This is a genomic window from Kocuria sp. CPCC 205235 (assembly GCF_040980905.1).
GTDB classification, from domain to species: Bacteria; Actinomycetota; Actinomycetes; order Actinomycetales; family Micrococcaceae; genus Kocuria; species Kocuria carniphila.
In genome coordinates, this window is the sequence record NZ_JAVKPR010000002.1 from 230,687 (window position 1) to 288,357 (window position 57,671).

Genomic DNA, 57,671 nt, shown 5'->3' on the forward strand with positions numbered 1-57,671 from the left:
CGCGTACGCACCGTAGGAGATCACGGGGCAGCTCTTGTGCAGGGCCACCCGGCCGTCCTCGATCGGGCGCACGGCGCACGTGGAATTGCGGGTGTCCCCGCCGATCTGGGCCTCGGTCGTGGCGGAGGCCAACAACAGCCCCTCGGCGGCCACACGGCGGGTGTAGTCCCGCAGGAAGTCGGTGTCCGCGTGGCGGGTGAGGCACAGCACCTGGGAGTGGTGCATGGCCAGGATCATGGCCGTGGAGGTGCACTCCCGACCCACGCGCTCGAGCATCCGGCACAGCTCGGTGATGCTGTAGCCCAGCCCGCCGTCCGCCTCCGGGATCGGCGCGGCCAACAGGCCCTGGGCGCGGGCCTCCTCGATGGCCTCCCGCGGGAACCGGGACTCCGAGTCCACCGCGTCCGCGAACTCGCGCGCCACGGCGGCCACGGCCTCCGCGCGCGCGGCGACCCGCTCGGCCCGGTCGGTGTCCTCGGCACCTCGCTGCGGGGTGTCGGTCAATACTGCATGATCAGTCATTGTTGATCGCCTCCACGGCCTCGGTGATGGAGTTGATGGACGTGAACGTGGCCTTGGTCAGGCGCTCCTCGGGAAACTCGATGTCGAACTCGTCCTCCAGGCCCAGCATCACGTTCACGGACGCGTGGGAGGTCATGCCTGCGCGGTACAGGTCCGCATCCGCGGCGATCGTCCCGGCGTCCTCGGACAGCTTCCCGTGCTGGCCCAGCACGGAGCGGACGGTGGTCTCGATGGCGGTGGAATCCATGGGGTGAACCTCTTTCGGTTGATGTGGTGGTTTTCGATGTCCGCGCCCCGGGTACCGGTCGGCGCGGTGGTCTGGCCTCCGGTCAGGGCTGGGGTGAGCGGATGGCCAGGGCCACGGCCATCGCGAAGCCTCCGTCGTGGGACGTGCTCACGCTCCACGCCCCGAGTCCGGCGCCGCGGGCCAGGCGGGCGGCCGTGCCCCGCAGTTCCACGCGAGGGGCACCGTGGGCGTCCGAGCGGATCATGATCTGGGGCCAGGCCACGGCGTCGTCGGCGCTCGGGCGCAAGACCTTCAGCACGGCCTCCTTGGCCGCGAAGCGCCCCGCCACGGACTCCGCCGCGAGCGGGCGTCCGTCCGGACGCGTGAGGTCGGCGATCTCCTCGGGCGCGAACAGTGCCCGCAGGTACCGCTGCCCGCGCTGCGCGAGCGCTTCGGCCACGGGCGCGACCTCCTGCAGGTCGCAGCCCACGCGGGGTACGCCCACGACACCGTCCCCGGCCTCGGTCCCGCGTGTCACGGCCACGGGCGCGCTCGTCATGACGAACTCCGTGAGGTCACGTCCTCGAATGCCGAGGGCACCGACGGCTGGGGCGAGGTGCGCTTCACGCCCACCCGATCGGCCCAGCGCCCGAGGGCGACCGTGGCCGCGGGGGTCCAGCACGGGAACTCGTGGCCGCCGTTGCACTGGCCCGCCTGGCCGTACTCGGTGTACTGGTAATCCACTCCCTGTGACTCGAGCTCGCGCGCCATGGTCACCGTGGTGTCCTTCAGAGCGGGTTCGATGTCCCCCTCCTGGCCGTTGCCCCGACCGGCGAAGAGTTGCACGTGGACATTCTTGAGCTCCCCGCTCCGGACCGCGGGATCGTTCGCACGCCACTGTTCCTCGGTCGTGACCGAGCCGTTGCCGAACACCGAATCGGTGCGGCCCGTGGCCTCCTGGGATCCCGTGGCGATCGTCTGCTTGGCCTCATCCGAGGACAGGTCCAGCAACCCGGACAGGCTCACGGCCTCCCCGAAGAGATCGGGACGTTGCTCGGCGTAGCGCATGGCGCCGTACCCGCCCATCGAGTTGCCGATGATCACGCGGTGCTCGCGGTCCGCCCTGGTGGACAGGTGCTGATCCACCCACGGGACCACCTGGTCCAGGTGGAATGTCTCCCAGTTCTGCGTGAGTTCCTCCTGGGACGCCCAGTCCGAGTACCAGCCCACCTTGCCCCCGCTCACGATGACAGTGATCACGGGCAGACCCTGGGTGAGCTGCTCGGCCTGACCCGCCTCGTACCACTGCAGGGCAGGGGCCTCCGTGGCACCGCTGCCCGGGAGGAGATACACCACCGGGTACTTCTTCGCGGGGTCGTAGTCCTGCGGGGTGATCACCACCACCGAGTTGCGCCCGCCCGGGGCCTCGGCAGAGACCTGGTCCGTGCTCACCGCGAGTTCCGCGGCCCGCTCCGAGAGCCCCCGCGCACCCGTCACGGTGATCCCGTGGGACGGTTGCGTGAGTTGCTGCGGGTCCGCGAAACCCACCTGGGACAGCGCGGCGTCGTCGAAACCCAGGCTCTCACCGGAGGAGGACGGCGCGTGGTCGCCGGACCCGCCGGCCGCGCAGCCGCTCAGCAGCACGGCCGTGAGGGCGCACCCGGCGAGCGCGCGGGCGCTGCGTGTTCTCAGACGGCGCACGGGACGACCTCCTCGGCGGGTGAGGGGCTCAGGCCCAGGGCGGCGTCCACGATCTCGAGGGCCGTGAGGCGTGAGGCGTGGGCCTGGAGGGAGTGGTCCAGGGCGGGCACGTGGGCCACCCTGATCCGGCGGCCCTGGCGCTGCAACCGGGCCAGGCCCTCCTCCCCGCGTTCCTGCTGGAAGAGCAGACCGTCCTCCGGCCCGAAGTAGAACGTGACCTCGGCGCCCCGGGACGCGTACTCCATGACCACCTCGGGAACGTTGGGGATGTTGCGCCGGCCCAGCACGAGCCACGCGATGTACGGCATGCGGCGGCGCACCCGGTCCTTGGCGCGCGTGCGCCAGCTCGTGGTGACCTCCACGTCGCTCATGGTGCGCAGCTGTTCCAGCACGGCGTCCACGTCCCAGTTGCGATAGAGCTTGTCGTAGTAGCTCTCCGCCGCGCGCCACGCCACGTTGTTGAGCACCACGCGGGTGGTCATGGCGCTCGTGGGCGGGGCCATGGCGACCAGCCAGCCGCCCACGCACAGCCCCACCCCGGTGACTTTCTCCCCGGTGCGCTCGGCCAGCCACGCGGCACCCAGGTCCAGGTCCGCCACGCCCTGCCCCGTGTAGGGGTTGATGTCCTTGACCTCGTCCAGGCCAGCGGCGTCACCGCAGTGGTGACGCTCGATGCGCAGCGCGGGGACACCGCGCGCGGCGAGTCGGCGTGCCTGCACGGTCCACAGTCCCGTGGGCCCGTCCTTGGGGTCCGCGGACGGCGGTGCGAGCACCACCGCGCCGGCCCCGGTGCCGTCGCGGCCCACGGGGTGGGTGTAGGAGGCCGGCAAGTGGTCCGGGCCCAGCTCCAGCAGGTCCTCCTGGACCTCCGCGCCGAACTCCGCCACATGGAAGCACGCGGTCGTCGTCGGACGCCAGCCGCTCACGTCCACCCAGTCCTCCCTGTGGGACGTGGTGGGGACGGAATCGTCCAGTCGACCCACGAGGGCGGCGATCGCCTCCGGACTCGCCTTCGCGTAGATCGCGGCCACGCCGTATAACTTCTTGGCGATGCGCCGGTCCTCCTCGCGCACCGTGATCAGACCCGGGGTCTTGATCTTGCGGGGATCCGGTAGGGCGCGGATGGCCGCGGCTTCGGCGTCGGTGAAGTGTGCGCCGCCGATCTCCACGCCATCGGGGACCTCGGGCGGCAGGATCAACCCGCTCGTGCGCCGCAGGCCCGTGTACTGGCGCATGTAGACGGCGCCCGAGACCGGTTCCCACAGCACGCGCCGATCGAACGGCAGGGGTGAGGTCGCGAGCACACCCGCACCGATGCGCAGCCCGATCCCGTGCACGGGCAGAGCAGGTCCTACGAGCTCCCGCGCGGCACGGTGGGCCACCGCAAGGTCCTCGTGCCACACCTCGAGCGGGTTGCTCAGGGCCGGACGCGCACCGGATTCGGAGGTCCCGCTCCACGCCAGGCGGATCACGAGCCACCCGGATTCCGCGGCGCGCGCGGCCACGAGGCGCATGCTGCGGTGACTCACGACCTCCTCGCGCGCCAAGGCCGGCGCCACGATCACGGCGCCGCGCACACGATCGTCCGCGGGGCCGTGGACCCACGCGTGGATGGTGTGGTCGTGGTCCGTCAAGAAAGTTGCCTGCCCGGCAATACGCATGAAATCTCCCCCAGTTCTGCTCCGGTGCGCCTCAGCCGCGCCCCTTCGCACGTCCCCCGTGGCGATGGGGTGCCCTCTCGAAGACCGGGCCCCACCCCGAAGTGCGGATCGATGCCCCGAACTCCGCGTCGCTTCGGCGTTCCCCCGCGGGAGTCGTGCATGTTTGCACTCATAAAGCATAGCCAGGGAGACGCCGGTCGTGACCGAGATTACCGTCCCCTAATGTGTGGTTTTACATCAAGATCACTGTTTTTCGCGCTCCCACCTGAGGCGATACCGACGTGTACCTATATGAGCCCACACAGAATTGTCACCACTGTGGTGTTAGGTGCTTGTGCACACGATTATGATGGCAAACGTCGGGACACGCGGGATTCGTGTTTCGGCGACATTCACCGCTCCCGGTGGGACAGCCATGAGGCATCGCTGCACCACGTGGCGCGGAGGCGGACTGGGGAAGTCCGCCCATTCGGGAAAAGCGGCAGCGGCTGAGCTGCTCCGCTTTTCATGGGGGAGGAGATAGCGTGGCAGCACGCGTCCTGATCATCGGACTCAACTATTCACCGGAACACACGGGCATCGCCCCGTACACAGCCGGCATGGCTCGCGCGCTGCGCGAGGAGGGATGGGACGCCCGGGTCATCACGGGTCTCCCGCACTACCCGCAGTGGCGCGTCCACGAAGGTTATTCGCACCGCCGCGCCGCGCACGAGGAGATCGACGGCGTGCCCGTCCTGCGCGTGCCGCACCCCGTTCCCCACGACGCCGGACAGCTGCGCCGGCTGGGAATGGAGATCGTCTTCGGTCTGCGTGCCGCGACCGCCGCGTGGGGCGATCCCGACGCCGTCGTGGTCGTGAGCCCCGCCCTGTTCTCGTCCGCGATCGTGCGGGTGCGCGCCGCGCTGAGCCGCACGCCGGTGATCGCGTGGGTGCAGGACATCTACACCGCCGGGCTCACCGAGACTGGCGCGGCGAGCGGACCCGTGGCGCGCGTCATGCGCGGTATCGAGAGCACCTTCCTGCGCTCGTGCCAGGGGGTGGTCGTGATCCACGACCGCTTCTCGGACTACCTGCGCCGCGAGATGGCCGTGCCCGCGCGCCGGATCAGCACCGTGCGCAACTGGACCCACATCTCCCAGACCCCCTCGGTGGACACCGACGAGCTGCGGCGTCGTTTCGGGTGGGGCGCGGGCGACGTCGTCGTCCTGCACACGGGCAACATGGGGGCCAAACAGGACCTCGCGAACGTCGCCGCGGCCGCGGATGTGGCCGAGCGCACGGGAGCGCCGCTGCGGTTCGTGCTCGTGGGCGGCGGGCACCAGCGCCCGCAGCTCGAGGAGCTGGCCCGGCGCACGCCGCGCTTCGAGGTCCTGCCCGGGGTCGACGACGAGACCTACGCCGGACTGCTGCGCGCCGCGGACGTCCTGCTGGTCAACGAACGACCGGGGCTCAAGGAGATGTGCGTCCCGAGCAAGCTCACGAGCTACTTCACGGCTGGCCGTCCCGTGCTCGCGGCCGTCGAGGCCGAGAGCCCGTCCGCCGCCGAGCTCGACGCCGCGGACGCGGGCATCCGTGTGGCGCCCGGGGATCCCGAGGCACTCGTGGCGGGCGCCCTGCAACTGCACGAGGAGTGGATCGCGACCGGCGGCGCCACGCACCGCGGCGGACGCCGCTACGTGCGCGACGTGCTCAGCGCCGGCGCCGCGGTCCGTGCCTTCAGCACCGCGCTGCGCGCACTGCTACCCACCGAGACCACCGCACCTGCGGCGGCACTGCATTCCTGATCGGCCGGGACACCCGTCCCGACGTACCACGTCACACAGGGGAGACCACTCATGACCAAGAAAGCACTCATCACCGGCATCACCGGGCAGGACGGTTCCTACCTCGCGGAGCTGTTGCTCGCCAAGGGCTACGAGGTCCACGGCCTGATCCGCCGCGCGTCCACGTTCAACACGTCCCGCATCGACCACCTGTACCAGGACCCGCACGACCCGCAGGCGCGGTTGTTCCTGCACTACGGCGATCTTTCCGACGCCGCCCGTCTGGTCACGCTGCTGGGCGAGATAGACCCGGACGAGGTCTACAACCTCGCGGCCCAGTCGCACGTGCGCGTGTCCTTCGACGAGCCCGAGCACACGGGTGACACCACGGGCCTCGGCACGGTCCGTCTGCTCGAGGCCGTGCGCCGCGCCGGGGTGAAGTGCCGCTTCTACCAGGCCTCCACGTCCGAGCTGTTCGGGGCCACTCCCCCGCCGCAGAACGAGGACACCCCGTTCTACCCGCGCTCCCCGTACGGCGCTGCCAAGATCTACTCCTACTGGATCACCAAGAACTACCGCGAGGCGTACGACATGTTCGCCGTGAACGGGATCCTCTTCAACCACGAGTCCCCGCGCCGCGGCGAGACGTTCGTGACGCGCAAGATCACGCGTGCCGTGGCCGCGATCGCGGCGGGCAAGCAGGACCTGCTCTACATGGGCAACCTGGACGCCGTGCGCGACTGGGGCTATGCGGCGGAGTACGTGGAGGGCATGTGGCGCATGCTCCAGGTGGACGAACCGGAGGACTTCGTGCTGGCCACGGGCCGCCCGTCCACGGTGCGCGAGTTCCTGGAGACCGCGTTCGAGCACGCTGGGCTGGACTGGGAGAAGCACGTCCGCTTCGACGACCGTTACCTGCGCCCCACCGAGGTGGACGCGCTCATCGGTGACCCGTCCAAGGCCGAGCAGAAGCTCGGGTGGAAGGCCACGGTGCACGCCCCGGAGCTCGCGCGGATCATGGTGGACGCGGACCGCGCTGCCCTGGAGTGCGCCGGTTCCCCGTGGATCGACACCGTGTCCGAGCGCATCTGGACGCCGGAGCACGCGGCGTGAGCGCGGACGTGGCGAACCGCCGGGACACCGCTGCCGGCCAGGAGCACTGGCCGCACACGGTGAGCGACCCGGCCGATGCCCGCACGACCGACGACGTCGCCTACACCCCCGGCGCGCTGGACCGCTCCGCGCCGTTCTACGTGGCCGGTCACCGCGGTCTCGTGGGTTCCGCCATCTGGCGTCACCTCCAGGACGAGGGTTTCGAGAACCTGATCGGTGCGAGCTCCCGTGAGCTGGACCTGCGGGACCGCGCGGCCGTGGAGGCGTTCATGGCCGAACACAGGCCGCGCTACCTCGTGCTCGCGGCGGCCAAGGTGGGCGGGATCGGCGCGAACAATTCCCAGCCCGTGGACTTCCTGTCCGACAACCTGCGGATCCAGCTCAACATCCTGGACGCCGCGCGCACCGCCGGCGTGGAACGCGTGCTGTTCCTGGGCTCCTCCTGCATCTACCCCAAACTCGCGGAACAACCGCTGCGCGAGGACTCGCTGCTCACGGGGTACCTGGAGCCCACCAACGACGCCTACGCGATCGCCAAGATCGCCGGCATCCTGCACGTGCAGTCGATGCGACGCCAGTACGGGCTGCCGTGGATCTCCGCGATGCCCACCAACCTCTACGGCCCCGGGGACAACTTCTCCCCGTCCGGCTCCCACGTGCTGCCCGCCATGATCCGCCGCTACGACGAGGCCGTGCGTGCCGGTGACACCGAGATCACCAACTGGGGTTCGGGTTCACCGCGGCGCGAGTTCCTGCACGTGTCGGACCTGGCCACGGCGTGCCTGTACCTCATGGAGCATTACGACGGGCCCCAGCAGGTCAACGTGGGCACCGGCGAGGACGTGACCATCAAGGAACTCGCCGGCCTCGTGGCCTCGGCCACCGGGTACGAGGGCACCACCTCGTGGGACACCTCCAAGCCGGACGGGACGCCCCGCAAGCTTATGGACGTCTCCCTGTTGCGCTCGCTGGGCTGGTCCGCCTCGATCGACCTGCCCACCGGGCTCGACGACGCCGTGGCCTGGTACCGCGCGAATCGCGAGCAGGCGCGGGGCGCCTGAGCGACCGGATGCCCCGCGTAATGCGGGGACACTCCGTGTCATGGGCGAACTCTCCGCATGATGCCGTGACGACCCGCGCGATGCGGGTCATCTCCGCTGCCCCGCGGGGATGGCCGCGGCGTGCCGACCGCAAATAGCATGGGAGCCCGGCGTTAAGAGCCGAGCGCCCTGCTCGAGAAGACGTCCATGAACATCCACGCCTACGTGGTCGATCACGTCGATGCGCCGTTCCGGTGGGAAGAACTCACCGTGGACGAGTCCGTTCCCCTGGAACTCGCGGGCCCCCTCGCGTGCGGTATCACCACCGGGGCGGGAGCCGTGCTCAACACCGCGAACCCCGGCCCGGGTGAATCCGTGGTGGTCTACGGTGTGGGTGCCGTGGGACTCGGGGCCATCATGGCAGCCCACAATTCGGCCGCGGCCACGATCATCGCGGTGGACCTGCATGACTCCCGCCTGGAGCTCGCCCAGCGCTACGGGGCCACGCACGTGATCAATTCCGGGTAGGAGGACTCGCTGGAACGGATCCGGGAGATTACCGGAGGGGCAGCGGACTACGCCATCGAATGCACCGGTGTGATCGCCGTGCTCGAGGAGGCCATCGAGGCGATCGGCATGCTCGGCACGTGCCTCCTGATCGGCGGCGCACCCACGGACGCCCGGTTCTCCGCGGACCACATGCGCACGCTGTTCGGCAAGCGGATCGTGGGCGCCCTGGGCGGTTCACGGACCTCCCAGGAGATGATCTCCGCGCTGCTCGCCCTGTGGAAGGTCGGGCGGTTCCCCTTCGACGAGCTCGTGCGGACCTACCCCATGGCCGAGATCGAACAGGCCATCCGGGACACCCGCTCCGGTGAGGTCATCAAGGCGGTGCTCACGCTCGAGTGAGCTCCGCCCGCCGCGCCGTGGGGCGCCACGCGTCCACGCCCACGACCAGGCCGAGGATCGCGATCACCAGCAGCAGCGAGGCCGTCACGTCCGTGAGCCAGTGGTACCCCAGGTAGAGCCGACTGAACGCGACCACCCCGATCAGCACCACCCCCGCCGCGGCCACCCACCATCGGGTGATCGGGGAGCGGGAGGGGCGCAGCGTCGTCGTACCCGTTGCGGCCTCAAAGGACGACGCCGCCGCGGGACCCGCCGCCGGTGACCGCGGGCTCGTCGAGGCGCCCGCGCAGGAAGGTGGACCGTCCGGTCGCCGGGGTCGAGGTGGTCGTGGCGTCATGCTGCGCCCGCAAATCGGGAACGAGCTGTGCGTTGGCCCTACGCCACCAGGAGCCAGCAGCCCGCCAGCCCGATGGTCGAGAGAACCGCAGCCACCAGGAACGACCGCCACGGCGCACTGCGTCCCACCAGGACGTATGCGACGAGGACCACGGCGAACTCACGGATGACCAGCAGCGTGGCCGCGAGGTGCAGGTCGAACGACGCGACCCATGCGATCAGCGCACCGAAGACCACGCCGATCACCGGACCCACGAACGTCTTCCAGGCCGCACCGGTGCGCACGAGCAGCACGGAGGCCGCCCAGGACAGCACTACGGGGAAGGACACCATGGCGATGAACGGCACCATGGACATCGCGGGTTTCCAGTCGCCACCCAGCAGGGGCGTGAGGACCACGCTCGCCGTAAGGGCGATCAGCACGCACGCGAACGCGAGCATGAGCGCGCGCAGCAACAAATGGTCACTCGCGCTCCGGATCTCCTCCGGGGTCTCCTTGTCCGCGATCCCCACGCGCACCACGTTCGCGGTGGACGCGGCCAGGGCGTCCCCCGGGGCGCGGCCCACGGCGCTGCCCGCGGTGTAGGTACCGAGGACGGCGGTGCCGGCGAACACGGCCATGAACAGTCGCTCGGCCTGGCCCTGGAACCAGGACACCAGCGCGTAGCCGGACATCGTGCCCATGTCGGAGAGGATCGAACGCTCGCCCGGAGTGGAGTGCGGCAGGGGCTGGGTGTTACGGCGCGCACGGCGCCAGCACAGCAGGGCGAACATGCCCTCCGTGACGGCCAGCTGCAGGGCCGGGCCCAGCAGCGAGTGGGTTAGCACCAGGATGGTCCCGCCCACGAGCAGACCCGCGAGGGAGGCCCGCAACTGCATCCGGGCCAGGGTCCCCCACTGGCTGGTGGCCTGCAGCGTGCCCACGTACAGCAGACCCAGGGCCCCGAAACCGGGCGCGAGCGCCACGGGCAGCACCTGGAAGAACTCGCCCCAGTTCTCGAGCGTCCCGTTGTGCAGAAGGAACAGCATGAGCCCGGTAAGGATCACGAAGGCCAGGACGGGCATGATCACCCGGTAGCGGTTCATGATCTTCATGCCCCCGGGTTCGGTCAGCACGCGGATCACCGCGAACCGGGCCCCGGAGTCGATCGTGACCTGGATGGCCGTGTAGAGCAGGGTCACCACGTTGTAGATACCCACGTAGTGCGGGGACGTGAACGCGGCGAGCGTGAGGATCACGATCGCGGAGGACATCCGCGGGATCGCGCGCTCGATGAGCGACTTGATCTGGTTCAGCATACCGGCGCCGGGATGAGGGTGGCGGCTCTCGCCAACTGACGCCGCGCGTAGTGCCGCGTTCCGGGGCGCACCCCGGCCACGATGGCCTCGAGCTGTCCCCGCGTGCCCCGGATGGATCCGGGGACCCCGCCGTTGGCCTCGAGCCACGGCCGCCCGGACGCGTGGGCCCACGCGGTCCACGCGCGCCGGATCTCGGGGTCGGAGACGATGCGCTCCAGGTAGGTGTCCGAACTCGACAGCTGGCTCTCACTCAACCGGTAGGCCACCACGGGGGTGGCCAGTTTCACGATCCGGGCCCCGGCGCGCAGGGCGTCGAGCCACAGGACGTAGTCCTCCGCGGTGTTGGGCCGCGCGTAGGCGTCCGCGGCCACGAGCGCCTCCCGGGTGGCGAGCATGCTCGAGTGGAACAGGGGGTTGACGAACGGCAGCAGCAGTCCGATCTCGCGGGTCGTGAGACTGCCCGGGTACCCGGGGCGCGGGAGCATCCCCCGCCCGAAGCGGATCCCCGTGCCGCACACGATGTCCGCGTGGCGCACGGCCCGGAAGCCCACCCGGAAACGCCACGGCAGGGAGATGTCGTCCGAGTCCATGCGGGCCACGAGCTCGCTGTCCGTGGACTCCAGGGCCCGACGCATGCACGCCACGGTCCCCCGGTTGACGGCATCGGTCCGGACGACGACGCGGCGGTCCGTCACCCGGCGGGCCGCACGTTCGGTCTCGGCGTCCGGGCCGTCCACGGACACCACCAACTCCGCGTCCCGCGGCATGGCCCGCAGCGTGGAACGCATGGCGCTCTCCACGGTGGCGCCCGACCGATAGGCGGGCATGATGACAGTAAGCCTGGGCATGGTGGTCCTCTTCCCCCGTCACCACATCCCACTCCACCCGTCGAGGCTCCCCGGAGTGTGAAATTGCTGACAAATTCTTTGTCATATAAACAATAGATCAACATGGAGGTTATCATGGTTACAGGCATCCGCGGCCCAGGGAGACGGCACACCGGTTTCACCCCCGGTATCATGCGGATGTAGCGGGCTGTAGGGGTTGTTTCCAGGGGGTTCTGCGAACCGTCCACGGTAATTTACAGCCCGCGGACCGAAGTAGATCGTGTCCCCTAAACAGGGGTAATTAGATAAAGATTAGTCCACATTCAGGACGACAAATTTAATCAAAGGGGTGTGCTCTCGTCGGGCTGACGGGAGCACAGAGGAAATTGGGGGATCACGTGTCTTCACGTGCACGCAACACAGTTGCCAAATTCTTGGCCGTCGTCCTGAGCACCATCGTGCTCGGCGCGCTCGTCGGAGGGCTCGCGGCGGCGCTGCGACCACAGACCTACACATCGACCACCACCGTGATGGTGACCCCGGCGCAGAACCTGCCGAGCGGTCAGACCGAAACTGTGTCGCAGTACATCCTGAGCAACATGCCCACGTACAACAACCTGGCCATGACCTCGAGCGTGCTCAACGAGGCCGCGGATCACGACCGGAGCACGGACGACATCGCCAAGGACCTCTCCGTGGAGGTCCCCACCGGCTCGAGCCTCGTGAAGCTCGCGTACACGGACACCAACGGTCAGCGCAGCGCGGCCATCGCCGATGACCTCGCGACCGGCCTGCGGGACTCCATCCGGCAGTTCTCGCCCCAGAGCCAGGGCATGTCCCAGGTGGACGTGGCCATCGTCCAGCAGGCGGAGGCCGCCACGTCCGACAACAAGCCCAGCGTGAAGCGTTGGGCCCTGATCGGCTCCGGGATCGGGGCCGTGGCCGGCATCGCCCTGGCGCAGGCACTCGGACGGCGACCCGGCTCCCACCGGCACCCGTCCGGAGCCACCGCGGTGAACCGCTCGAGCTACTCGGCGTCGTGAACTGGCAGCGTGCCGTCACGTTGGACCGGGTCCCGGTCCTGACACTGATCCTCTTCCTGCTGGTCAGTTGGGCATCCACGGTGTACTTTCTGGACCACTCCGTCGTGACGATCCCCAGCCCCTTCACACCCGTGTGGGGTGCCTACGACCACGAGGACGCTGCGCGCCTGGTGTCCTGGGCGATCGCGGGGCTGATCCTGGCCCTGCTGGTCCCGCTCCCGGGGGCCACGGTCTCCTGGCGCTCGCTCATCCACACGGTGGGCGCCCAAGTGCGGTCACTGTCCTGGCTGTGGTTGCTGGTCACGTTCGGGACCCTGGCATTGATGATCCTCACCAAGGGTCACTACTTGCTGGAGGCGCCCCGGTACCTGGAGTTCGTGGCACCCGCACCGCTGGTCTCGGCCGTGAGCGTGGTACAACCGGCGGCCGTGCTGGCGGCGGGGTTCCTGTCCGTGAAGCATCCCACGTTGGCACGGGTGGCCATGGTGTTGTGGCTCGTGGTCCTGTTCGCGTGCGCCACGCGGGTGTTCGCCGGCGTCATCCTGCTCTACATGGTGGGCAAGTTCCTGGCGGGCGGCAGGATGTCCTGGCTGGGCTGGCTCGGCACGGCGATCATCACCGTGATCCTGCTGCCCATCCCGCTCTACTGCCGTGAACTGAAAATGCACGGGTTGATCCCCTACGCCCACGCGATGGAGAAGATCATCCAGGACCCCGCGTTCTTTGGGAAGTCCCTGGTGACCACTACGAGCAGTTTCGGGTTCAGTGTCCCGCTGTTGATCTTCGTGAGCCGGCAGCAGGGGATCACGGCGTCGGACATGCTCATTTCGCTCAACCCCGGCCCGGGATCCATGGTGGGCTGGTACGACATCCTCTTCCACATGCGCGTCCACGAGTTCATCCCGTATTCCGCACTGGGTGAATGGGCCAGCTTCGGCGGGTTCGTGCTCCTGCTCTTCACGCTCGTGTGGGCCCTGGCGGTGCGTATCTGCCTCAAGAGCGTGGCGTCCAACCCCCACCCCACCATGGTGCTCTTCCTCTCCGCGGTGCTGGGCATGTCTTTGCTCATGGTCGTGATGATCACGCAGTACAACACGCGCGCCGTCAGTCGGATCGTGTCCATGATGATCCTGGTGACCGTCCTGGACCGGCTCGTCCGGCCCTGGACCGCGCGCTATCTGCAGCGCCGGTCCGCGCGGCTCGCGCGATGGCACCGCGCGGGCGGGGTGCGTGAGGATGCAGTCATCGATGCGGGATGAGCGGGCCCCGTCACGGGGAGTCTCCGTCACGCGCCGCGGTTTGTTCGTCCTGACCGGATCCGCGGCGGTCCTGCTGGCCGCGTCCTGCGGGGAGGATCCGGACCGGACCACGTGGACGCGGGGCGCGGATTCCCTGCCCGACCGGCAGGTCTGGGCGCACATGGTGCCCCAGGGGCTGCCGCTGAGCGAGGATCCGCAGACCCACTACGGCAGCGAGCGCCCACTCTTCCTCGCCCCGGCGGGCACGCCCTACCCGCAGCTCGTGCAGTCGCAGCTCGACCAGGCCCGGGCCGCGGGTCTCACGGGGATGCAGATCCTGCTGCTGGAGGACGTCAATTCCGGTGACGACTTCGTCACCGACTGGATGGCGGCGGCGGACCCAACCTGGCAGGACGGGGCCCGCGGTTTCGCGGTCGCCGCGTGCATCCAGGTCACGTCCCGCTCCGGGGCCGAGTCCCTGATCAGGGAGTACGTGGCCGCGGCGAAGGACCGCCCGTCCGCCGCGCGGATCGACGACGCGCTGGTCGTGTGGGTCTACGACGCCCGTGCGCTGTCCCCCGACGACTGGCTCGCGTGCCGCCGCGGTCTCGAACGGGACGGGATCGCCGTCTACGTCGTGGCCGAGCTGCGCACCGCCGCGAGCCAGAACGACAATGCCTTCGACGCGGCCACTGTGGACCCGTACGCCGGACTCTTCGAGGCGGTGTGGCTCTTCGACGACCACGACTTCATGATCCTTCCCGACGTCGCCCGCTGGGCCCGCGAGCATGACACCGCGTTCGCGGGCGGGATCCTGCCCGGGTACAACCGGGAGACCACCAACGGCGGGTACGTGGATGCTCGGGCCACTGAACTGTGGCGCTCCCAGTGGCAGCTGCAACGCGACGCCGGCGCCGGGTGGGCCACCGCGGTGACCTGGAACGACGTCGTGGAACGCACGGCCGTGCAACCGGCCACCGACTGGGGCACCACGCGCGCGGACCTCACGGCCCACTTCGCGGCGCAGTTCCGCGGCGAGACCCCGCCCACCCGGGACCCCGTGGGCTACGTGACGTCCCCCCAGTTCCTGATCGAGGGTCGTAACGTCCTGGCGGAGGGCCTGGTGATCAACCACGGCGCGGAGCCCGTCCGGGTGCGGGTGCGCGTCATCGCGCGGGACGAGCGCGACCTCGCGAGCTCCGACCCCGTCACGGTCGCCGCAGGCGAAGCCGGGGCGGCGGTGCTCGATCGCGGGATCGAGGCGGACGCCGGGAGCTGGGTGTACGCCGTCGTGGACGTCACGGACGGAACCGGGCGGAGACTCAGCAGCACCCGTGGGGCGCCGGTCGTCGTCTACGCGCCCGAGGACCCGGCCGTCCCGCAGCCCGCCCGCCGCACGTACTACTCGCTCGCCTCCGATCGCAGCGCGGCGTTCACCGACCTCGTGGCGCCACCGCCCCGCGACGCCGACGCCCGGTCCCTTCGGCTGACGGCGCGCGAGCCCGTGCGCTCGCTCGAGGTGCTGCACAACACGTGGCCCGCCGGCCTCGCCGTGGGGCAGCAGGACGTGGCGTACGAGGATCCGCCGCAGAGCATCGTGGGCGGGCAGAACGTCGCCACCCCGGCGCACGGCTTCACGGTCGCGCGCGCCGTCGGGCAGGACGGCAGCATCGCGTATTCCACCCCGGTGTACCGCCGGGACGACCCATGAGAAGACCGCCGAGGCACGCACCTCGGCACGCAGGCCACGACCATCGCACCGCCATCGCGGTCCCGGGCAAGGGAGAGACCATGACACACACGACGAGACGCCTGGCCACCTTCACCGGCCGCGGCTACGACAAGGGCCGGGGAAGGCTGCAGTGCGCCGCGTGGGCCCTCGTGGCGGAACCGCTGCAACGGTCCGTCCTGTGCCCGCCGAGCGTACGCACCCGGATCCTGCGGGCCTTCGGCGCGCAGATCGGGGAGGGCACACTGATCCGCCACGACGTGCGGATCCACTGGCCGTGGAAACTGACCGTGGGCGAGAACTCGTGGATCGGCGTGGGCGCATGGTTGCTCAACCTGGAGCCCATCACGATCGGCTCGGACGTGTGCGTGTCGCAGGGCGCCATGCTGTGCACGGGCAGCCACCGCGCGGACGACCCGGCCTTCGAGTTCGACAACGCCCCCATCACCGTGGCCGACGGCGCATGGATCGCCCTGCGAGCCACCGTCCTGCGCGGCGTCACGGTGGGCGAGGGCGCCGTCGTGGGAGCCACCGCGCTCGTCACGCGGGACGTCCCGGCCGGGGCGCGCGTGCTCGCCCCCGTGGCCACGAAGGCGTGAGCGGCATGCGGATCCTGCAGGTCGTCGCCCTGGTCTCGGGCACCAACGCGTACGGCGGGCCCACCACGGTGGCCCTCAACCAGTGCCGCGCGCTCGCCGACGCCGGACACGACGTGATCCTCGCCGCGACCGGCTCCGATCTGGGCGCGGCCCTGCCCACCGAACGCGACGGCGTGCGCACGCAGCTCTTCCGTCCCGTCCAGGCCCTGCCGGGTGCGGGTTTCGCAGGTCTCACATCGCCGGCCATGCTGTCGTGGCTGCGCCGGGTCGCGCCGACCGCGGACGTGGTGCACGTGCACACGGCGCGTGACCTGCTGACCCTGCCGGCCGCGTGGCTCGCGGAGCGCGCGGGCACCCGAACCGTCCTGCAGACCCACGGGATGATCGACCCGTCCGAGAATCCCCTCGCGGGGCCCCTGGACGCCCTGCTGACCCGGCGGGTGCTGCGGGACGCGCACCGGGTCTGCTATCTCACCCCTCAGGAGGAACAGGACCTCATCGAGGTCGCCCGCGGGCCCGTGAACCTCATGGAACTGCACAATGGGATGCCCGCATCCTCGCGCCCCCGCGTGCCGCGGGAAGACGACGAGTGTCGCGTGCTGTTCCTCGCGCGTCTGCAGGATCGCAAGCGTCCGCTCGCGTTCGTGGCCGCCGCGCGATCCCTGGCCGAGCGGTTCCCGCGCGCCACGTTCACGCTCGTGGGCCCGGATGAGGGCCAGGGGGACGCGGTGCGCGCGGCGATCGCGGCCGCGGGCCTCGGCGAGCGCCTCACGTGGGCCGGCCCGGTGGACTCCTCGGGCGCGGCGCGGTGGATGGCGGAATCGGACGTGTACGTCCTACCCTCCGTCCACGAGCCGTACCCCATGTCGGTTCTCGAGGCCATGTCCGCGGGACTGCCCGTGGTCGTGACGGACACGTGCGGGCTCGCGCCCACGGTCGCGCGAACGGGGTCCGGCGCGGTCGTGGACGACACCCAGCCATCCCTCGAAGATGCCCTCGCGCAGCTGATCGCTGATCCCAAGCGGCGACGGCGAGCGGGTCGGGCGGCCGCGGACACGATCGCGCGCGAGTACGGGATGCGCGCCGTCGTCGAGAAGCTGCTGGGCGCGTACCGGGACTGAGCGGACGGCGCGGTCCCGGAGGACGACGCCGCCGGGTCACCCCGCGCGCGAGCGCCGCGCTCGGGGGTGACCCGGAATGCTACGTCGTGAAACGGGGCGCCCGCGCCCCACCCCATAGGATGGACGGGTGAAGGCCTTACTGCTTGAGAACATCCATACCGACGCCGTTGACCTCCTGCGCAGCCGCGGAGTTGAGGTCGAGACCCGCAAGGGTGCGCTGGACCCCGCCGAGTTGAAGGACGCGCTGCACGGCGTGGACATGCTGGGGATCCGATCGAAGACCCAGGTCACGCGCGAGGTGCTGGAAGCGCACCCGCAGCTGCAGACCATTGGTGCGTTCTGCATCGGCACCAACCAGATCGACCTGACCGCCGCCACGGACACCGCCACCGTGGTGTTCAACGCGCCGTACTCCAACACCCGATCCGTGGTGGAACTGGCGATGGGCGAGATCATCGTGATGGCGCGTCACCTGACCGACAAGAACAAGGCCATGCACGAGGGCGTGTGGGACAAGTCCGCCAAGGGCTCCCACGAGGTGCGCGGCCGCACGCTGGGCATCGTGGGCTACGGCAATATCGGCAAGCAGCTGTCCGTGCTGGCCGAGGCATTCGGCATGAAGGTCTACTACTTCGACACCGTGGACCGCCTGGCCATGGGCAATGCCACCAAGTGTGATTCCCTGGACGAGCTGCTGCAGTCGGTCGAAACGGTGACTCTGCACGTGGACGGCCGCCCGAACAACGCCAACATGTTCGGCCGCGAGCAGTTCCGCAAGATGCGCCCGCGCTCACTGTTCCTGAACCTGTCCCGCGGTCACGTGGTTGACCACGAGGCGCTGCGCGAGGCCCTGGTCTCCGGCCACGTGGCGGGTGCCGCGGTGGACGTGTTCCCCACCGAGCCCAAGGTCGCCGGCGATCCGTTCACCTCGCCGCTGCAGGGGCTGCCCAACGTGATCCTCACCCCGCACGTGGGCGGCTCCACTGCGGAGGCACAGGAGAACATCGGACAGTTCGTGGCCGGCAAGCTGGTCGACTACAGCCGCTACGGTTCCACGAGCCTGTCCGTGAACTTCCCGGAGGTTCAGCTGGATCCGGAGATCGTCGGCACCCGTCTGCTGCACATCCACAGCAACCTGCCCGGCGTGCTGGCTCGCGTGAACTCGGTGCTGGGCGAGCACGGCATCAACGTGGACCGGCAGCAGCTGGTCACCAAGGGCCAGACCGGCTACCTGGTCACCGATTGCGGCAACGGCGTGACCCCGGAGGTCGTGGCAGCCATCGAGGCACTGCCCGAAACCATTCGGGTGGCCACCGTCAGCTAGCGCCACTCCCCCGCTGGCACGTCTTCAAACGCGACCGACCCGGCGAGAATCCGAACCAATGGCCCGCCCCCATTCACCGGGGCGGGCCATTGGCGCTCGTGACCCGCCGCGCGTCAAGGTTACGGGCGAAATACTCAGTAACTTCATAGAATAAATACCACGTAATCCCCATCACAATGACGTGGAGATCCCCATGAGCCACCCAGCGGTGCCCGGCGCGCACCTCAAGAACCTTGATCCAGATCCGCACCGCGGTGAAGAGGTCAACTTCCAATCCCCCGGCGAACGTGCAGAGGCCGAGGACCCCAAAACCCACCGCATCAAGTGGCTCGGCCTGATCGCAGGTCTTGCGCTGGCACTCCTCGTGTATTTCTTGATGCCCGGCGACGTAGCCCAGGGCGCCCGCCTCACCGCGGCCACGGCCGTTCTCATGGGTGCATGGTGGATGACCGAAGCCCTCCCGCTCCCGGCCACCGCCCTGGTTCCGCTGGTGGTCTTCCCGGTCCTCGGTGACGACGTCAAGTTCGACGACGTGGGAGCTTCCTACGGCAACAACGTGATCTTCCTGTTCATGGGCGGCTTCCTGTTGGCCCTGGCCATGCAGCGCTGGAACCTGCACCGCCGCATCGCCCTGCTGACCGTCAAGGTCATCGGCACCAAGCCCACCCAGATGGTTGCGGGCTTCATGGTCGCGACCGGCTTCCTCTCCATGTGGGTCTCCAACACCGCAACCGCCGTGATGATGCTCCCGATCGGCGTGTCCGTGCTGCTGTTGGTCACCAAGATCGGCGACGGAACCGACACCGGTGCCGACGCCACACCTGAGGGCGCCGCATCCGACGCTCGCCAGGCAACCGACGACGCCGCTCCGGCCACCTCCCAGGCCGGCCCCGACACCGAAGTTGACCCCGAGGACAGCTCGGTGAAGCAGGAGATCATCAAGTCCAACTTCGGTACGGCGTTGATGTTGGGTATCGCGTATGCCGCCTCGATCGGTTCGCTGGGCACCATCATCGGCACCCCGCCGAACACCCTGATGGCCGGTTACCTGTCCGACACCCATGACATCCAGATCGGCTTCGGCCAGTGGATGCTGGTGGGAGTCCCGCTGGCGGTCGTGATGCTGGCGATCTGCTGGTTCTTGCTCACCAAGGTGTTGTTCAAGCCCGAAATCACCGAAATCCCGGGCGGCAAGGAACTCATCCAGGACGAACTTCACAAACTCGGCCCCATGTCCTCCGGTGAGAAGCGTGTGCTGGCCATCTTCATCCTGGCTGCCGTCTCTTGGGTGTTCATTCCGATGATTTTCGACACCCCGCCGATCTCCGACGCGGGAATCGCCATGACCATTGGTTTGCTGCTGTTCTTCTGCCCCGCCGGTGCCGCACGCGGCGTGCGTCTGCTGGACTGGGATTCTGCCGTCAAGCTGCCCTGGGGTGTTCTGTTGCTGTTCGGCGGCGGTTTGGCGCTGTCCTCGCAGTTCTCGGGTTCCGGCCTGACCGAGTGGATCGGCGAGCAGGCCCAGGGTCTGGGTGGCGTTCCCATGATCCTGATGGTGTTGGTCTTCGCGGCCGGCATCCTGTTCCTGACCGAGTTGACCTCCAACACCGCAACCGCCGCCACGTTCTTGCCGGTTGCCGGTGGCGTGGCCATGGGCCTGGGAATCGACCCGATGCTGCTGGCCATCCCGGTGGCGCTTGCCGCTACCTGCGCGTTCATGCTCCCGGTGGCCACCCCGCCCAACGCCATTGCCTTCGGCTCCGGGTATGTGACCATCTCGCAAATGATTCGGGGCGGCGTTTTCCTGAATCTGATCGCCATGGTCCTCATCACCCTGGTGACCATGACGCTGGCCGTATGGGTCTTCGGACTCACCTTCTAGCGTTCACCCGCTGTCGGCCCGCCAGGGCACAGACGAACTGAGGGCCCGGAACCGTACGGTTCCGGGCCCTCAGCGTTAGACGGGAAGAACGTTACTTCTTCTTGTCAGACTTCTTGTCGCTCTTCTTGTCCGACTTGCTGGACTTGGCGGCCTTAGTGGACTTGGTCGACTTACCCGACTTGTCCGCTGCAACCGACTTGGCCGCGCCCTTCTCGGTGCTGGCGCTGGAGTTCTCCAGGGTTCCGGTCACGGACTCGATGTGCGAGCGCATGAACCACTGGAACAATTCGAGTTCCTTGACCTGGCCGATCAGCATGTCCTCGGTGATCGGGTCCACCTTGCCGGCCTTCTCAATGGCCTTGCGGTGGTCCTTGATCACGCCGGAGTAGACCAGATCCAGTGCGGCAAGGTGCTCCACACCGGTAGCGCGCATCACGTCGTAGTCGTCCCACTTGCGGGACGCGACGATGGCTCCGGGCAGACCGTTGGGCGACACGCCCATGGTGGCCATGCGCTCGGCAACCTCGTCCACGAAGCCGCGAACGGTTTCGATCTGCGGGTCCAGCATTTCGTGGACGGAGATGAAGTTGGGGCCCACCACGTTCCAGTGAGCGTGCTTGAGCGTGAGCTGCAGGTCGTTCAAAGCGTTCAGACGCTGCTGCAGCGTGTCAGCGAGAGCGTGGCCCTCGGTGGTGGTCAGACCCGGAACGGTGTAGCTGGCGTTCTTGTTGGACTTCTTAGCCATGTGAACCTCCTTGTGCACCCGGCGTACTGAAAACTCGCCGCTGTCATGGTGCGGTTTATTTTGATGTATTCATAATAACAAGTTCGCGAACACTCCACCAGGAACAAGGGTTCGCCCGCGGAGTAATTAGTGACGCCGGTCACTCATCGCATAGTCTTGGGGTAAGTACCTGAGACTTGGAGTATCGGATGACTGCGCCCTATCCCCACTTACTGTCCCCCCTCACCGTGGGTTCCACAACCCTCCCGCACCGCGTGATCATGGGATCGATGCACACCGGCCTGGAAGAAAAGGACGGCGGTGAACATGAACTTGCGGCTTTCTACGTGGAGCGCGTCCGCGGCGGCGCGGGTCTCATCGTCACCGGCGGTGTGTCCCCCAATGCCGAGGGAGCCACACGCAAGAACGGCGCCCACCTCAGTTCCGAGGATCAACTCCCTCGTCACCATGTGGTGACCCAGGCCGTCCACGAGGCGGGCGGCCTGATCGCCCTGCAGCTCATGCACTCCGGCCGCTACGGCATGCACGAGCACGCCGTTGCACCCTCGCCCATCCGCGCCCCCATCAATAAGGTGACGCCGCGAGAGCTGTCCGACAGTGAGGTGGAACGCACCATCGAGGACTTCGCGCACGCGGCACAGCTGGCCCAGCAGGCCGGCTACGACGGCGTGGAGATCATGGGTTCCGAGGGCTACCTGATCAATGAGTTCCTGGTCGAGCACACGAATCAGCGCACCGACCGCTGGGGTGGCTCGCCCCAGGCCCGACGCCGCTTCGCCACCGAGATCGTGCGACGCGTCCGCGAGCGCACCAGCCCGGATTTCCTGATCATGTACCGGCTGTCCGCCCTCGATCTGGTGCCCGATGCCCAAGAGTTCGAGGACGTACTGGCCCTGGGCCGTGAGGTGGAAGAAGCCGGTGCCTCCATCATCAACACGGGCATCGGCTGGCACGAAGCCCGCATTCCGACCATTGCCACGAGCGTGCCCGGAGCGGGGTTCACGTGGGTCAGCCACGCCCTGCGTGAGAACCTGAGCATCCCGATCTCCACCGTCAACCGCATCAACACCCCCGAGCTTGCCGAAGAGGTACTGTCCCGCGGGGATGCAGACCTCGTGTGCATGGCGCGTCCATTCCTGGCCGACGCCGCGTTCGTCGCTAAGGCGCGCGAGGCGCAGCCGGATCGGATCAACACGTGCATTGCCTGCAACCAGGCGTGCTTGGACCACACCTTCACGGGCCAGCGCATGTCCTGTTTGGTCAACCCGCAGGCCATGCGGGAAACGGACCTGATTCTCGGCCCCACCCGCACGGCCGAACAGATTGCCGTGGTGGGTGCGGGACCCGCTGGGCTGGCGTTCGCGGAAGCAGCGGCGGAACGCGGTCACCGCGTCACGTTGTTCGAGGAGCAGCCCGAACTCGGTGGCCAGTTCCAGCTGGCCCGTCGAATTCCCGGCAAGGAGGACTACGCGCACACGATCCGCTACTTCTCCACTCGGTTGAAGGAGCTGGGAGTCACGGTGCGCACCGGCCACCGTGCCGCCCAGGAGGATCTGGCCTTCGCGGACCGGGTGGTCATCGCGGCCGGTGTGGACCCCCGTCAACCCGGAATCCCCGGGGTCACCGGGCCCACGGTGCTCGGCTACAAAGAGGTCTTGGAGGGCGCCCCGGTCGGTCAGCGGGTCGCAGTGATCGGCGCGGGCGGCATCGGGTACGACGTCGCGCACTTCCTCACGCACAATCCCTCCGCGGACTTCTATGCCGAATGGGGCATTGACCGCTCGCTGGAAGCACGCGGCGGGCTACTCGCACCCGCACCCGAGCCCCCGTTGCGTCAGGTCACCGTCCTTCAGCGGAGCACCACCAAACCCGGCTCACGCCTGGGCCCCACCACGGGCTGGATCCACCGCTTGGAACTACGCATGGCCAACGTGGTGTTCATCACCGGAGTGGAATATCAGGACATCACGGACCGCGGCGTCCGCATCTCCGTGGCCGCGCCGGGACCGGCCGGAGGTGTCATCGAGGAGGGCGGCGGCGTCGCCCTCGAGAACCCGCGCACGGAAACCCTGGTCGAGGTGGACACCGTGGTGCTGTGCGCGGGCCAGGAATCCCGCAACGAGCTGGCTCGGGAACTGGCCGGGGACTCGCGGCCCGTCCACGTGATCGGCGGCGCGGATGTGGCCGCGGAACTGGATGCCAAACGGGCCATCAAACAGGCTGTGGAATTGGCAGCGGCCCTGCCCTGAGCACCCACCGAAAGGTAGTGCAGGGCAGAGCCGCTGTTCACGAACGCAAGACCCGAGCTGCGGGTCAGTTGTCGGCGCGTACCGAGCCCTCGGTCGCATCCACGTAGTACGTGGCATCGCGATCGTCGATGTCCAGCTCAACTTCCCAGTTGAGGGTGCCGTTGTCCTCGTCCAGGGAGGCGTCGTCGAACAGCACGGTGCCGTCCTGTGACGAGGCCTCTTCGAAGACGCGCTTGATGGCCTCGTCGATGGAGATGGAGGCCTGACCCAATTCGTCCAGGTCATCCTGGTCCGCGTTGCCGTCCTCCCGCTCGTTGGTGATGTTCTGGCCCGCACCATCCACGGTGACATCGTGCTTGGTGTCGTTCTGGATGACCTCGACCTCAAAGACGTTGTTCCGACGGTCGTAGTCGATGTCCGCCACGTCGCCGCCCTCGTACTTGGCAAGAACGGTCTCCACCGCTGCCAGCGACGCAGCCTCGCCGCCGTCCTCGTCACTCGCCGACGCGGAGCCCGAGGCGTCCTCGCTGGGGTCGGAGGCCTGGCCGTCGCTGGGATCATCGGTGATCTCGGCGGTGGACTCGTTTTCGGGCACGGCCGCGGTAGTCTCCGCGGGGGCTTCCGCGGCGGGTTCGTCGTTGTTGGCTCCGCAGCCGGAGAGCAGGAGCGCACCGATCACGGCGGAGGAACTCAGGGTCAGAATTTTCTCAGTGTGCTTCATACGTCAATTATCCCGCTTACCCGCGAGTTTTAGGGGATTACCTCGGACTCTTCGCTCGCAATGAAAACTGCCGACGGGCACCCCCCTGACTTTCACCGGCTACTCAGCCAGGGTGTCTACTATTCTGGGGACTACTCACCGTCACACGCCCACCTCCCCCGGTCGGCGCGCACACGAGACCGCCACGGGTTGGCGTGGAAGGAGGCGGCAGTGGGTTTTTGGACCGGTTTGGAAAGCGGTATCGAAAAGGCCGTACGCACCGCTTTCACCGCGGGTTCCCGCAAACGAGTTGAAGCCGTGGAGATCGCCAGCGCCCTGCGCCGTGAACTCGATCAGGAATCATTCACGATCTCCGCCGGGCGCACCATGGCACCCAACGTTTTCACCGTCCAGTTCTCGGACGACGATTTCCCCCGCGCCCAGGAATGGGGCACGCAACTGGCCGAAGAACTGTGCGACGTGATCATCCGGCACGCGCGGTCCCAGGCCTACACGCTGCAGGGTGCCGTTCGGGTCAGCTTCATCCGCAACCCGGATCTCGAGGCCGGGGAGTTCCAGATCGTCTCGTCCTCCGAACGCACCGACGTTGGCACCGTGTCCTCGGGGAGTTCCTCCGGAGCGGCGTCGGCCTCGGTACGCGCCCCGGAACCACCACCCGCCCCGCGTCAGGAATCACGCCCGGCCCCGTTCGACGCCGCTCCCGGCCCAGGCCACGAGCCGCACCAAGCCGTCGAGTACGTCCCGGTCATCGAAGTCAGCGGTGAACGTTTCTCCCTGAACGCCCCCGCCGTGAGCGTAGGCCGTTCCACCGAGGCGGACATCACCGTGGAGGACACCGGCGTTTCCCGAAAGCACCTGGAAATCCGGCGGCAGGGCCAGCACTACATTGCTGTGGATCTGGGCTCCACCAATGGTTCCTACGTTGACGGTGAACGCGTGCAGGGTCGTGCCGAGCTGGTCAACGGATCCGTGATTACCATGGGGCGAACCCGTTTGGTGTTCCGGTTGCTACTCCCCAAGGAAGGGCGCTGACGTGTCTGAGCTGACCATCACGCTGTTGCGCTTCGGTTTCTTGGCGTTGCTGTGGATCTTCATTTTCGCCGTCATTGCCTCGCAGGCGCGCGACCTCGCGGTGGGCAACAAGGCCCGGGCCGCTGTGCAGAACGCGCGGAACAAGCGCACATCCGCACGCAAGGAACGTCCCGCCAAGCAACCCGCCGCCAATGGATCCGGTCCCACCACCACGGGTGGCACACGGCACCGCCCCCGAAACCTCATGATCATCGAAGGGCCCCTGTCCGGCAGCAGTTTCCAGCTCGGTTCCGCGCCCGTCCTGCTCGGTCGCTCCAACGAAGCCACGGTTCCGCTCGAGGACGACTACGCCTCCGGCCGCCACGCCCGACTGTTCCCCCAAGGTTCACGCTGGTTCCTCGAGGACCTGGGCTCCACCAACGGCACATTCGTGCAGGGTCAGAAACTCTCCCGCGCGGCGGCTGTCGAACCCGGCATGCAGTTTCGGGTGGGGCGAACCGTCATGGAACTGAGGCCCTAACTCATGCCCATTGCTTTCCGCTTTGCCGCACGCTCGGACGTCGGCCGGGTCCGCTCCAAGAACGACGACTCCGCGTACGCGGGTCGCTACTTGGCCGTGGTCGCCGATGGCATGGGCGGCCACGTGGGTGGCGACGTCGCTTCGGCATCGGCCGTCATCGACCTCACCCACCTGGATCACCCGGGTCACGAAGGTGAAGCCGAAACGATCTTGGCGGACGAGATCCAGAACGCCAACCAGAACCTGGCCAAGCTGGTCCAGACCAACCCCCGTCTGGGTGGCATGGGCACCACGGTGACTTCGCTGCTCATCGACGGCGACTCGATTTCCGTGGCCCACATCGGTGATTCACGTGCGTACCGCTGGTCCGAGGATGAAGGCTTCAGCCAGGTCACCACGGACCACACGTTTGTGCAGCGACTCATCGACGAAGGCCGGTTGCGGCCCGAGGAGGCAGAAAGCCACCCGCACAAGAACGTGCTCATGCGCGTGCTCGGCGACGTGGACGCCTCCCCCGAACTCGAAGTACAAACCATTGCCCCCAAGGTGGGTGAACGCTGGCTGTTGTGCTCGGACGGCCTCAACGCGGTGGTCAACGCGCAGACCATCGAATCGATCATGCGCTCGACCGGAGACCTCAACCAGATCGTGAACTCCCTGGTGGAACTCACCCTGGACCGCGGAGCCCCGGACAACGTGACCGTGGTGGTCGCCGAGGTCCAGGAAATCCCCCAGGGCAGCGAACCCGCCCCCACCACGGGTGAAACCGTGGGTGCAATACCGGACGAGAGCCGCACCTCGGACGAACAGCTCGCGGACGAAGAGCTCTGGAACTCGAGCCTGGACTCCCCCGTGGCCGGTGCCGGCTACACGGACAATCACCGCACACCGGCGGAAGCCGAAGAATCCTCGGCCGCCGCGTTGCGTCGGGACCTCTCAGAACGCCCCCACCTGCTGGTGGGCGCCGCGGCAAACGCCACCCAGACGGGTCGCATCCCCACCGTGACCGATTCCGTGGCCCAACGCCGCGCCACCCTGCTGCGCACCTCCACCCTGGACATCCCGTCAGACCCGGACGAGGTCAGGAACGCCCTGTTCGGCGAGGGCCGGCAGCGAAAGGGCGGCAAGCGGCGTCGTGCGCTGGTCATCGGTCTGTTGGGCCTCGCGGCGCTCGCGCTACTGCTGGGCGGCTGGGCCGCCAAGTCCTGGACCTCTTCGCAGTACTACGTGGGCGAGAACGACGGGAAGGTGGCCATTTACAACGGTGTGTCCCAGAGCCTGGGCCCCATCAGCCTGAGCGAGTTGAACAGCACCACCACCATTGAGGTGGACAGTCTGCCCAATTACGTACAGGAACGCGTGCGCGGAACCATTCCCGCGGGAAGCCACCAAGAGGCCGAACGCATCGTGACCGAGCTGGCGAGCTCCGGGGACGGCGAACCCAGCCCGCAGCCCACGGGCCAGGTCAGGGTCATCACGCCCACGCCGGAGGATTCTCGCTCCCCCTCCGCCACTCCGGAGAACAGCAATGGGGGTGATGGCTCGTGAGCAATGCCGTGACAAGCGCTCCCCCGAACGCTCCTGACGAGCAGGTCACGCCCAAACCCCGGCGGATCACGGAGCTGTTCCTGCTGCTGATCGCCTTGGCCATTGGAATCGGCGCCAACATCCTGGTGGATCCTGATCAGCTGACCGAGGACCCGGGGCGCATCATCACGAGCGGTGCGGTACTGGCCGGCGGCGGCTTATTGATCCACGTGGTGTTGTGGATCCGCGCCCGCTACGCGGATCCCTACCTGCTGCCCATTGCAGTGACCCTCAACGGTCTCGGCCTGGCCATGATCCACCGCATCGATCTCTCCACGGGACAGACCGCCTCCGACACCCAAGTGGTCTGGACCGGGTTGGCCATGGTGGTCGCGTGCGTCGTGCTCTGGTTGCTCAAGGACCACCGCCTGCTCCGCAAGATCACCTACATTTCTCTTCTGTTGTCCGCGTTGCTCCTGCTCTTGCCGATGGTGCCCGGCCTGGGTGTGGAGATCAACGGCGCACGGCTGTGGATCTCCGTGGCCGGACGGACGTTCCAGCCCGGTGAGATCGCCAAGATCACCCTGGCCATTTTCTTCGCCGGATACCTGTCCACCAACCGCGACCTGATCATGCTGGCCGGCCGCAAGATCGGCCCGGTACGGCTGCCGCGTTTCAAGGACATTGCTCCGATGTTCGCCGCATGGCTGATCGCCATCGGTGTGCTCGTGCTGCAGCGTGACCTGGGCACCGCGATCCTCTTCTTCGGCCTGTTCCTGGTCATGATCTACCTGGCCACCGGCCGCATGGGATGGATCGTCCTGGGCGTGACGCTCATGCTGGTGGGCGGCTTCGTGGCGAGCCGCATCTTCTCCCACGTGAGCCTGCGTCTGGATTCCTGGCTCAACGCCTTTGAACCCGAGGTCTACAACCGCTCTCCAGGTGGCTCCGGTCAGATCGTCCAGGGACTGTTCGGGCTGGCCTCCGGTGGGTTGTTCGGTCAGGGGCTGGGCCAGGGCCGCCCGGATCTGGTCTCCTATGCCAATTCGGACATGATCATCACCGCGTTCGGTGAGGAGCTCGGCCTGATCGGTCTGGGCGCCATTCTGTGCATGTTCCTGCTGTTCGCAACCCGCGGCCTGCGCGCCGCCCTGGGTACCCGTGATCACTTCGGCAAGCTGCTGGCCGCGGGACTCTCCGCGCTCATGATCATCCAGTTGCTCGTGGTCATCGGCGGTGTGACCCGGTTGCTGCCGCTGACGGGTTTGACCACGCCATTCATGTCCGCCGGTGGTTCCTCCTTGCTGTCTAACTGGATCATCACCGCGGTCCTCCTGGCCATCTCGCACACGGCCCGTCGACCGGTCCTGACCGGCCCGGCCACCGACGAGGACTACGCGGAACTCCAAGCTCATGTGAAGGCCACGCGTGATGACCAGGAGCGGGAGGGTGAGCTCGATGACTCCGAGCCCACCACCGAGTTGTCCTCCTCGGTCGCCGGTACGGGTGGACCCCACGACGACGCAGGCACGGCCACCGAAGTCATCTCCCGGATCCGAGGGCGTTCCGGTTCGAAATCTTCAGATCAATCGGGCTCGACCCCGGAAGGAGGAACACAATGAACACGTCCATTCGTCGACTGTGGTTCGCGTCCGTGGCCATTGTGATGGTCCTTCTCCTGGCGCTGACCTACGTGCAGTTCTTCGCCGCCAAGTCACTCGAGGCCAATCCCTGGAACAACCGGGCCCTGTACGAGCAGTTCGGCTCGGATCGCGGGTCCATCCTGGTGGGTGGCGAGGAGATCGCGAAGTCCGTTCCGTCCCAGGACGATTTCGAGCACCAACGCGTGTACGAATCCTCTCCGCTGTACGCACACCTGACCGGGTACTTCTCGCTGGTCTACGGCGCCACCGGGCTGGAAGCGACCATGGGTGAGCAACTGTCCGGAGCCTCGGACGAGCAGTTCTACAACCGTGTGGTGTCCCTGTTCTCGGGTAATCAGCCCACCGGTGCTTCCGTGGAACTCACGCTGGACCCCGAACTGCAACGCACCGCGCACGATCTGCTGGAGGGCCACAAGGGATCAATCGTGGCGGTGAATCCGCAGACCGGCGAGATCCTGGCCATGGCCTCCAGCCCCGGTTACGATGCAAACCGCTTGGCGTCCCACAACGCGGACGAAGTGGTCTCCGCCGCCGACGAGCTCAACAGCGACCCGGACAAGCCCTTGGAGAACCGCGCCATCGCCGGCGACCTCTACGCACCGGGGTCCACGTTCAAGATCATCGACACCGTGGCGGCCCTGGAGTCCGGTCAGTACGACACCGATTCCACGCTGCCCAACCCGGCGGAACTTCCGCTACCGGGTACCACGGTCAACCTGCCCAACTACCGTCAGGGTGGCTGCGCGGCCCGCACCGAGGTGAACCTGGAGTTCGCCCTGGAGCAGTCCTGCAACACGCCGTTCGCGTCGATCGCCATGGACCTCGGTCAGGACGCCATCAGCAAGACCGCGGAGAACTTCGGCTACGGACAGGACCTGTCCATTCCGCTGCAGGTGACTCCCTCACTGTTCCCGGAGGACATGAATGACTCCCAGCTCGCTCTGTCCTCGATCGGCCAGTACGACGTCCGCACCACTCCCCTGCAGGTGGCCATGATGTCCGCCGCGATCGCCAACGACGGTGTGATGATGAAACCTCAGCTGGTGAAAACCGTGCGCTCTTCCGATTTGTCCGTGATCCAGGACTTCGAGGCCGAGCAGCTGCGCCGTTCCACGGATCCGGAGACCGCCCAAACCGTCAAGGACCTCATGGTGCAGGTCGTCAGTGACGGTATCGCCGGCGGCGCTGCCGTTCCCGGTGTGGAAGTAGGCGGCAAAACGGGTACCGCAGAGCTGGGAACCGAAGCAGGATTGAACGACTCGTGGTTCACTGGTTTTGCGCCCGCAAACGACCCCCAGATTGCGGTGGCAGTGGTTATCGAAGACGTAGACGTAACCACCGGTGCACAGTTGACCAGTCCGAGCGCTAAGCAACTCTTTGAGGCGGTGTTGAACCAGTGAGACCATCGTCGAACACCATTTTGGGCGGGCGCTACGCACTCACAGAACGTATCGCCATAGGCGGCATGGGAGAGGTCTGGAAAGCAAAGGACCAGGTCCTGGGCCGCATCGTGGCCGTCAAGATCTTGAAGGACGAATACAACGGCGACCCGACCTTCTTGCAGCGATTCCGTGCCGAGGCTCGGCACACCGCGCTGCTCAACCACCCCGGCGTGGCCAATGTCTTCGACTACGGCGAGGACGAAGGCTCCGCGTTCCTGGTCATGGAGCTGGTTCCGGGTGATCCGCTGTCCAACGTGATCGATCGCAAGAAGTCGCTCGAGCCGGACACCGTTCTGAACTACATCGGGCAGACTGCCCGCGCCTTGGCCGCTGCTCATGCGCAGGGTCTGGTACACCGCGATGTGAAGCCGGGCAACCTGATCATCACCCCGGACAACCGGGTCAAGGTGACGGACTTCGGCATCGCCCGCTTGGCGGATCAGGTGCCGCTCACTGCCACCGGTCAGGTCATGGGCACCGCCCAGTACCTGGCGCCGGAACAGGCCACGGGCCAGACCGCCACGGGCTCCTCCGATATCTATTCGCTGGGCATCATCGGCTACGAACTGCTGGCTGGGAAGCGACCGTTCACCGGTGAATCCCAGATCGCCATAGCCCTGGCCCAGGTCAACGATCCGCCACCGCCGCTTCCGGACAGCATTCCGGAACCGGTTCGCGCGCTGATCATGTCCATGCTCGCCAAGGATCCGCAGGACCGCCCGGAGAACGCCGGCAAGCTGGCCAACGCCGTGGATGCACTCCGACGCAACGACGTGAAGTCCGCCGTGGCCATGGTTCCCGGGATGGCTCAGTTCCTCCCCGACCACCCCGAGGACGACCAACCCACCGAGGCGATCTCCCCGGTCAAGGATGATCGCACCCGGCCCATGCCGCGTTCCACGGGTTCGGCAGCCGTACCGGCGGTCGTCGGTTCCGCAGCCGCCGCCAATAGACCGGATCCCAAGTACAGTGCCCACCCCTCCACCGCACAGTTCGACGCCGTGGAGCACTCCGACTCCACGGGCAAGGGTGGCTCCGAATCGGCTGGTCGGCGTAAGTCTCCGTGGCCCTGGGTGCTGCCCCTGGTGTTGCTCTTGCTGGGCGGCGTGATCTTCGGACTGTGGGCTCTGGGCAACCGGGACGATGGCGATTCCACTCCGCAGGGCACCGTGACGTCTTCCACCGCGAGCCCCTCCGCGGAGATGGTCACGCTTCCGGCGAGCATCGTGGGCCAGAACGGTGACGAGATAGCCAATGACATCGCGCAGCTCGGTGTGAACGTGGACAAGCGGCTGCAGCAGGGAAGTGGTAACCCCGATGGCACCGTGATCTCCTCGGACCCTGAAGCGGGTACCGAGGTCGCCGTGGGTTCCACCGTGATCCTCTACGTCGCGTGGTCTCCCGAGGCCGGCAACAATGGCGGCGGCCAGCAGGATTCGGAGGCTCCCGCGCAGGATGCCCCGGCCACACAGAACCCCGCGCCGGAGCAGACGCAGGCACCGCAGCCCGCCGAGCCCACCCAGGCTCCCGACGACGCCCCGGCCGCCACCCAGAACCCCGGGGCCCGCGATGATTCCGCGGCCACCCCGGCGGCAGAAGCCGCCGCCGATCCCGACGCCGCGGCGTCGTCACCCGCGGACGGTCAGCTGCAGAGCGTGGCCGAGGCTCCGCGCTCGGATGCTGCCCAGGGCCAGCAGAGCGTGAGCGGCGCCGAGCAGGGTTCCGGTGCCGGCACCGGAACCGAGGGGTGACCCAGCATGCCGATGCCCGCAATGCCAGACCTGATCAACGACCGGTACAAGGTCGGTGAGGTCATCGGTCGCGGTGGCATGGCCACTGTGCACGTGGGTGAGGACACCCGTCTGGGGCGTCGCGTAGCCATCAAGGTATTGCGACCCGAACTCGCCGCGGACGATACGTTCCACGAGAGGTTCCAGCGCGAGGCACAAGCAGTGGCCTCCCTGAACCACCACACGATCGTCTCGATTTACGACACCGGCGAGATCAAGCCGCAGGGCCCGGACGGCGTGACCCGGCCGTACATCGTGATGGAGTACGTCCCCGGCCAGACCCTGCGGGAACTGATCCACGGTAAGGGCATCGACCCCGAGCAGGCCATCGAGTACATGTTCGGCATTCTGGATGCCCTCTCCTTCAGCCACCGCGCGGGCATCGTGCACCGCGATATCAAGCCGGCCAACGTGAAAGTCACCCCGGACGGCGGGGTCAAGGTCATGGACTTCGGCATCGCGCGCGCCGTCGAGGACACCCAGGCCGCGCTCACGCAGTCCCAAGCGGTCCTGGGCACCGCGCAGTACCTGTCCCCCGAGCAGGCCCGCGGTGCCTCGGTGGACCCGCGCTCGGACCTGTATTCCGCGGCGTGCGTGCTGTTCGAGATGCTCACCGGCCGCGCACCGTTCGTGGGCGAGTCCTCGGTCGCGATCGCAGCGCAGCACGTGCGGGACGCGCCGCCCGCGCCGTCGGCGTTGAACCCCCAGCTGCCCAAGTCCGTGGACCGGTTCATGGAACGGGCGCTGGCCAAGGACCGGGACCATCGCTTTTCCGACGCCGCTCAGATGCGCCGCGCGTTGCGTACAGTTCTCGTGGAGTTGCCGGATGATCTCGAGGCCACTCAGGCAATGGATCCCACGCAGACCGCGGACACCAACACGAAAACCCTCCCTGCTGTGGGTGCGGGAGCCGCCGCCGGCGCCGTAGTCGCAGCCGGACGCAGTGAGACCGCCGAGCAACCGGTCGACGCGAATGATGACCCCCTGCACTACGAACTCGATCCGGATGAGGACACCGAGGACGTGCGACCGGGTGCCGCGGCTGCCGCGCCTGCCAAGCGGGACAAGCAGGCCGCGCCTGCCAAGCGGGACAAGCAGAAGGGCGGCAACGGCTGGATCCTCCCCGCGGTGCTGATCGTCCTGCTCATCACGGGGCTCGGAATCGGCGGTGTCCTGGGTGTGCAGTGGTGGCAGAACCAGCAGGTGGAGCAGCCGTCCATGGTTTCCGTTCCGCAGGTCGTGGGAATGGACCGCACCACAGCGGAGAACACGCTGCGTGACGCCCAGCTCGAGCCCACCTTCAGCACCGAGAACAGCGATTCCGTGCCGGAGAAGCACGTCATCACCATGGATCCTTCCGCGGGCGATCAGGTGGCGGTGGGTTCCAGCGTGGCTGTGACCGTCTCGGACGGGCCCGGCACCGTGGACGTCCCCAATGACTTGGTCGGTCAGACCCTGGACAACGCCCGCAATGCCCTGCGTGAAGCGGGCCTGAGCGTGGGCATGGTCAGCACGGCCAACAGCGCAACCGTTCCCGAGAACGTGGTGATGTCCACCGATCCAGCTGGCGGCACCTCGCTCGACAAGGACAGCCCCGTGCAGTTGCAGGTCTCCAGCGGTCGGGTGACCGTGCCGGACGTCGTGGGCATGTCCCGCGCCGAAGCCGAGAGCGCCCTACGCGCGGACAACGTCCGGTTGAACTTCAACATCGCAGTCCGGGATTCCCGGGATGAGGCCACGGACACCGTGCTCGAACAGTCCGCCCCGGCCGGTTCTTCGGTGGCCCAGGGGTCCACGGTCACACTCACCATTGCGCGTCAGGTGACGCCGTCACCCACGGCCACACCCACCCCCACGCCGGAGCCCAGTGAGGAGCCGACGGCGGAACCGACCTCGGCCGAGCCCACACCGTCTGCCGAGCCCGAATCGGCCGGCAATGGTTCGGACGAACAGGCTGAGAGGCCGACCCCGGCATCTACCCGCTCCCGGGGTTAGCCGCTCCACAGACGACGACGCCGTGCTCCCCCTTCTCGGGGAGCACGGCGTTTCCGTGAAGGTCACCGCTGATGCCGGTCATGGTTGTGCGTGACGTCGCATCCGGACGAGACCCGAACGCAGCGGGACGCTGAACTCTCAGGCGGTCATGAGCGGGGACAACCCGGCGGCCGCGGCTGCGGCACCCACCTGCCCGACCTCCTCGAGCCACGTGCCGAGCATGAGGTACCCGCCCTCGGTGAGCACGGACTCGGGGTGGAACTGCACGCCGTGCAGGGGCGCGGTGCGGTGCTTGAGCCCCATGACCACCTGGCCGTCCTCGGTGGTCGCGGTGACCTCGAGGCAGTCCGGGACCGCAGCGGCGTCGACGGCGAGCGAGTGATAACGCGTGGCCGTGAACGGGGACGGTACGGAAGCGAACACGCTCGTACCGTGGTGGATCAGCTGGGAAGTCTTGCCGTGCATCAATTGCTGCGCGTGACCCACGCTGGCGCCATAGACCTCGCCGAGCGCCTGGTGACCCAGGCACACACCCAACAGCGGGGTCCTGGTCTGTTCGGCCCAGCGGATCAGGTCTGGGCAGACACCGGAATCCGCCGGTGCGCCGGGCCCCGGTGACAGCAGGACGCCCTGGTGCTCACCGGCCAGAGCGGTCACCGCCGCGACATCGAGGTCGTCATTGCGGATCACCGTGGTTTCGGCCCCCAACTGTTGGAGGTAACCCACCAAGGTGTAGACAAAGCTGTCGTAGTTATCCACCACGAGAATCTTCACGGACACGAAAGCTACTCCTGCGCGTACAAGCGATTAGACGGAACTATCGCGCAAGTCTACGCCCGCGTGAGCGGTAGACTGAACGCCGGTTTCACGCCCAGGCGTCTCACGCTCGCAATGCGTACCGTGGAGGGGTCCGAACCCCGCACGTCCCACGCAGCAGGAGGAATGATCAGTAGTGTCCCAGCCCAAGAAGCGATTCGGTAAGTCCCGCGAGTCCCTGGAATCCAACCAGAAGTACGCGATCACGGACGAGGATCGTCAGCTGACCGAACTGGCCGCCCAGAACCTGCCCCGCAATCGTCATGCGGAAGCGTTCGAGAAGTCGGTAGCCCGTGACAACGGTGGCTCCACCTCCGCAACGGCGGACGGCACGGACGAGCTGGAGGGCGAGAAGAACAAGAAGGCCCTGCGCAAGGCAGCCAAACGCGACCGCACCGGCGAGCCCCAGCCGACCCCCATGTGGTACAAGGTGGTTATGATCGGCCTGATGATCGTGGGCCTGCTGTGGATCATCGTGTACTACCTGTTCCAGGGCACACTTCCCATTCCGGGGATCAACGTGTGGAACCTGATCATCGGCCTCGTCTTCATGATGACCGGACTGATCATGACCACCAGATGGCGTTGACCCGCACGCTTGCGCTCATAGAATTCTCAGCCCAGGAGGCACATCGTGGCCACGTCACCGCAGCAACCGGGTTCGGATCCTGACCCAGTTGGCCCCGCCAGTACCGGAGACGCCGGGGACACCACCCCGCGCTCGGATCAGACTCCGGACAGGGAAAAGTCCCGGCCGCAGGAATCTGCGACCGGGACAGCCCCGCTCATTGAAGACCGTCAGGACACCGGGGGGAACAAGCGTCAGATCAACGCCGCTCGCATGGAAGTGCGATTGCGGCGGATTGCCCTGCTCGGACTTGTACTGGTGCCCTTGCTGTACTTCATTGTGCAGTCACTGCGCTGACCCTCTCCCTGGCCCGCGCAGTGACCGCATGTGCGGGATCAGTTGGCTTCGGGAGCGGTGAACTCGACGTCCAGGTCGATGTTGACCTTGTCGGACACCATCACGCCGCCGGCCTCGAGAGCCGCGTTCCAGGTCACGTTGAACTCCTTGCGGGAGATCGAGGTGGAGGCGGTGAAGCCCGCACGGGTCACTCCGAAGGCGTCAACGGCCACGCCGTTGAACTCTGCCTTCAGCTCGACCGGCTTGGTCACGCCGCGCAGGGTCAACTCACCGGACACGGTGCCTTCGCCGTCGGTCAGATCCACGCCGGTGACCTGGTAGGTCATCTGCGGGTGGTTTTCCACGTCGAAGAACTCTTCGGAACGGACGTGGTTGTCACGAGCTTCGTTCTTGGTGTCCACGGAAGCCATGCCCACCACGATCTCGCCGGTGGACTGTGCTGCGTCCTCAGCCACGTTGAGCTGGCCGGAGACGTCCGAGAACTGGCCGCGCACCTTGGAGATGCCTGCGTGACGAACGCTGAAGCCGATCTCGGTGTGAGCGGGGTCCAGGGTCCAGGTGCCGGTGGTCATGCCGTTCAAAGTAGTCATAGGGAATCTCCTTAGAAATATCGCGCTCCCCGTTGGCCCGGGGAACAACTGCTTGCTTCGGAAACTACTTTACTCCCCTGTGTTGAGATGTCAACCAATTCCATGGAAACTATTTATATGATCTAGATCATAGAAGAACCCGATCCGGATGCGGATCGGGTTCTCCTAAGTGTTTTCGACGCCGCCCTACGGCCTGGGCTTGAGCCGCACGTTGGGCAGCTTGGGCGCCGGAAGAGCGCCGTCGTGGTGCGAATCGGCCACGACGCTCAGGAACCTGCCGTGCGGATCGGCCTCCGCAGCGGGCGGGGCGTCGTCGGCATTGATGGCGGACTGCCAGGCATCGCGATAGGCGACAATCTCGTCGTGGGAGCGGCCCACAAGGTTCCACCACATGGTGATCTGTTCGCCGAACGGGGTGCCGCCCAGGATCAACAGGATGACCTGCTCGCCCTGGGGTACCTGGAATTTCAACTTGCGGGCACCGGTCGCGAGGTGGGCCAGCTGAGCGGTCTTGAGAACTCCCCTGGGACCGCCGTCATCGGGGTCCACCTGAATCAGGGTCTTACCCTCGTCCAGCAGCACGCCGTGTTCGAAGTCCTCGTGGAGGTCGAATTCGACCTCCACGGTGTGCTCGGTGGCATCCACCACGAGCTCGGCGCCCAATACGGGATGGAACGAATGCACCGGCGAGCGCTGCCCCGCGAATTCGCCCAGGAACACGCGCAGATCCCAGTCGTCACCGCTCAGCGGCTCGGGGGTGTAGGCCTCGAAACCAGGATCGGTGTCGCGGGATTCATCGGGTAGCGCCAGCCACAGCTGGGCACCGTGCAACACGGTGGTGTCGGCGGTGGAGTATTCGGTGTGGCTGATGCCGCGACCTGCGGTCATCAGGTTGATACTGCCCGGGGTCACGGTGGCCTGATGAGCGGCCGAGTCCTCGTGGTCAATGCGGCCGGTGAACAGCCACGACACCGTTTGCAGCCCGGTGTGCGGGTGCGGCGGAACATTCATGCCACCGGTCTCACTGACGTCATCGGGGCCGTAATGGTCCACGAAGCACCACGGGCCGATCATGGTGCGCCCGCGCGCGGGAAGGGTCCTGCGCACCTGCATGGCACGCGGCCCACCCAGCGGAACCTCACGGGGAACGATGATCTCCAGGCCCTGCGTGGGCTCATCCTCTCCGCAGAGTTGCTCTGAAGGATCCGGTTCGATATTGCTCACTGCGTGCCTCCTTCCTTGCCCGTTTCCTTACGCGCGGCGTTCCCGCGTTCAGATCTGGTAGTCGATCACGGACTGTTGGCTGAGCCCGTGGAACTGCCGCTGGTGGTACACCAGGGGTTCGCCCGAGCCCTGGTCGCCCAGATTCTCCACGACAGATGCGTTGAAGACCAGTGCGGGGCCCGCCTTGACCCGGGCGAGCGGCACGGCACGCAGCACACGACGCACTCCCAGCAGGCGAGGCTCACCGGTGGGCAACGATTCCCACGGCATGTCCTCGCCGAAGCGCGGGGCGCCGGAGATCGAGAAGGCACGGGCCAGGTCGATGTTGTCCGCGTCCAGGAAGTGCACCAGGAATGACTCTGCGTCGGCCACGATCGCGGCCGAACCGCGTTTGGCCTGGAGTGAGAAACCCAGGATGGGCGGTTGCGCAGAGATCGACGATAACGACGACGCCGTGAGACCCACCGGACCCTCCGGTCCCGCCACGGTGATGATCGCGATTCCCGCGGGGTGCTGTCCGAAGGCCGCCTTGAACCCGTTGATCAGGTTGTCGTCCTCGATGAGGTCCTCCGTGGGTGCCACGAAGTCGGCGACCTTGGCCGAGGCGTGCTCCGCTTCTTTCCCGGTGGCGGGCACCGAATCCAGGACGTGCTCGTGACGGTCCGGCGACATCAGATCAGCAGAGTCCGCGCCGGGCTGCGAAGCTCCGGATGGTGCGTTGCGAGGCTGATCTGTCATGGAAAGTCCTTCCGAAGGTGGACGTGGTTGACGGCCTCAAACACTGCGAGGCGCGTGGTAGCTGTAACGGGGGCTGACTCTCCACAATTCCAGGCCGCTCCGGATTTGTTCATCCGGCAGCGCAACAGTCCGTCACAATTACTGCCTGCTCCCTGGTGCTCACGTGGTCGCGTCAGCGCGGTTGGCTAGCGCAACGAACGGTATTCCTTGGCGAAGTGCACGAGCGGTGCGTCGGCATTGCCCGCACCCTCGCCCCGGCCCATGGCCACCACGCGGCCGATGAACACCTCGTGGGTGGCCGCGGTATGGCTGGAGACGGTTTCGAGTTCGAACCAGGCCAGGGAACCGTCCAACACCGGGGTGCCGTAGGTTTCGGTGCGGTGGAACGGAACGGAATCCAGCAGCCCGTCCACGGGGTTGCCGGGACTCGCCAACCAGTTGGCCACGGATCGCTGGGACGAGTTCAGCAGACTCAGGGTCCACACACCGGAGGTTTCCACGGCCTCGCAGATCCGCCCCATGTCGTAAAGACACACGAGCATGGTGGGCGGATCGTAGGAGACGTCCGCGAACGCGGTGACCGTGGCCGCGTGATCCTTGCCGCGGTGCCGCGAACACACCACGCCCACACCCGCTGCGTGGTCACCGGCCAAGAGCCGATAGCGATCCACTTGTTCGTCCGTGGGTTCTCGATCCACTGCCTCTGCGTCCATGGGTTCAGTCTGGCATTTCCACCGAGGCCGCCGCACCGGATCTGAACGGACCCGCCTCACCCGCCCCGCTTCTCAAGCCCAAACCCTCCGCTAGCCCCGTCCCCGGTCATCCGCAGCGTGATGTTGAGCCTGCCACCGTGCTTCATGCCCAACTGCGGACCACCGGTTCCGGGGTACACCTTGGGCACTCCGTGGAACGCGTACCGGGACGGGCCGCCGAAGACGAACAGGTCCCCCGAGCGCAGTTCGATGTCCTGATAGGGCGCGGTGCGGGTCTCAGTATTACCGAACCGGAACACGCACGTGTCCCCCAGTGACAGGGACACGATGGGCGCGGCCGAGTATTCGTCCTTGTCCTGGTGCATACCCATGTGTGCCTGGGAGTCGTAGTAGTTGATCAGCGCGGAATCCGGTTCGAAGTTCAACGCCAACTCACTGAGCTCCCCGTACGCGTCCGCTGCGGCACGCTGACCCGTGTGCACCAGCCAGTCCGGTAGCTCCTGGATCCCCGGACCCGCACTCGCCCCGTACCGGTAGGGCCGCCAATTGCGCCCCAGCATTACGGACTGCACGGACATCCGGCCTCCGCCGGGCATCACCTGGTGGCGCATGGGAGAGTCCCTGACCCACACGCGACACTGCGTGACCAACTGGGCCTGCCGTTCGGGATCCAACCAGTCAGGAAGGTGCACCGCGCCGGGAGCCGGTTCCTGACGTTCACGGGGCACGGAGAACAATTCATTGACCTCGAACCTGGTCATGCATCCAGCGTACGCAGCACCCCCGACATGGTTAACCGGTTGTTCACCCACCGGTGACCTCCACTGCTACTGTCAAAACATGGTTAGACAGCGTCGTGCATTGATCGTCAGCACGGGACGCGACCGGGGGGCTCTAACGGGTGCACGCGCGCTTGGACGCGCGGGGTGGCACGTGGGAATCGGCACGCCTATCGGCGGCGGAATGCCCGGGGCGTCTCGAGCGAGTTCCGTGCATCATTTTGTGCCCAAGCCTCGCGGGGACGATTCCGCGTTCCTGCACGGAGTTCAAGCCGCCATCGAGGAGGGCTCCTACGAGATCGTCTTCGGCGGCGGTGACGACTGGATGGCCGCGTTGTCCGCATACAAGGACCAGATCCCCGCGGTTGTGCCCCACCCCGACAAGTCCGCAGTGCACGCCGGCCTGGACAAGGTGACCCTCGCGGAAGCTTCCGCAGTAGCCGGATTGGCCGCTCCCTACACCGTGGCCGCAACGCGCGAGGAACTCGCCAACTGGCATGGGCCCGTGGTGGTCAAGTGCCGTGCCCACTGGTCACAGGGCCAGACCCGCCCCCACCGCATCGACGCCCGACTGTTCGCGGACAGCGCTTCCGCTCAGTCCCAGGTGGAGCGCATCCTGGACGCCGGGGCCGAGCCCATCCTGCAGCGCCCCGTCAACGGCGGCCTCAGTGCGCTCATTGGCATTTTCCACGAGGGCCGCCTGCGCGCCCGCGTTCAACAGGTCAGCCCGCGGCTGTTCCCCACGCCCTACGGCGCCTCATCCCGAGCCGTCACGGTCCCGGTGGATGAGGAACTGGTCGCCCGTTCCGAGGACCTCCTGCGCGATCTCGGGTGGTCCGGCCTGGTGGAACTCCAGTTCCTCACCGGTGACGACGGCGCTCCCCACCTCACCGACCTCAACGGCCGCTTCTACGGTTCTATGGCACTGGCCGAAAAGGCCCGCCCGGGACTGGTCGACGCTTGGGCCCGTACCGAGCTGGGAGAGCCCATGCCGAACCTTTCCGACGGTCGCCCCGGTGTGCGTTACTCGTGGTTCGCCGGCGATCTTCGGCGCGCCAACCGCGAGCGCCGCGGCGGGCTCGCGAGCGACGTCGTGGACACTCTGCGCTGGGGCATGCGGGCACGGCACAGTGTGTGGGACCCCAAGGATCCCGCGCCGGCCGGCTATCTGGTGACCCAGCGGCTGCAGAGCTTGCTTCCTGGCCGGAGCTAGCCGCGCTTCTTGCGCCGCATGGCGCCGATCATCTCCGTCACCACGGTGCGCTCGGGGGCGCGCATGAACAGCAGCCCCAAAAGGTAGATCGCGAAGACTCCAGCGGTGATCGTCGCGAGGATGACGAACGCCGGTAGATCGACCACGAATGTCTGCAGGGCCAGCGCCCCCACGGTGGCAATTGCGGCCAACAGGACCGCACGGACAACGAGCCCGCGCAGCATGCCCGGTTCCAGCCCGTGATGCCTGCGGTAAAGCAACCAGCCATTACCGACCGCGGCGAAGATGAACGACAACGTGGTGGCCAGGGCAATGCCCGCAACGCCCATGAGCGGGCCCAGGACGATGTCACCCACCACGTTGATGACCATCGCGATAATGGCAATGGTCACCGGAGACCGGGAATCCCCCACGGCGTAGGAGGCCCGCACGATGACCTGCCGACAACCCAGGGCCAGCAACGCGGGGGTGTACCAAAGGAGTGCGGTGGCGGTGACGGCGACCTGAGTGTCGTCGAACGCGCCGTAACCGAACGCGAGGTCGACCACCGAGACGGCACCCACGGCGAGCACCACGCAGATGGGCGTCAACACCGTGACCGTGACAGAAAGCCCCCTGCCCACGAGCCGACGCAGCTCCGGGGCGTTCTTGGCCGATGCGCTCAACGCCGGGTAGAGCGGGACCAGAAGCGAGGCGATCAGCAACGTCTCGGGCAAGTGCACCAGTCGCCATCCGTAGGACAGCGCGGTGATGCTGCCCTCGTCCAGGCTGGAGGCGACCGCGCGGTCCACCATGGTGTTCACGTTGGTCAGCGCCGTGCCCACCAGCATGGGCGGGGCCAGCCGGGCGATTTCGCGGAACCCCGGATCCTTGAGGTCAAAGCTCGGTCGCAGTTTGGTCCCCAGCGTGCGCAGCGGTGGGATCTGGAAGGACAACCGCAGCGCGGAGCCGATCACGAAGCCCCACGCGAGCGCCTCGATGCCGTACACGGGCCCGAACAACCCCGCAGCCGCGATCATCACAATGTTGAAGGGGACACCCTCCAGCGCGGACCAGGCAAAACGACCGTGAGCCTGCACGAGCGAGGCGATCAGGTTGGTGCCGGCAATGAACACCGTGGCCAGCAGCACGATCCGCATCAGGTGTTCCGTGATGGCAGTCTGCTCCGGGCCGAACCCGGGTGCGATCACGGCCGTCACCGGGCCGGTGAAGATGCCCGCGAGAACGGCTATGAGCCCCAGGATCACCATGGTGACCGTGAGGGCCACGTTGAAGCTTCGATGCCCTTGGCACTTGCCCGTCTCCTCGGCGGCCTGGCGGGCCGTCACGGGAGTCACCGAGCGGGCCATGGCATCCGCAATGAGGGCGAGCACCACGTTCATCAGGCCTTGGGCCACGAGGTAGGCATCCAGTCCGGCGCCGGCGCCGAACACCGCGGCAATCACGATGTCCCGACCGAAGCCGAGGATCACGGAAAAGGCGGTCAGACCGGTGACCAGAACTGCCGCGCGAGACACGCTCCAGCGCGGGTTGCGATCCGCGTGCCTACCCACGGGTCGTGGCTTCCGCCGATACCCGGGAAGACGAACTGCGCACGGTGTACCTCATGCACCCTCCCCATGGACGCAGTTGACTGGCGGATCGTCGCTGAGTCTAACAGCGGCGCGGCGGGGAATTAGTAGACCTCGCACGCCGTTATTTCCCGTAGAAAGCATCATCAAGAAGTGAGGTATTACGTGCGCCAACCGCTGTCCGTCATTGATTTCGCAACCGTCCGCAAGAATCAGTCCGTGGGTGAGAGTTTCGCCGATTCCGTGACCCTGGCTCAGGAAGCCGAGCGGCTCGGATACACGCGCGTTTGGTATGCGGAGCACCACAACATGCCCACCATCGCGTCCTCCGCGCCGGCCGTGCTGATCTCGCACATTGCGTCCAAGACGGAATCGATCCGGTTGGGTTCCGGCGGCGTCATGCTGCCCAATCACTCCCCGCTCACGATTGCCGAGCAGTTCGGCACCCTGGCCGAGCTCTACCCGGGGCGTATCGACCTGGGCCTGGGCCGCGCACCCGGTACGGATCCGCGCACGCTACAGGCACTGCGCCGCTCACCTCAGTCCGCTGAAAACTTCCCGCAGGACGTCAAGGAGCTGCAGGGCTACCTGACCGGCAACTCGCGCATCCCCGGAGTCTCTGCAACACCCGGCGCCAACACCAACGTGCCGCTGACCATCCTGGGGTCCTCGTTGTTCGGTGCGCAGTTGGCCGCGTCCTACGGTCTGCCCTATGCGTTCGCTTCACACTTCGCCCCGGATGCCCTGGTGGACGCGGTCAACACCTACCGCACCCAGTTCCAGCCTTCGGAGCAGCTGGCCGGGCCGTACGTGATCGCTGCGGTCAACGTGATCGCCTCCGAGGACGCCGACGACGCCGCTCGTCAACTCGAAGCCACCCAGCGGGCCCGAGTGCGCATGATGGTGGGCCGCGGCCGCGAGTTCACCGAAGATGAGATGGATATGGTCATGGCATCCCCCGCCGCGCAGCAGATCCTGCACATGCTCAAGTACATGGCGGTGGGAACCCCTGACACCGTGGTCGACTACCTCGAAGGGTTCGCCAAGCATGCGGATGCCGATGAACTGATGATCTCCCCCGTGGCCACCCGCCAGGCGGACGTCCTCAAGGGCATGGAACTGCTGGCCGGAGCCTGGAACAAGTAAGGCCCCAGCCAACAAACCCCGTGGAGAGGGTCAGGAGAGTTTCCCGAGGAACGTGCCCAGAGCGGCGTCGAACTCCTCGGGATTCTCCATGTTCGGGGTGTGGCCGCAGTTGGTGATCACGGCCAACTCGCCGTGAGGCAGCAGCTCGGCCATGCGCTGGGCTGCGCCGCCGTCGAACGCGTCGTTGTCGCCAGCGATGACCAGGGCGGGCTTGTCGAAGTTCTTGAGTGTCTCGACAAAGTCGTTGCGTTCGGCGCGGCCGCGCATCGCCGCGGTGGCGCCCTCGAGCGGCGAGGCCTGGATCATCTCGAGCACGGTCTTGGCGACCTCGGGCAGCCGCTGGACGTTGTCTTCCCAGATCATTTTGGGCAACGCGGACTCGCCGTACGCGTCCATGCCGCCGCTCACGATTCCGTCCGCGGCCACATGACGCCGCCGCCGCCCCGCCGCGTCCTCGGCCTGCGGGACCGTGTCATTGATGATGAGTGCGCTCACGCGCTCCGGGTGGGATTCGACTAGCTGCATGGCCACCTGACCGGCCATCGAGAAGCCCAACAGCACCGCCCGCTGCACCTGCAGCTCGTCGAGCAGTGCGATCACGTCCGCCACGAATTCCTCCGTGTACACAATGCCGGGGGTGACCTCCGATTCACCGAATCCACGCAGGTCCGGCGCGATCACGCGCCAGCCTTGCTCGCTGAAGGCCTTGACCTGACCGTCCCACATGGAGCGGTCGTAGGCGTGACCGTGCAACAACACGAGCGGGGCCCCCTGGCCCTCGTCCGTGTAGGCGAGGTCGATGTCGTTGACGTGTGCGGTGTGCGTGGTGAATGCGGAACGGCTCATGGCTCCCATGATGCCAGCCACCTGGCGGGGGCCTCCACGACCGGCCATTTGATGACGCCTTACTGCTGGGTAGGGTGCCTTACCGTGCAGTAAGGCGTCACGAAATGGTTCCCACACAGCCCCGACGCCGCCCGCCCCGGGAAGGGGGCAAGCGGCGTCGGCGATCGGGATCCGGCCTGGGCGAGGAACGCTAGGCCTGACCCAAGAACTCCTTGATGACCGCGTCCGTGTGCTCACCCAGGGCGGGCACGGGCTTCATCGCGGGCTCGGTACCCTCCAACGTGGCCGGGGGCATCATGGACCGCACCGGGCCGGCCGGGGTTTCGACGTCGCGCCAACGGTTGCGCTCGGCCAACTGCGGGTGGGCGGAGAACCCGTGCATGTCCCGCAGCTGGGCGTTGGCGATCCCCACGGCGTCCAGGCGAGCTTGCAACTCCTTGGTGCTCAGCGTGGAAGTGGTTTCGGCAATGATGTCGTCCAGTTCCTCCCGGTTCTCCACACGGCGGGCGTTGGGGGTGAACCGCGGATCCTGCGCCATGTCCGGGCGCTCGATGACCTGATCGCAGAACAACTGCCACTCGCGCTCGTTCTGGATCCCCAGGAAGACCGTGCCCTCCGAGGTCTGGAACGGGCCGTACGGCGCGATGCTCGCGTGGGACGCTCCCGCGCGGCGCGGGGCCTTGCCGCCGTACTCGGCAAAGAAGTAGGTCTGCTGCACCCACTCGCCCAGGGACTCGAGCATGGAGATATCCAGCACCTGACCCTTGCCGGTCTTGCCGCGCTGAATCAGGGCTGCAAGGATTCCGGAGTAGGCGTACATGCCGGCGGAGATGTCCGCTACGGACACGCCCACCTTGGCCGGAGCCTCCGGGGTGCCCGTGACGGAGAGTAACCCGGACTCGCACTGGATGAGCAGGTCGTAAGCCTTGCGCTTGGTGTAGGAACCGCCCATGCCGTACCCGGAAATCGACACGTGAATCAGCTGGGGATTGATCTCCTGCAGTGCTTCCGCGCCGAGACCCAGTCGCTCGGCGGCGCCGGGTGCCAGGTTCTGCACGAGGACATCTGCTTCCTTCATGAGCTCGCGCATGACCTCTTTGCCCTGCTCGGACTTGAGGTCGAGAACCACTGATTCCTTGCCACGGTTGAGCCACACGAAGTAGCTGGCCATGCCGTTGACGGTTTCGTCGTAGTTGCGGGCGAAATCACCTTCGGCACGTTCGATTTTGATGACGCGCGCACCCAGGTCCGCCAGCTGACGGGTGGCGAACGGAGCGGCAACGGCCTGCTCCATGGACACCACAGTGATGCCGTCCAGGGGAAGTGAGTTGGGTTCTGACGTAGTCATGAAACCTCCTTCGGGGATGAGAACTGCAGTGGCTTAGAAGACGAGGGGCACCAGGAACAGGCCGGCCGCCAGGACCACGAAGATCGCTCCGATGTTCATGTAGATACCGGTACGGACCATCTGCTGCATGGTCACGGCGCCCGAGGCGAAAGCAATCGCATTGGGAGGTGTACCCACGGGCAACATGAACGCACACATGCACGCGATGCCCGCTGCCACCACGAACACGGTGGGATCGGCGCCGATACCCACGGCGATACCGCCGACCACCGGGACGAACGCCGCAACCGTTGCGGTGGAGCTGGTGAACTCGGTCAGCATCAGGAGCACGGCCACCATGACGCACAGGATCAGCCATACGGGCAGCGCACCCAAGCCGGCCACGGCGTCACCGATCCACGCGGACAACCCGGTGCCGGTGATCTGTGAAGACAAGGCCAGGCCGCCACCGAACAAGAGCAGGATTCCCCAGGGGAGCTTCTCCGCGGACTTCCAATCCATGAGCATCACGCCACGGGACGGGCGCACGGGCATCATGAAGGTCAGCAGTCCGGCGGTCATGGCCACCACGCCGTCGGTGATCCAGGTACCGGGGAAAATCAGGGGCAGGGCAATCCAGCAGATCGCGGTCGAGCCGAAGATCACTGCGATCATGCGCTCACCCGTGGACATTTTGCCCATCCCGGCCAGCTCCGACTCAAAGAGTTCGCGGCCGCCGGGCAACTCATCGACCTCGGGGCGCCAGACCCACTTGGTCAGCACGAGCACGCCCAGGACGTACATCACGATCATGACCGGGACACCGACGAGCATCCACTGCAGGAAGGTCACGGGCACACCCAGCGATTCACGCAGGTAACCCACCACGATCAGATTGGCCGGGCTGCCGAGCATGGTGCCGAACGAACCAATGGTCGCACCGTAGGCGATGCCGAGCACCAGAGCGATGCCGAACTTGGAGTTCTTCTGCAGCCCGATCCGGCGCTCCTCGACCATCTTCACCACGGCCATACCCATGGGGATCATCATCATGGCGGTCGCGGTGTTGGACACCCACATGCTCAACAGGGCCGTGGCGAGCATGAAGCCGGCCACCAACCGTGTCGGTTTGGTGCCGACCCGCAGCACGACGTTCAACGCAATGCGGTAATGCAGGTTCCACCGTTCCATGGTCAATGCCAGCAGGAAGCCGCCCATGAACAGGAAGATGATGTCGCTAGCGTAGGAGGGCGCGATGTCCTCCAACGGCGCCACACTCAGCGCCGGGAACAGCACGAGCGGCGTCAGCGCGGTGACGGGGATAGGTACGGCCTCCGAAACCCACCACACACCCATGAGGATGCCGATGGCGGCTGTCACACGGGTCTCGTGCGGAAGATCGGAAGGCATCAATATATAAACCAGAGCACCCAGGGCGATACCCCCGAAGACTCCAATGAGTCTGCGGTTGTGATGACTGGCCTCACCGACGTTTTCGGCCATTCCGGGAGACTGCTTCATCCCGGTACTGCTTATAGAGCGTGAGTTCTGATCACTCATACCCGCCACCTTTGCTTGAGACATGCACTTCAATATATTGAATACTGTGACGCCTGTCACCCCCTGGGACCAATAATCTTTTGAAGGCCCATCTGCCGCGAAATCTCGGGGATGTCAGCCCCTGTTCAGAACTGAGAAGCCATATAGTTCAAGGGGAAACAGCAGCCACCTACCGTCAATCCACCGAGGAGAGGCCATGTCCGGGCCCAACCAACCCCCGGCCCATCGCCGCGGGACCATGAGTCGCCGTGCTATGGAGCACATCCGTGCCCAAATATTGGACGGTCATTACTCCGCCGGGGACGTGATCCGCCCCGAAACCGTTGGCCCGGAAATCGGCATCTCCCCCACCCCCGCCCGGGAGGCCCTCCAGGCGCTCACCACGGAGGGCTTCCTGTCCTTGATTCCGGGCAAGGGATTTACCGTGGACCCGCTGACGCCCCAGGACATCGAGGACGTCTTCACCGCTCAACAACTCATCGCCGGAGAGCTCGCTGCGCGCGCCGCCCAACGCGCGACGCCTCAGGACGTCGACGAACTGGAAGCCATTCATTTCGAAATCAACGCCGCCGCAGTGCGACGCCTGGTCGACGTGGTCGAGGAACGCAATCACGCGTTCCACCGCCACATCACCCTGCTGGCGGACGCCCCCAAGCTCGCGCGCATCCTGGCGATCGTGACCCACTACGTGCCGCGCAGCTTCTACGGCTCCATCGAGGGCTGGCCCAAGGCCTCGGCGGAGGACCACGCTCGCATCATCGCGGCGTTCCGCTCCAACGACGCCGACGCCGCTCGGGTCGCCATGGCCGAGCACGTCGCCCACGCGGGTGAGCTGTTGGCACAGCACATCGCCGCCCAGAAGTGATCCGGACGGCGATGTACGTCTTGCGAGCGCTCTAGCGCTCAGCAATTGGGCACGGACTGTCTAATTCTGGATACCCGCTGCATTGAGGGAACGTTCGTCCCACACGGGATCCTTGCGACCCACCGCGGGGCTGTGTGCCTTGCGATAGACCAGGATGGTGCGCTCGAAGGTGATCACAATGACCCCGTCCTGGTTGTAACCCACGGTCCGTACCGTGACGATGCCGACCTCCGGTCGGGAACTCGAGTCGCGCTTGGACAGCACCTCGGATTCGGAGTAAATGGTGTCACCTTCGAACACGGGGTTCGGCAGCCGCACCTTGTCCCAGCCCAAGTTGGCAAAGACGTTCTGGGAGATGTCCGTGACGGACTGCCCCGTCACCAGAGCCAGGGTGAACGTGGAGTCCACCAGCGGCTTCCCGAACTCGGTTCGAGCGGCAAGATGTGCATCGAAATGAATGGCCGCGGTGTTCTGGGTCAGCAGCGTGAACCAGCTGTTGTCCACGGGAAGCACGGTGCGTCCCAGCGGATGCCGGTAGCGATCCCCCACTTCGAAGTCCTCGAAGAACCGGCCTTCCCAGCCGGATTTGTAGTTCGACTCGCTCACGGGAGTCTCCTTTCACATCTCAAGAAATTGAAGGGCTCCGCGCTCAGTAGGAGCGAGGCATGCTCAGAACCTTGGTGCCGATGAACGCCTTGATCATGTTGTTGTTCACGGGAGCCACCTGATACATGCGGTTCTCGCGGAACTTCCGCTCCACGTCGTACTGGTCCACAAAGCCGTAACCGCCGTACGTGTTGAGACACACGTTGGCAGCCTCCCACGCGGTCTCGCTCGCGAGGTACTTGGCCATGTTGGCCTCCGCACCGCAGGGCTCGTTGGCGTCGGCCAGCTCGCAGGCCTCCCAGCGAATGGCATCCGCGCCACGCAGCTTCATGTACGCCTCCGTGATGGGGAACTGCACACCCTGGTTGGCGCCGATGGGACGACCGAACACCTCGCGGCTCTTGGCGTAGTCCACGGCCTTGTCGATGAACCAGTAACCGTCACCGATGGCCTCGGCGGCCAGCAGGATGCGTTCCATGTTCCAGCCGTCGATCACGTAGCGGAAGCCCTTACCCACTTCGCCGACCACTGCGGAGGAGGGCACACGCAGGCCTTCGTAGAAGATCTGGTTGGTGGCGTAGTTGAACATGGTGCGCACCTTGACCGGGCGCAGCGCGTCCGGCTGCTCGGCACGCACCTGGCGCAGATCAACCAGGAACAACGTCAAGCCGGCGCTGCGGTCCGCCGCATCCTTGTCCGCCGTGCGGGTCAGGACGAGCAGGAGATCGGACTCATCGATGCGGCTGGTCCAGTTCTTGTGGCCGGTGATGACCCAGTCGTCGCCGTCCTTGACGGCGCGGGTCTGGATGCTGGAGGTGTCCGATCCGGCTGCTTCTTCGGTGATGGAGAAGGCCTGCAGACGCAGGGAGCCATCCGCAATGGACGGCAGGTACTCCTTCTTCTGCCACTCGGAACCATGGTTGAGCACGGCCTTCATCGTGTACAGCTGGGCGTGGCACGCGGCGGCGTGACCACCGGAGCGGTTGATCTCCTCCATGATGATGGACGCCTCGGAGATGCCCAGACCCAGTCCCCCGTACTCTTCCGGGATCAGCGCGGCCAGCAGTCGCTTCTGGGTGATTCCGTCCACGAACTCCTGGGGGTAGGAACGCTCCAGGTCTTTGGCTCGCCAATATTCGTTGCCGAAGTCGGCGCAGAAATCGCGCACGGTCTGTCGGAGTTCTGCTTGCCGTTCAGTGTCCTTGTGAACCACGCCGGGCTCCCTTCACAGTGTCAGTCGCGCTCCAATGGGTGATTCAAACCACACGCCATCGCGAGTAATGTTCAATATATTGCAGTACTGCGGTGAGCTTTTCAACCCCCTGCCTGAGATTTCAGGTCACATATTTCCGCACAGATGCCGCGGGAACTCTGGCAGTAGTAGCTCTCCTGTGCGAATATATTTTCATGACCTCAACGGAACAGCACGAGATTCTGAGTACCCGCACGGCGTTGTTCGCCCCGCTCACGCGCCCCGATCGCGTCCACAAGGCGCTAGCCGCCAGTCCCGCGATCGCGGATTTGGAGGACGCTGTGGGCCCGGACGACAAGGACTCCGCACGCGACAACCTCGCCGACCTCATCGGAGACGTCACGCCGGGTCGGCTCACCGTGCGCATCAACGACATCGCGACCGAGGTGGGCCAGGCCGACGTCGCCGAACTCGCTCGTTGCCTCGAGGCCACTCGCGGCTCGGCCGGGAGCAAGGCGGAAGGAGAGCTCGGGCAGACCACCGGCGAGACACCCCCCGCTGGACGAGAGAACGGAACTTCCATTGCCCCGTTCGCGGTGATGATTCCCAAGGCCGAATCCGCGGGACAGGTCATGAAGGTTGCCGAGCAGCTTCCGGACATTCCCATCGTGGCGCTGGTCGAAACCGCCCGAGGCGTCGCCAACACCACCGAGCTAGCCACGTGCACCCCGGTGGTCCGATTGACACTCGGTGCACTGGATCTCGCCGTGGATCTCGGCTGTGAACCGCAGGGTGCGGCGATGTCCTTGGCGCGAGCCAATGTGGTGCTGAGTTCCCGGCTGGGCAATTTGCCTGCACCGTTGGACTCTCCCGAACCGGACGTACGCAATGCAGAGGCCACGGAGGGTGCCGCCCAGCGTGCGATGACCGATGGCTTCGGCGGAATGCTGTGCCTGCACCCGACCCAGGCACAGATCATTGCGAAGGCCTATCTCCCCAGCGAGGCGGACGTCGAATGGGCCAAGGAAGTTCTCGCCGTGGCCGACGGCGTCGGAACCGTGGGCGGTCAGATGGTCGACCGCCCCGTAAAACTGCGAGCCGAGCGCATTCTCAAGGACGCCGAGCAGGCCGCCTCCTAGCCGCGCGAGCCCGCCGGAACGTCTCACCGGCAACCCCACAGGCCCGATCGCCATTTGATGACGCCTTACTGCAGGGTAGGGCACCTTACCGTGCAGTAAGGCGGCACGAAATGGTTCCCACACACATGCCGACGCCGCCCGCCCCGGTGGGGAGCGAGCGGCGTCGGCGGGTGCGTGGCTGGGGTTGCGGCTAGATCTCCGCGAACCGCACCACGGTACGGCTGGCGATAGCCGCGATCACCGTGACGATTGCGAGACCCAGCGGGATGGTCCAGCGTCCGAGTTCGCCCACGAGGTCAACCCAGAAGTCCGGCCAGGCCACGACCGCCGCAATCAGTCCGAGCAGCAAAAGCACCACTGCCACTACCGAGACCACAGTCCAAATGACACCAGCCGCACGGTAGATGCCGCCGAAACCCATTCCCGCAAACAAGCTCATGAGGCACATGAGGAACAGGGAGATAGCGACGATCAGCGGATTGCCGTTGTCCATGGCCGTGACGGTCAAGTAGCTGACGCCCACGCCGTATCCGGTCGCGGATTCAATGGCCAGCAGCACGAGGCCCACCGCCACGACCACGAGTGAAGTGATCACGAACCCCAGGGCCGTTCCGGCCCAGAAGTTATGGCGGGTACTGCCGAACGCCAATGAGCCGGCGAAACCACGATTGGCGGTCAGTGCACCGTGGGAGATCAAGAAGCCCGGGATCGCCCAGAAGATGGCCTGGTTGTACTTGAAGCCATCACTGACCTCTGGCGGCAGCGGCAGGCCTGTGCGAATGCCAATGATGAGAGCGATGATGATCATGATGACGGCCACCATCAGCAGGATTGCCGGAGCAATCACGAACGAGTTGACCCTGTTCGTCAGGTAGAGCGCAAGGTTTCTGCGTACGTACTGCATTACAAGCTCCTTTCCGCATTGTCCGCCCCGCGCATACCGCGTGCGGCTACGAGTTCCTGCAAGGTGACCGGCTCGACCGAAACGTTGACCTCATCGGCCCTACGGTGGTCGTCGTCAGTAGCGGTGCCATCCACCGTGATCGAGAGGATGTTGCCCAATCGGTGTTCGCGGAGAATCTGGCGATCACCGGCCAGGTCACGAACCACGGACTCAAGGCCTCGCAGTACGAACGCACTGTCCCTGGCCTGATCGATGTCCGCGTCCACCGTGACCCGTCCGTCCTCGAGCATCACCACGTTTTCGAGCAGGTCGGAGACCTCGTCAATCAGGTGCGTCGAGAGAATGACCGTGCGCGGGTGCTCGGCCATGGCTCGGGCGAACTCCTCGTAGAACAGCGCACGGTGACCGGGGTCCAGGCCCAGGTACGGCTCGTCCATGAAGGTATACGGCGCCCGAGCTGCCAACCCGATCACGATGACCAACGCACTGCGCTGACCACGTGAAAGCTTCACGGCACGCGTGCCCATGGGCAGGTGGAACCGAGAGGCCAACCGCTCGGCAAGCTCCGCGTCCCAGTTGGGGTAGAACGTGGGCAGGATGCGCAGCAACGATGCCGGGGTGTCGTCGTCGTGGAACTTCTGGTCCTCATGAATGAAACACGTGCGTTCCAGGATCTTGGCATTTTCCCGCGGATCCTGGCCATCGATGAGGATTTCACCCGAACTGCGGAACTTGTGATTCAGAATCACCGACATCAGCGTGGTCTTACCCACGCCGTTCGAGCCGAGCAGTCCGTGTACACGATTGGGTGCGAACTCCACGGTGATGTCCTTCAGCACGTGCTTCTTGCCGAACGACTTGTTGAGGCTTCGAATCTGGATGCCCTGTTGACCCGTGTCCCACGGAGCACCCGTTCGATGATCTGCCTGTGGAGCTTGGGAACTCATGGTGTGTCCTTTCTAATGAGCGCAACCATGTCGTCGAGGGACAAACCCAGTCGCTGTGCCTCGGCCACTGCCGGGCGAATGAAGTCTTCGTCGAACGCCTTGCGGCGTTCCTCGCGCAAAATTTCGGGACCGTTGGCATCCACGAACGTTCCTATTCCACGACGCCGCACCAGGACTCCCTGGTCGACCAACCGTCCCAGTGCCTTCCCCGCCGTTGCGGGGTTGATGCGGTAGAACGCCGCTAGCTCGTTGGTGGAGGGCACAGCCGAGTCCACCGGGTAGTTGCCCTGGAGGATGTCGTCCGCAATCTGGTCAGCCAGGACCATGAAGATCGGGCGACCATCTTGTCTCGGTGTCATGACACCTCCTCTGGTTGTTTGGTTCCTTACTCCACTAATTAACCACTTAACCGATGATCCGTCAAGAGCTGGGGGCGAGCGGGTTCGAGGGGGCGGCGAGAAAGGTCGCGGGACCGATGAGGGGCAGAACCAAATGATCCCGCCTTACTGCACGGTAGGCGGGTCTACCGTGCAGTAAGACGGGATGAAATGGGTGTGAGTAGGCACCGGGCCGGACAACCATGCCAACAGCTTCAGCGCCGGCCGAGGTGGCGCCCCAGAGCTACCGGACTGCGACCCACCAAATGAGCAGCATGGTCACGAAGAAACCGGTGAGGTAGTTCAGCCACAGGAACGTCTTCCACCCGGCGTTGGCCCGTCCGGAATCGGCGTCCGTGACTGAGCGGAAGCGGAGCACGTTCACCAGGTACGGCACCGCGAGCAGCGCGGCCAGCTGACCTGGCCAGTCGGTCAGGAGCATCAACAAGCCAGCGCCGGCATACAACAGAGCGGAGACCCAGACCGTGGGGCGGGCACCGAGCACGGTGGCCACCGAGGCCAAACCGCCCTCACGGTCCGGGACCACATCCTGCACGGCGCCGAACATCTGCGAGGCCATGCCCCACAGGAAGAAGCCTGCCAGCAGGCCCCACAGCCCCACCGTGAAATCCGCTCCCGCCAGTACCAGTCCGTAGACCGCAGGCGAGACGAAGTGCGTGGATGAGGTCACGGCGTCCAGGAACGGCTTTTCCTTGAACCGCAGTCCCGCCCACGAGTACGCCACCACCGCGAACAGGGACACCGCGAGCACCGCGATCGACCACGGATTCCCGGTGACAACGGCCCAGCCCGCCAGGACCAGCACGAAAGGGACCGGCACCAAGCAGGACGCGAGTAGCACCGAGCGCCGTGCAGACCTGTCCACGACTGCACCTTCCACACCTCCCTTGCGGGGATTGCGGAGGTCCGATTCGTAGTCGAACACGTCGTTGATGCCGTACATCGCCAGGTTATAAGGCACCAGGAAGAACACAGTTCCGAGCACCACGAGCCACCATGGCAGTCCCCCGGTCAGCAAGACAGCTGCGGTGAACGGATAGGCGGTGTTGACCCAGCTGAGCGGCCGGGATGCCCAGAACAGTTTGCTAATCACGCGTCTCCCGCGGGTTGTCGGTGTGAGTGCTATCAGCTGCACCCTGAGTGGACTGGCCACGCTGAGCACGGTTTCGGCCTGAATCATGGGATCGCCCCTGCGCGCGCTGCGAGGCATTCACCCGGCCGCCCAACAGCAGCCACAGCCCCGGCAGCAGGATTACCCCGGCCAACGGGTAGGCGAAGTCTTCGAGCGGGGCCAGGCCCACCTGCACACCGGAGATGTTCTGGTCCGTATAGGTCATGATTCCGGCGGCGATCATGAGGTTGTCGAACACGGCGGTGAGGACGAACAGCAGCACGGTCGAGACGCCCAAGGCACCCCAGAAGAGCGGTCCGGGCCTACGCAACACCACAGCCACGATCAGCACCAGGACAGCAAGGCCCAGAAAAATGAAGTTCACATCCCAGTAGGTCACGGCCGGTCCCCTTTGAGTGCGCGCGGTCCCCCGCCGGAGGAGGTACCATCCGCTGCGGAAGCCCCCGAGCGCCGTCGTTGGTCCAAAGTGCCATCGGCAGAAGAACCGCGCGACGTACCGGCCCGCGAGCGCAACCAGCGCCAGAGCACGGGTGCACCCAGGATGTAGATCATGGTCTGGTAGCAGAGGAACGCCAGGAAGAAGACCTCCTCTAGAGGCAATTCGGGAGCCACGAAGATCCCCAGCGTGAGCGAATTCTCCCCGTGCCAGAACAACCCGTTGATGATGCCCACCACGTCCCACGCGAGGAAGAACAGCACGCCCACGATCAGCACGATCCAGGCTCGCATGGGCGCCCCGGACCAGAAGTAGAGCTTCCAGCGGCGATCGATCAGGGTGTAACAGCCGATGAACACGAGCAACATCAACAGGTACATCAGTCGGTGCGCTCCCCTGGGTGGGCAATGTGGGTAGCGGGCCGGGAGGGTGAGCCCGCGGCCGGGTCTGGATCAGACCCGGCCGCGGTGTTCGCCGCAGATTTTTCCCCGGGGGCAGCCTCCCTCACTGCATCAAGTACTACTTCGGACGAGATGAGGCACATAGGTACCCCGATTCCCGGCCGCACGGACGATCCCGCGTAGTACAGCCCCTTGATTCCCCTGTCGCTCACACCTGGCCGGAACAAAGCCGATTGGGTGAGCGTATGCCCGGGGCCAAGCAGAGATCCGCGCCACGCGTTCACGTTGGACACGAAATCAGCGGGACCATAGGTTCTGCGTACCTCGATCCGCTCTGCCAGGTCTTCAATGCCTGCCCATCGGGCGAGTTGGGCCACGGCGGCATCTGCCACCTTTTCGACCTGCAGTGAACCCGGTTGGTTCATCTCGGCCGTGTGGATCCCTCCTCGTCCCCATTCGGGCACGGCGGGCGACGGAACCAGAATGAACAGGTTCTCGTCGCCGTCCGGGGCGGACCCCGGGTCGGTAGCGGACGTCATGCACACGTACATGGATGTCTCGTCCGCAAGTTCTTTGCCCTCCGCGATGCGCGCGAAGTTGTCCAGCCAATCCGCCGTGAACAGCAGATTGTGATGGACCAGTTCGGGCAGCTTTCCGCGCACGCCCAGGCACACGAGCACCCCGGAGGGTCCCGGGTCGCGACGCTTCCAGCGCGATTCGGGCGCGCGGAACGGCTGCGGGAGCAATTCAGTTTGTAGGTGGTGCAGATCGGTCGCACCGACGACGACGCTCGCCGCTTCGCGCTGCGGCGTCCCGTCCTCGCGCTGGTATCGAACGCCGGTGACCGCACCGCGGCGTCGGCCCACTCGGAGCGGAAATCGGCCGGAGGAGCTCACGTCGATGCCGGTGACCGTGGCGCCGGTGACGATCTCCACACCGGCCTCTCGCACGAGTCGTTCCATCGCATCCACGAGCGCGGCGAAACCGCCCTGCGGGTACTGCACGCCGTCCGTGAGATCCAGGTGACTCATCAAGTGGTACATGGCCGGAGCAGAGTCCGGCGCAGCACCCAGGAAGACCGCGGGATAACCCAGGATCTGGCGTTCCCGTGGGTCTGGGAACCGCTTGGCGATGTAGCCCTCCATCGAGTCGCTCAGCAGTGCCCCCAGCCGGGGCAGGTTCTTGAGCACCTCGGGGGTCATCAGCTCGAAGGGCTTGGTGAAGTTCGTGTACAGGAAGTACTTCTTGGCCAGCTCGTAGACCTCGGCACCGGAATCGAGATAGCGCTTCAGGGCAGCGCTGAAGCCCGGGTCCAACTGCTCGAAGAGCTCACCCGCTTCCCCGGACACCACGTCCACGGGCTGGGAGTCCAGGTGCTGTTCGAAGAACGTGCGGTAACCGGGCGTCAGCCGGCGCAGGTCGAGTTCTTCGTCCGCGCTGGAGCCCATGAGGCGGAACCAGCGGTCGATGACCTCTGGCATGAGGTACCAGCTGGGGCCAGTGTCGAACCGAAAGCCCTGCGCGGACCAACGCCCTGATCGTCCACCCAGGGTGTGCTGTTGTTCGAGCAGCAGGACGTCACGGCCGTCCTTGGCCAGCAGGCCGGCCGTGGCCAGGCCCGCGAACCCGCCGCCGATCACTACCGTGCGGCTCATGAGGCACCTCGCGATCCGGTTTCCGGAACCGAGTCTTCGCTCGCGTTCCGGTCACCACGGGACCCGGCGTGCGACTCACTGTCGGTCTCGAAACGGGGTGCACTGCGCGATCCTGTGAGGACGCGCGCAGCAATGCGCGCCTTGACCGCGGTGGGTACGCTGATGCGCTGCTGCGTCAGCTCAGCCGCGGGAACGGCGGCAATCCTGCGGGCCAGTTCATGGAACAGTCCGTGGGCCAACAGCACCGCGCGGCGAGCGCGCCGGTCGAGGGCAAGGATGCCGGGCACTGCGGCGTCGAGATCAGCGTGCAGGTCGGCCAGCAACATGTTCTTCTCGGTCTCCCCGAAGTCCTCGGGGTCCGTGTCCGGGAAGTAGGTGCGGCCCAACTGGTCATGGTCGGCGCCCAGATCGCGCAGGAAGTTGACCTTCTGGAACGCCGCACCCAGTCGACGTGCGGTGGCGCGCAGCATCTCGCGCTGCTCGGGGGTCTCAGCCTGCGTTCCGGGGAGATCCATGAAGACTTCCAGGCA

54 protein-coding genes and 1 pseudogene (2 of these 55 running past the window's edge) are annotated in these 57,671 nt (G+C 66.3%); 25 read left to right on the forward strand and 30 right to left on the reverse strand.

The window, feature by feature from the left end; translation table 11 throughout:
• The 5 genes from RF638_RS02540 to RF638_RS02560 all read right to left on the reverse strand — a co-directional run.
• On the reverse strand, window positions 1-522 hold the start of the coding sequence (locus RF638_RS02540; protein WP_098053639.1) for an acyl-CoA dehydrogenase family protein. It extends 684 nt beyond the left edge of the window; only the first 522 of its 1,206 coding nucleotides appear in the window; its start codon is at window positions 520-522; the stop codon falls past the left edge of the window.
• Window positions 515-769: an acyl carrier protein gene (locus RF638_RS02545; RefSeq protein ID WP_064845610.1), complete on the reverse strand. Its 255-nt coding sequence runs from the start codon at window positions 767-769 to the stop codon at window positions 515-517. The genes RF638_RS02540 and RF638_RS02545 overlap by 8 nt, the downstream gene beginning before the upstream one ends.
• Before the next feature lie 82 nt (window positions 770-851).
• Window positions 852-1,307 carry a holo-ACP synthase gene (locus RF638_RS02550; protein WP_129699753.1) on the reverse strand — a complete coding sequence of 152 codons (456 nt, stop codon included), beginning with the start codon at window positions 1,305-1,307 and terminating at the stop codon, window positions 852-854.
• Window positions 1,304-2,449, reverse strand: a complete 1,146-nt coding sequence (locus RF638_RS02555) for an alpha/beta fold hydrolase (RefSeq protein ID WP_098053641.1) — start codon at window positions 2,447-2,449, stop codon at window positions 1,304-1,306. The genes RF638_RS02550 and RF638_RS02555 overlap by 4 nt, the downstream gene beginning before the upstream one ends.
• A complete protein-coding gene (locus RF638_RS02560; RefSeq protein WP_368841380.1) occupies window positions 2,437-4,110 on the reverse strand; it encodes a hypothetical protein in 1,674 nt (557 codons plus the stop codon). Before RF638_RS02560 ends, RF638_RS02555 begins: the two co-directional genes overlap by 13 nt.
• A gap of 524 nt (window positions 4,111-4,634) precedes the next feature.
• Here RF638_RS02560 and RF638_RS02565 point away from each other — a divergent pair.
• From RF638_RS02565 to RF638_RS02580, 4 genes and pseudogenes are all read left to right on the forward strand, one after another.
• Window positions 4,635-5,894, forward strand: a complete 1,260-nt coding sequence (locus tag RF638_RS02565) for a glycosyltransferase family 4 protein (RefSeq protein ID WP_131333603.1) — start codon at window positions 4,635-4,637, stop codon at window positions 5,892-5,894.
• 51 nt (window positions 5,895-5,945) lie between these two features.
• Window positions 5,946-6,986, forward strand: coding sequence for a GDP-mannose 4,6-dehydratase (gene gmd, locus RF638_RS02570; protein WP_035964951.1), 1,041 nt, complete (start codon window positions 5,946-5,948; stop codon window positions 6,984-6,986).
• A 59-nt stretch (window positions 6,987-7,045) separates the two neighbouring features.
• Window positions 7,046-8,047 (forward strand): GDP-L-fucose synthase, encoded by a 1,002-nt coding sequence (locus tag RF638_RS02575; RefSeq protein WP_167319209.1) that lies wholly within the window; start codon window positions 7,046-7,048, stop codon window positions 8,045-8,047.
• Between the two features lie 186 nt (window positions 8,048-8,233).
• Window positions 8,234-8,935, forward strand: a pseudogene (locus RF638_RS02580) (zinc-binding dehydrogenase).
• On the opposite strand, the gene RF638_RS02585 reads toward RF638_RS02580, so the two are convergent.
• The 3 genes from RF638_RS02585 to RF638_RS02595 are packed head-to-tail and all read right to left on the reverse strand — an operon-like array spanning window position 8,922 to window position 11,418.
• Window positions 8,922-9,272, reverse strand: coding sequence for a phosphatase PAP2 family protein (locus RF638_RS02585; protein WP_368841381.1), 351 nt, complete (start codon window positions 9,270-9,272; stop codon window positions 8,922-8,924). The pseudogene RF638_RS02580 and the gene RF638_RS02585 sit on opposite strands and share 14 nt — an antisense overlap.
• 38 nt (window positions 9,273-9,310) lie before the next feature.
• Window positions 9,311-10,570: a lipopolysaccharide biosynthesis protein gene (locus RF638_RS02590; RefSeq protein ID WP_368841382.1), complete on the reverse strand. Its 1,260-nt coding sequence runs from the start codon at window positions 10,568-10,570 to the stop codon at window positions 9,311-9,313.
• The gene (locus RF638_RS02595; RefSeq protein ID WP_368841383.1) at window positions 10,564-11,418 is read right to left on the reverse strand and encodes a glycosyltransferase family 2 protein; all 855 of its coding nucleotides are present in this window, start codon (window positions 11,416-11,418) and stop codon (window positions 10,564-10,566) included. The genes RF638_RS02590 and RF638_RS02595 overlap by 7 nt, the downstream gene beginning before the upstream one ends.
• A gap of 377 nt (window positions 11,419-11,795) precedes the next feature.
• Here RF638_RS02595 and RF638_RS02600 point away from each other — a divergent pair, with 377 nt between their 5' ends.
• The 7 genes from RF638_RS02600 to RF638_RS02630 all read left to right on the forward strand — a co-directional run bounded on the left by RF638_RS02600 (window position 11,796) and on the right by RF638_RS02630 (window position 20,333).
• On the forward strand, window positions 11,796-12,440 hold the full coding sequence (locus RF638_RS02600; protein ID WP_368841384.1) for a YveK family protein: 645 nt from the start codon (window positions 11,796-11,798) through the stop codon (window positions 12,438-12,440).
• The gene (locus tag RF638_RS02605) at window positions 12,437-13,699 is read left to right on the forward strand and encodes a hypothetical protein (protein WP_368841385.1); all 1,263 of its coding nucleotides are present in this window, start codon (window positions 12,437-12,439) and stop codon (window positions 13,697-13,699) included. The genes RF638_RS02600 and RF638_RS02605 overlap by 4 nt, the downstream gene beginning before the upstream one ends.
• The gene (locus RF638_RS02610; RefSeq protein ID WP_368841386.1) at window positions 13,677-15,389 is read left to right on the forward strand and encodes a hypothetical protein; all 1,713 of its coding nucleotides are present in this window, start codon (window positions 13,677-13,679) and stop codon (window positions 15,387-15,389) included. Before RF638_RS02605 ends, RF638_RS02610 begins: the two co-directional genes overlap by 23 nt.
• 80 nt (window positions 15,390-15,469) lie before the next feature.
• Window positions 15,470-16,006, forward strand: a complete 537-nt coding sequence (locus RF638_RS02615; RefSeq protein ID WP_193519976.1) for a DapH/DapD/GlmU-related protein — start codon at window positions 15,470-15,472, stop codon at window positions 16,004-16,006.
• A gap of 5 nt (window positions 16,007-16,011) precedes the next feature.
• Window positions 16,012-17,127 carry a glycosyltransferase gene (locus RF638_RS02620; RefSeq protein ID WP_368841387.1) on the forward strand — a complete coding sequence of 372 codons (1,116 nt, stop codon included), beginning with the start codon at window positions 16,012-16,014 and terminating at the stop codon, window positions 17,125-17,127.
• A 127-nt stretch (window positions 17,128-17,254) separates the two neighbouring features.
• On the forward strand, window positions 17,255-18,451 hold the full coding sequence (serA, locus tag RF638_RS02625) for a phosphoglycerate dehydrogenase (RefSeq protein WP_368841388.1): 1,197 nt from the start codon (window positions 17,255-17,257) through the stop codon (window positions 18,449-18,451).
• A 193-nt stretch (window positions 18,452-18,644) separates the two neighbouring features.
• Window positions 18,645-20,333, forward strand: a complete 1,689-nt coding sequence (locus RF638_RS02630) for a DASS family sodium-coupled anion symporter (protein ID WP_315276513.1) — start codon at window positions 18,645-18,647, stop codon at window positions 20,331-20,333.
• Between the two features lie 91 nt (window positions 20,334-20,424).
• On the opposite strand, the gene RF638_RS02635 is transcribed toward RF638_RS02630, so the two are convergent.
• On the reverse strand, window positions 20,425-21,078 hold the full coding sequence (locus RF638_RS02635; RefSeq protein ID WP_368841389.1) for a Dps family protein: 654 nt from the start codon (window positions 21,076-21,078) through the stop codon (window positions 20,425-20,427).
• A gap of 188 nt (window positions 21,079-21,266) precedes the next feature.
• Between RF638_RS02635 and RF638_RS02640 the strand changes: the two genes are divergently transcribed.
• Complete coding sequence (locus tag RF638_RS02640) at window positions 21,267-23,327, forward strand: FAD-dependent oxidoreductase (protein ID WP_368841390.1); 2,061 nt, start codon at window positions 21,267-21,269, stop codon at window positions 23,325-23,327.
• Between the two features lie 64 nt (window positions 23,328-23,391).
• Here the strand turns inward: RF638_RS02640 and RF638_RS02645 are convergent, their stop codons facing one another.
• Window positions 23,392-24,048 carry a PepSY domain-containing protein gene (locus RF638_RS02645; protein WP_368841391.1) on the reverse strand — a complete coding sequence of 219 codons (657 nt, stop codon included), beginning with the start codon at window positions 24,046-24,048 and terminating at the stop codon, window positions 23,392-23,394.
• A gap of 210 nt (window positions 24,049-24,258) precedes the next feature.
• Between RF638_RS02645 and RF638_RS02650 the strand changes: the two genes are divergently transcribed.
• The 7 genes from RF638_RS02650 to pknB are packed head-to-tail and all read left to right on the forward strand — an operon-like array spanning window position 24,259 to window position 34,018.
• On the forward strand, window positions 24,259-25,080 hold the full coding sequence (locus RF638_RS02650) for a DUF3662 and FHA domain-containing protein (protein ID WP_095798607.1): 822 nt from the start codon (window positions 24,259-24,261) through the stop codon (window positions 25,078-25,080).
• Between the two features lies 1 nt (window position 25,081).
• Window positions 25,082-25,600: an FHA domain-containing protein gene (locus RF638_RS02655; protein WP_095798606.1), complete on the forward strand. Its 519-nt coding sequence runs from the start codon at window positions 25,082-25,084 to the stop codon at window positions 25,598-25,600.
• A 3-nt stretch (window positions 25,601-25,603) separates the two neighbouring features.
• A complete protein-coding gene (locus tag RF638_RS02660) occupies window positions 25,604-27,148 on the forward strand; it encodes a PP2C family serine/threonine-protein phosphatase (protein WP_095798605.1) in 1,545 nt (514 codons plus the stop codon).
• On the forward strand, window positions 27,145-28,749 hold the full coding sequence (locus RF638_RS02665; RefSeq protein WP_238663035.1) for an FtsW/RodA/SpoVE family cell cycle protein: 1,605 nt from the start codon (window positions 27,145-27,147) through the stop codon (window positions 28,747-28,749). The genes RF638_RS02660 and RF638_RS02665 overlap by 4 nt, the downstream gene beginning before the upstream one ends.
• A complete protein-coding gene (locus RF638_RS02670; RefSeq protein ID WP_095798604.1) occupies window positions 28,746-30,191 on the forward strand; it encodes a penicillin-binding protein 2 in 1,446 nt (481 codons plus the stop codon). The genes RF638_RS02665 and RF638_RS02670 overlap by 4 nt, the downstream gene beginning before the upstream one ends.
• Window positions 30,188-31,984 carry a protein kinase gene (locus RF638_RS02675; protein ID WP_259913017.1) on the forward strand — a complete coding sequence of 599 codons (1,797 nt, stop codon included), beginning with the start codon at window positions 30,188-30,190 and terminating at the stop codon, window positions 31,982-31,984. The genes RF638_RS02670 and RF638_RS02675 overlap by 4 nt, the downstream gene beginning before the upstream one ends.
• 6 nt (window positions 31,985-31,990) lie before the next feature.
• A complete protein-coding gene (pknB, locus tag RF638_RS02680) occupies window positions 31,991-34,018 on the forward strand; it encodes a Stk1 family PASTA domain-containing Ser/Thr kinase (protein ID WP_368841392.1) in 2,028 nt (675 codons plus the stop codon).
• 138 nt (window positions 34,019-34,156) lie between these two features.
• Here pknB and RF638_RS02685 read toward each other — a convergent pair whose 3' ends face one another.
• Window positions 34,157-34,798, reverse strand: coding sequence for an aminodeoxychorismate/anthranilate synthase component II (locus RF638_RS02685; protein ID WP_368841393.1), 642 nt, complete (start codon window positions 34,796-34,798; stop codon window positions 34,157-34,159).
• Window positions 34,799-34,970: 172 nt separating this feature from the next.
• On the opposite strand from RF638_RS02685, the gene RF638_RS02690 reads away from it, so the two are divergent.
• Entirely contained in the window at window positions 34,971-35,423 is a 453-nt protein-coding gene (locus RF638_RS02690; RefSeq protein WP_095798600.1) for a cell division protein CrgA, read from the forward strand.
• Window positions 35,424-35,468: 45 nt separating this feature from the next.
• Window positions 35,469-35,759 carry a hypothetical protein gene (locus RF638_RS02695; RefSeq protein ID WP_368841394.1) on the forward strand — a complete coding sequence of 97 codons (291 nt, stop codon included), beginning with the start codon at window positions 35,469-35,471 and terminating at the stop codon, window positions 35,757-35,759.
• Between the two features lie 38 nt (window positions 35,760-35,797).
• Here the strand turns inward: RF638_RS02695 and RF638_RS02700 are convergent, their stop codons facing one another.
• From RF638_RS02700 to RF638_RS02720, 5 genes are all read right to left on the reverse strand, one after another.
• Complete coding sequence (locus RF638_RS02700) at window positions 35,798-36,349, reverse strand: YceI family protein (RefSeq protein ID WP_368841395.1); 552 nt, start codon at window positions 36,347-36,349, stop codon at window positions 35,798-35,800.
• A 186-nt stretch (window positions 36,350-36,535) separates the two neighbouring features.
• Window positions 36,536-37,573 carry a pirin family protein gene (locus tag RF638_RS02705; protein ID WP_368841396.1) on the reverse strand — a complete coding sequence of 346 codons (1,038 nt, stop codon included), beginning with the start codon at window positions 37,571-37,573 and terminating at the stop codon, window positions 36,536-36,538.
• Between the two features lie 48 nt (window positions 37,574-37,621).
• Window positions 37,622-38,311 (reverse strand): flavin reductase family protein, encoded by a 690-nt coding sequence (locus tag RF638_RS02710; protein WP_238663036.1) that lies wholly within the window; start codon window positions 38,309-38,311, stop codon window positions 37,622-37,624.
• A gap of 185 nt (window positions 38,312-38,496) precedes the next feature.
• Window positions 38,497-39,024, reverse strand: coding sequence for a flavin reductase family protein (locus tag RF638_RS02715; protein WP_368841397.1), 528 nt, complete (start codon window positions 39,022-39,024; stop codon window positions 38,497-38,499).
• Between the two features lie 56 nt (window positions 39,025-39,080).
• Window positions 39,081-39,785, reverse strand: a complete 705-nt coding sequence (locus RF638_RS02720; RefSeq protein ID WP_368841398.1) for an alpha-ketoglutarate-dependent dioxygenase AlkB — start codon at window positions 39,783-39,785, stop codon at window positions 39,081-39,083.
• Between the two features lie 241 nt (window positions 39,786-40,026).
• Here RF638_RS02720 and RF638_RS02725 point away from each other — a divergent pair, with 241 nt between their 5' ends.
• Window positions 40,027-41,016 carry a hypothetical protein gene (locus tag RF638_RS02725; protein WP_259913046.1) on the forward strand — a complete coding sequence of 330 codons (990 nt, stop codon included), beginning with the start codon at window positions 40,027-40,029 and terminating at the stop codon, window positions 41,014-41,016.
• Here the strand turns inward: RF638_RS02725 and murJ are convergent.
• A complete protein-coding gene (gene murJ / locus RF638_RS02730; protein WP_368841399.1) occupies window positions 41,013-42,533 on the reverse strand; it encodes a murein biosynthesis integral membrane protein MurJ in 1,521 nt (506 codons plus the stop codon). The genes RF638_RS02725 and murJ overlap by 4 nt on opposite strands.
• Before the next feature lie 219 nt (window positions 42,534-42,752).
• Between murJ and RF638_RS02735 the strand changes: the two genes are divergently transcribed.
• Window positions 42,753-43,733, forward strand: coding sequence for an LLM class flavin-dependent oxidoreductase (locus RF638_RS02735; protein ID WP_368841422.1), 981 nt, complete (start codon window positions 42,753-42,755; stop codon window positions 43,731-43,733).
• Between the two features lie 30 nt (window positions 43,734-43,763).
• On the opposite strand, the gene RF638_RS02740 is transcribed toward RF638_RS02735, so the two are convergent.
• From RF638_RS02740 to RF638_RS02750, 3 genes are all read right to left on the reverse strand, one after another.
• Complete coding sequence (locus tag RF638_RS02740; protein ID WP_368841400.1) at window positions 43,764-44,579, reverse strand: alpha/beta fold hydrolase; 816 nt, start codon at window positions 44,577-44,579, stop codon at window positions 43,764-43,766.
• Window positions 44,580-44,769: 190 nt separating this feature from the next.
• Window positions 44,770-45,927: a CaiB/BaiF CoA-transferase family protein gene (locus RF638_RS02745; RefSeq protein WP_315276524.1), complete on the reverse strand. Its 1,158-nt coding sequence runs from the start codon at window positions 45,925-45,927 to the stop codon at window positions 44,770-44,772.
• A gap of 33 nt (window positions 45,928-45,960) precedes the next feature.
• Window positions 45,961-47,466 carry a DASS family sodium-coupled anion symporter gene (locus RF638_RS02750; protein ID WP_368841401.1) on the reverse strand — a complete coding sequence of 502 codons (1,506 nt, stop codon included), beginning with the start codon at window positions 47,464-47,466 and terminating at the stop codon, window positions 45,961-45,963.
• A gap of 196 nt (window positions 47,467-47,662) precedes the next feature.
• Here RF638_RS02750 and RF638_RS02755 point away from each other — a divergent pair, with 196 nt between their 5' ends.
• The gene (locus tag RF638_RS02755) at window positions 47,663-48,331 is read left to right on the forward strand and encodes a GntR family transcriptional regulator (RefSeq protein WP_238663037.1); all 669 of its coding nucleotides are present in this window, start codon (window positions 47,663-47,665) and stop codon (window positions 48,329-48,331) included.
• Window positions 48,332-48,391: 60 nt separating this feature from the next.
• On the opposite strand, the gene RF638_RS02760 is transcribed toward RF638_RS02755, so the two are convergent.
• Together RF638_RS02760 and RF638_RS02765 are read right to left on the reverse strand one after the other, a co-directional pair.
• The gene (locus tag RF638_RS02760; protein ID WP_368841402.1) at window positions 48,392-48,937 is read right to left on the reverse strand and encodes a MaoC family dehydratase; all 546 of its coding nucleotides are present in this window, start codon (window positions 48,935-48,937) and stop codon (window positions 48,392-48,394) included.
• 43 nt (window positions 48,938-48,980) lie between these two features.
• A complete protein-coding gene (locus RF638_RS02765; RefSeq protein WP_095798590.1) occupies window positions 48,981-50,150 on the reverse strand; it encodes an acyl-CoA dehydrogenase family protein in 1,170 nt (389 codons plus the stop codon).
• A 194-nt stretch (window positions 50,151-50,344) separates the two neighbouring features.
• Between RF638_RS02765 and RF638_RS02770 the strand changes: the two genes are divergently transcribed.
• Entirely contained in the window at window positions 50,345-51,268 is a 924-nt protein-coding gene (locus RF638_RS02770; protein ID WP_095798589.1) for a CoA ester lyase, read from the forward strand.
• A gap of 190 nt (window positions 51,269-51,458) precedes the next feature.
• Here the strand turns inward: RF638_RS02770 and RF638_RS02775 are convergent, their stop codons facing one another.
• The 8 genes from RF638_RS02775 to RF638_RS02810 all read right to left on the reverse strand — a co-directional run.
• A complete protein-coding gene (locus RF638_RS02775; RefSeq protein WP_095798588.1) occupies window positions 51,459-52,172 on the reverse strand; it encodes a hypothetical protein in 714 nt (237 codons plus the stop codon).
• The gene (locus RF638_RS02780; RefSeq protein ID WP_095798587.1) at window positions 52,172-53,119 is read right to left on the reverse strand and encodes an ABC transporter ATP-binding protein; all 948 of its coding nucleotides are present in this window, start codon (window positions 53,117-53,119) and stop codon (window positions 52,172-52,174) included. Before RF638_RS02780 ends, RF638_RS02775 begins: the two co-directional genes overlap by 1 nt.
• Window positions 53,116-53,478: a GntR family transcriptional regulator gene (locus RF638_RS02785; protein ID WP_095798586.1), complete on the reverse strand. Its 363-nt coding sequence runs from the start codon at window positions 53,476-53,478 to the stop codon at window positions 53,116-53,118. Before RF638_RS02785 ends, RF638_RS02780 begins: the two co-directional genes overlap by 4 nt.
• Window positions 53,479-53,740: 262 nt before the next feature.
• Window positions 53,741-54,610, reverse strand: a complete 870-nt coding sequence (locus RF638_RS02790) for a prenyltransferase (protein ID WP_368841403.1) — start codon at window positions 54,608-54,610, stop codon at window positions 53,741-53,743.
• The gene (locus RF638_RS02795; protein ID WP_368629823.1) at window positions 54,603-55,028 is read right to left on the reverse strand and encodes a lycopene cyclase domain-containing protein; all 426 of its coding nucleotides are present in this window, start codon (window positions 55,026-55,028) and stop codon (window positions 54,603-54,605) included. The genes RF638_RS02790 and RF638_RS02795 overlap by 8 nt, the downstream gene beginning before the upstream one ends.
• A complete protein-coding gene (locus RF638_RS02800; RefSeq protein ID WP_129699801.1) occupies window positions 55,025-55,465 on the reverse strand; it encodes a lycopene cyclase domain-containing protein in 441 nt (146 codons plus the stop codon). The genes RF638_RS02795 and RF638_RS02800 overlap by 4 nt, the downstream gene beginning before the upstream one ends.
• Window positions 55,465-57,141, reverse strand: a complete 1,677-nt coding sequence (gene crtI / locus RF638_RS02805; protein ID WP_368841404.1) for a phytoene desaturase family protein — start codon at window positions 57,139-57,141, stop codon at window positions 55,465-55,467. The genes RF638_RS02800 and crtI overlap by 1 nt, the downstream gene beginning before the upstream one ends.
• A protein-coding gene (locus RF638_RS02810; RefSeq protein WP_259913063.1) for a phytoene/squalene synthase family protein crosses the window boundary here: on the reverse strand, window positions 57,138-57,671 show its 3' portion. 462 nt of this gene lie beyond the right edge of the window; 534 of the gene's 996 nt are visible here — the last part of the coding sequence; its start codon lies beyond the right edge, outside the window; it ends in the stop codon at window positions 57,138-57,140. The genes crtI and RF638_RS02810 overlap by 4 nt, the downstream gene beginning before the upstream one ends.

Bases quoted from the DNA above. Each gene is read 5' to 3' on its own strand.
- RF638_RS02545 (WP_064845610.1), bottom strand. From the start codon at position 769: ATGGATTCCACCGCCATCGAGACCACCGTCCGCTCCGTGCTGGGCCAG.
- RF638_RS02550 (WP_129699753.1), bottom strand. From the start codon at position 1,307: ATGACGAGCGCGCCCGTGGCCGTGACACGCGGGACCGAGGCCGGGGAC.
- RF638_RS02560 (WP_368841380.1), bottom strand. From the start codon at position 4,110: ATGCGTATTGCCGGGCAGGCAACTTTCTTGACGGACCACGACCACACC.
- gmd (WP_035964951.1), top strand. From the start codon at position 5,946: ATGACCAAGAAAGCACTCATCACCGGCATCACCGGGCAGGACGGTTCC.
- RF638_RS02585 (WP_368841381.1), bottom strand. From the start codon at position 9,272: ATGACGCCACGACCACCTCGACCCCGGCGACCGGACGGTCCACCTTCC.
- RF638_RS02590 (WP_368841382.1), bottom strand. From the start codon at position 10,570: ATGCTGAACCAGATCAAGTCGCTCATCGAGCGCGCGATCCCGCGGATG.
- RF638_RS02595 (WP_368841383.1), bottom strand. From the start codon at position 11,418: ATGCCCAGGCTTACTGTCATCATGCCCGCCTATCGGTCGGGCGCCACC.
- RF638_RS02610 (WP_368841386.1), top strand. From the start codon at position 13,677: ATGCAGTCATCGATGCGGGATGAGCGGGCCCCGTCACGGGGAGTCTCC.
- RF638_RS02615 (WP_193519976.1), top strand. From the start codon at position 15,470: ATGACACACACGACGAGACGCCTGGCCACCTTCACCGGCCGCGGCTAC.
- RF638_RS02620 (WP_368841387.1), top strand. From the start codon at position 16,012: ATGCGGATCCTGCAGGTCGTCGCCCTGGTCTCGGGCACCAACGCGTAC.
- RF638_RS02630 (WP_315276513.1), top strand. From the start codon at position 18,645: ATGAGCCACCCAGCGGTGCCCGGCGCGCACCTCAAGAACCTTGATCCA.
- RF638_RS02635 (WP_368841389.1), bottom strand. From the start codon at position 21,078: ATGGCTAAGAAGTCCAACAAGAACGCCAGCTACACCGTTCCGGGTCTG.
- RF638_RS02640 (WP_368841390.1), top strand. From the start codon at position 21,267: ATGACTGCGCCCTATCCCCACTTACTGTCCCCCCTCACCGTGGGTTCC.
- RF638_RS02645 (WP_368841391.1), bottom strand. From the start codon at position 24,048: ATGAAGCACACTGAGAAAATTCTGACCCTGAGTTCCTCCGCCGTGATC.
- RF638_RS02660 (WP_095798605.1), top strand. From the start codon at position 25,604: ATGCCCATTGCTTTCCGCTTTGCCGCACGCTCGGACGTCGGCCGGGTC.
- RF638_RS02670 (WP_095798604.1), top strand. From the start codon at position 28,746: ATGAACACGTCCATTCGTCGACTGTGGTTCGCGTCCGTGGCCATTGTG.
- pknB (WP_368841392.1), top strand. From the start codon at position 31,991: ATGCCGATGCCCGCAATGCCAGACCTGATCAACGACCGGTACAAGGTC.
- RF638_RS02700 (WP_368841395.1), bottom strand. From the start codon at position 36,349: ATGACTACTTTGAACGGCATGACCACCGGCACCTGGACCCTGGACCCC.
- RF638_RS02710 (WP_238663036.1), bottom strand. From the start codon at position 38,311: ATGACAGATCAGCCTCGCAACGCACCATCCGGAGCTTCGCAGCCCGGC.
- RF638_RS02715 (WP_368841397.1), bottom strand. From the start codon at position 39,024: ATGGACGCAGAGGCAGTGGATCGAGAACCCACGGACGAACAAGTGGAT.
- RF638_RS02720 (WP_368841398.1), bottom strand. From the start codon at position 39,785: ATGACCAGGTTCGAGGTCAATGAATTGTTCTCCGTGCCCCGTGAACGT.
- RF638_RS02740 (WP_368841400.1), bottom strand. From the start codon at position 44,579: ATGAGCCGTTCCGCATTCACCACGCACACCGCACACGTCAACGACATC.
- RF638_RS02745 (WP_315276524.1), bottom strand. From the start codon at position 45,927: ATGACTACGTCAGAACCCAACTCACTTCCCCTGGACGGCATCACTGTG.
- RF638_RS02750 (WP_368841401.1), bottom strand. From the start codon at position 47,466: ATGAGTGATCAGAACTCACGCTCTATAAGCAGTACCGGGATGAAGCAG.
- RF638_RS02755 (WP_238663037.1), top strand. From the start codon at position 47,663: ATGTCCGGGCCCAACCAACCCCCGGCCCATCGCCGCGGGACCATGAGT.
- RF638_RS02770 (WP_095798589.1), top strand. From the start codon at position 50,345: ATGACCTCAACGGAACAGCACGAGATTCTGAGTACCCGCACGGCGTTG.
- RF638_RS02775 (WP_095798588.1), bottom strand. From the start codon at position 52,172: ATGCAGTACGTACGCAGAAACCTTGCGCTCTACCTGACGAACAGGGTC.
- RF638_RS02780 (WP_095798587.1), bottom strand. From the start codon at position 53,119: ATGAGTTCCCAAGCTCCACAGGCAGATCATCGAACGGGTGCTCCGTGG.
- RF638_RS02785 (WP_095798586.1), bottom strand. From the start codon at position 53,478: ATGACACCGAGACAAGATGGTCGCCCGATCTTCATGGTCCTGGCTGAC.
- RF638_RS02800 (WP_129699801.1), bottom strand. From the start codon at position 55,465: ATGTACCTGTTGATGTTGCTCGTGTTCATCGGCTGTTACACCCTGATC.
- crtI (WP_368841404.1), bottom strand. From the start codon at position 57,141: ATGAGCCGCACGGTAGTGATCGGCGGCGGGTTCGCGGGCCTGGCCACG.